Genomic DNA, 41,239 nt, shown 5'->3' with positions numbered 1-41,239 from the left:
ACGGGCGCTGAAAAAGTTCAGACTATTGGTAAAGTGCTAGTGCTATACCGCCAGTCTGAAGAGCGTAAAATCGAAATCCCTCGTAAGTAACTCTACTTACGTTGCTGAAGAAAAAAGGTCGCCTGAGGCGACCTTTTTGCGTTTTATCAGGGCAGTAATGCTACTCCAAACGACCTAGATATATTCTACTCGGTCAATTTCGAAGTCTTTCGCGCCACCCGGAGTTTGAATAGCAACTTCATCGCCTTCCATCTTGCCAATCAGGCCACGAGCAATAGGTGAGCTCACTGAAATGCGACCTGCTTTGATATCGGCTTCGTCATCACCAACGATTTGGTACGTTTTTTCTTCTTCGGTGTCGATATCAATCAAGGTTACGGTTGAACCAAAAATAACTTTACCCGTGTTCTCCATCTTCGTTACATCAATAACTTGAGCAACTGACAGTTTGTATTCAATGTCACGGATTTGTGCTTCACAAATGCCCTGCTCTTCACGAGCGGCGTGATATTCAGCATTCTCTTTTAAATCACCTAGCTCACGAGCTTCAGCAATTGCCTCTGAGATCTGAGGACGTAGTTTAAGTAGACGATCGAGTTCTGCACGTAGCTTTTGCTCGCCACGTAGTGTCATTGGAACTTTTTCCATTTTATAACCTCAAGCCCAAATGGGTCTTTGGACAAAAAAAGCCCACCCTGTCATAGGACTGGGTAGTGCGCTTAAAGATGTATTTCGTTTAGTGTAAACAAACTCCCGGACGAAATCATCTTAATTCGAAAGACAGCAAGACTATGCCTTTTCGGCATAATGATATAACTCACTTTTAGAGCGGTTCTAGGGCGAATCACCTTCTCAATTTATTGAAAAACAACACTGTTCATTACACCAAAAACCTCAAAAAAGATAAAAACTAATCAATGTCAGGCCAATGTCATTGCCAATAATTTCAATCAAAAACAGTAATTTAAATAAAAACAACGCACAATTGAACAGTGTTCATCAGTGGGATTTATATCATTTTACTAACTCATACGGAAACTTTAGCAGTAAAACATGTCCAGCGAGTTGTTAGATCAATGGCTTACAAGTGCGAACTATATCGCTCAATTAGCCAATTTTGGACCAACAACTTGTGAGAGATCACCTCTCCCCCATACAACAATGATTATGGACAGCTAACTAGGACAAATAAGATGAAAAAGACTCTAATTGCTCTTTCTGTATCTGCAGCAGCTATGGCAACTGGCGTAAACGCAGCTGAACTTTACAACCAAGACGGTACTTCTCTAGAAATGGGCGGCCGTGCTGAAGCACGTCTATCTATGAAAGATGGCGACGCTCAAGACAAATCTCGCATCCGTCTAAACTTCCTTGGTAAACAAGAAATCAATGACAACCTATACGGTGTTGGTTTCTGGGAAGGTGAATTTGAGACTGCTCAAAACGGTACTGTAGACGGCGACGACAAGAGCGATCTAGAAACTCGTCTTGCTTACGCTGGTCTTGGCGGTGCTTACGGTGAGTTCGCATACGGTAAAACTGAAGGTGCACTAGGCGTTATCACTGACTTCACAGATATCATGGCTTACCACGGTAACTCTGCAGCAGACAAACTAGCTGTATCAGACCGTACAGACAACATGATGGCTTACAAAGGCCAGTTTGAAAACCTAAGCGTAAAAGCAAGCTACCGCTTCGCTGATCGCATGGAAAACAAAAACACTGGTGAGTACTACGACAACAAACAAGACGGTTACTCTCTATCTGCAATCTACGCTCTAGCTGACACCGGTCTTGAGCTAGGTGCTGGTTACGCAGATCAAGACAAAGCTAACGAGTACATGCTAGCTGCATCTTACACAATGTCTGATCTTTACTTCGCTGGTGTATTCACTGACGGCGAGAAAATGGAAGATTCAAACAACAGTAACACAGTTGATTACACTGGTTACGAGCTAGCGGGTGCTTACACTCTAGGCCAAACAGTATTTACAACATCATACAACAATGCAGAAACTAACAACGAAACTTCTGCAAACAACTTCGCTGTTGATGCTTCTTACTACTTCAAGCCTAACTTCCGTGGTTACATTTCTTACAACTTCAACCTGATTGATGCAGGTGACAAGTTTGGTTCAACTGACACGAGCAAAACAGTTGCAACTAAGATCGATGCTGAAGACGAGCTAGCTCTAGGTCTACGTTACGACTTCTAATTCCGGTCTTTGACTAGAATATCGAATGCCCGCTTTAAGCGGGCATTTTTTATACTTCATTTTAAGCAGCGCGCCTTTCTCTCGTGTCTCACTCATGAAGACATTTGAAGCATTTCTTTAGTTACCTAGCATATTGAAAGGACTTGCGTATACTCAATCACATAACTCACCTTAGAAAGTATCATTATGCGTTTACGTTGGCCCTTGCTCATATTCTCTTCATTACTTTCTGCTTTTTCACAAGCGTACCCTCATCAAGAGGTGTTGCCTGAAGGCGCCCGCATCAGTTTAGTTGCGGAAAAACTCAGTGAAAATGCTGAGCTTGACGGTGTTCATCCTACCGAACAACTGTTCCCACCAGCGAGTACATTAAAAATCGTCACCGCATTAGCCGCAAAGCTAGAACTGGGTGATAATTTCCGGTTTCGAACCAAGCTGGAAACGTCGAACTCAGATACAGTGATTTACTTTGTCGGCGACCCAACACTCCAAACCAACGACTTAAAATCACTTCTCACTCTAGCTAAGAAAAATGGCTTAAAACGGATTAACGGTGACCTATGGCTCGATAACAGCGCATTCACTGGTTATAACCGTGCGGTGGGCTGGCCGTGGGATATCTTGGGAGTTTGCTACAGCGCTCCGGCATCGACCATCACACTCAATAACAACTGTGTACAAGCCTCTATCTATACACAAAAAGATGGTGGAACGCGGGTCTACGTACCAGAGCATCAACCTATTCGTGTCACAAGTACCGTAGAAACAGTTTCTAAAACCATTAAGAAAAGTCGTCATTGTGACTTAGGTTTAGTTGCAAATCCCGATAACAACTACAAGCTAACAGGGTGCTTGGTTGAAAGAGACAAACCATTGCCACTGAAATTTGCGGTTCAAGACCCTGAGCGTTACACCAGTCAAAGGTTGGCGGCTTTGCTCAAGGAGCTCAACATTGGGGTATCGGGAAAGATTAGGGTCGGTACGGCGCCAGAAAAGCAGCGAAAGCTCATCGCAATGCATCAATCAAAAGCCTTACCAGACATTCTCGAAGATATGCTCAAAAACTCTGACAACTTAATTGCCGACACATTAACCAAAACACTTGGCGCTAAATTTTTCGTTCAGCCAGGCAGTTTTACTAACGGGACAGAAGCGATCAAGCAGATCATTTTCGCCAACACTGGTATTGATATTCGTAATGCGCGCCTAGAAGACGGCTCAGGACTTTCGCGAAATAACCGGATCTCCGCGACCAAGATGGCTGAAATGCTGCGCTATATTTGGAAGCATGAAAACGAACTCGAATTGATTGCCATCATGCCGAAATCAGGTGAATCCGGCACATTAAAGTACCGACAAAGTATGCGAAAACTTCCAATTAAAGGACAGCTGATCGCGAAAAGTGGCTCTATCTACGGGACTTACAATATGGCTGGATATGGCTTGGATAAAAATGGTCAACCTAACACCATTTTTGTTCAGTTTGTTTCAGACTACTTCCCAGAAAAACGGGACGACAACACACCTGTCATCGCCCCGATTACACATTTTGAGCAGCTTTTTTACAATGACATTGTGAACTTTAGTCAGGCAATACCTAAGAAATAGTTCACCACGTTAAAGTAAATCCACATTCCTGAAATATCGACGATAGACGCAAGAACTGGACTCACCAATACGGCTGGGTCCAACTTGCAAGCTCGTGCAATAATTGGCAACAGCCCGCCCAATGTTGTAGAAATGGTGACTTGAATGAACAGCGCAACTGCTATTGCCAGTGCGATATCGGTCAGTTCAAAGCCTCCTGTTGATTGTCCTGCACTAAATAACATAATGCGTCCAATCATCACGATAGCGATCGCTAGCGCAATAAATAGAGCGACTCGGCTCTCTTTCCACAAAACTTCTAACCATTGGCGTTTTTTTAACTCTCCAGTAGCAAGAGCACGAATCACCAAAGTTGCTGCTTGTGTTCCTGTGTTACCACCAGCAGCTGCAATCACTGGCATGTACACTGCAAGTAAAACAAGCTGACTAAGGGTGTCCTCATACTGAGCGATGATCAAGCCTGACACTATCCCTAAAAGAGCCAGCGCAATGATCCATCCAATACGCTGTTTTACATGCCCTAAAACACTAGTTGATAAATAACCATCGGGTGTATCAACTTCAGACATATGCAGACCCAGTTGGTGAGCATAATGACGTGCGCGTTTGTCATGACCTGCTTGCTCAAGTTGAGCAATAAGACTATTCACATAGCCGACAGAGCAATGCTGTAAAATACCTACAGCCTCATCAATCGGCATAACCGTAAGCAAATGGACTTGTTGCTCTTGCTCGTACTGCAAGAATGCATTGCGAGCTGCACCAATTTCTACTTCAGAAAAGTTTGGTGTTGTTTCAATAAAAGTGTTGTTCATTACCGTCATGGCGAATCTCCCGATTGGCATTGGTAACGACCATCGACAAAGCATGAAAAGCCACTCTTGCACGCTAAAAGTCAGACAACAATTAAGATGCACAGAGAAAACCAATGCGAATGCACTGTCTATTCAGAATGTATGAAGGAAATAACGAGAAGAAAATTAGAAAAGATGCCTCACCACTTAGGTAAGGCGGAGATCGCCAATACCGAAGCGGGTTATTTCGCTCCCTTAATCTTACTCACCCAACGACTGGGAGGATGGTCGGTATTGTTCATGTAAATCTCCGATAGCGCTGCCATTATTGGCAGCGCAAGTATAGTAGCAAAGTTCATCAGGTATGGAAGTTTTACTTTGCCGTTTTTGCTAAATTTTCATACAAAAAAAGCGCCCTTCGGACGCTTTCATTTGCAGTCATTATGAATTACTGAATAGTAATACGAGCAAATTTACGTTTGCCGACTTGGAACACGTAAGTACCCGCTTCTGGAGCAAATTTGCTGTCCGTAATTTTTTCACCATCGATCTTCACAGCGCCCTGCTTAACCATGCGCATCGCATCTGACGATGATGGGCATAAGCCTGCTTCTTTCAACAGATTACTCACTGGGCGACCTGCGTCAAAATCAAACTCTGGCATTTCATCAGGAATTTGGTTCTTCGCAAAACGGTTTACGAATTCTTGCTCTGCTGCATCGGCATCTGCTTCACTGTGGAAACGAGCAATAATTTCTTTTGCTAGCAATACTTTGATGTCACGAGGGTTTGTGCCCGCTGCTACATCAGCTTTGAATTGAGCAATCTCTTCCAGAGGACGGAAAGAGAGCAGCTCGTAGTAGCTCCACATTAGGTCATCAGAAATAGACATGATTTTACCAAACATTTCACTTGGCGCTTCGCTGATACCGATGTAGTTGTTTGCTGACTTAGACATCTTCTTCTCGCCATCAAGGCCCACTAGAAGCGGCATCATCAGTACAACCTGAGGTTTTTGACCGTGAGACTTTTGCAGTTCACGACCCATTAGAAGGTTGAACTTCTGGTCTGTACCACCTAATTCAACATCCGTTTCCATTGCTACTGAGTCCCAACCTTGTAGAAGTGGGTACATGAACTCATGAATAGCAATTGGCTGACCACCCGCGTAACGCTTTTTAAAGTCGTCACGCTCTAGCATACGAGCAACGGTTTGGTTTGCCGCAAGGCGAATCATACCTTCTGCGCCCAGTTCAGACAGCCACTCAGAGTTAAACTGAATTTTAGTCTTTGCAGGATCGAGAATTTTGAACACTTGCTCTTTGTACGTTTCAGCGTTACGCAATACGTCTTCGCGACTTAGCGGTGGACGAGTTGTGTTTTTACCTGTTGGGTCACCAACCATTGCAGTGAAGTCACCGATTAGGAACGTCACTTCATGACCTAGTTCTTGGAACAAGCGAAGCTTATTGAAAATAACCGTATGGCCTAGGTGAATGTCAGGTGCTGTTGGATCAGCGCCCAATTTAATACGTAGAGGACGGTCTTCTTTTAGTTTTGCGATTAGCTCTTCTTCTGGAATCAGCTCTTCAACACCGCGCTTAATCTCGGCTAGTGCAGCTTCAATGCTCGCCATTCTTGTTCACTCCCACAGATTTGGCAAAAATATAATAGCTGAACATATTACTTGAATAGCGATGCATTTTGAAACACGTTAGACTAGGTAGTTGTCACTTTTTCCGTTTAATTTAGCAATCAAGTACCTCATGCATTCGATTTTTGTCCGACTTCCACTCTTGCACAAAGTATTGATCGGTTTTTTTAGTGCGCTGATTATCTTCGCGCTCTTCTTTTTACCTGATCCGCAAGACCTAGACCCGCAGCAGAGCCGATTAAAAGTTGGTCAACATTATCCTGTGCCAGTTTCCCTCGAACTCAGTGCACTAAATAGTTCATCGCCTGCGGTTCCCGCCGTGCTGCGCTGGGAGACATACAAGGTAAAAAATGGCGAGAGTGCTGCCATCTTATTTAATCGCGTAGGGCTTTCTGCTCGTCTATTACATGAACTGGTGTCATCAGACAAAGAAGTGGAAAAACAGTTAACTCGGCTTCGACCTGGTGACCGATTGCAATTTGGTTTTGACGAAAATAACGACTTGGTGCAGCTAAGAAGAACACTAAGCGCGTTCGAGACTTTTCGTATCACATTAAAAGACGGCAAGTACGTTTCTGAAGTTGATAAAAAAGAAGTCGACTTCCAGTACAACTACGCTGAAGCCACCATCAAATCAAACTTTTGGAATGCAGGAATATCTTCTGGATTAAATGGTAACCAAATCATGGAACTGGCTGGCATATTTGGTTGGGACATCGACTTTGCTTTAGATATTCGTAAAAACGACAGCTTCCGAGTACTTTACCAAGAGGAAGTGGTAGAAGGTGAAGTAATCGGCCGTGGAAAAATCATTGCTGCGATCTTTAAAAACCAAGGCGATACCTTTACCGCAATATTGGATCAGAAAAGTGGCAAGTATTACGACGAAAATGGGCGTGCAATGAAAAAAGCATTCTTACGCGCGCCGTTGGACTTCCGTCGAGTTTCATCTAATTTCAACCCACGCCGCTTACATCCAGTGACGGGACGCGTTCGTCCTCATAGAGGCACGGACTATGCGGCACCAGTGGGCACCCCGATTTGGGCGGCTGGTGATGGCGTTGTTCAAAAATCGTCTTACAACAAATTTAATGGTAACTACGTTTTCATTAAACATAGCAATACTTACATTACCAAGTACCTGCACTTAACCAAACGTACTGTACGAGCTGGTCAACGCGTTAAGCAAGGCCAAACCATTGGTACGCTTGGCGGGACTGGCCGTGTAACTGGCCCTCACCTGCACTATGAGTTCCTTGTGAATGGTGTCCATAAAAACCCGCGCACGGTGAATTTGCCACAATCTAAATCCCTGACAGGCAAAGCGAGACAAACTTTCATGGCAAACGCGAAAATTAGCATGGACAAGCTTGAACGCTACAGCAAACTGCTAGCAATGAAGTAAGCCAGGTATTGAAAAGGGCTGCGAAGCTGCCCTTTTTGTTTTGTCGATATCATCACGATAAAGCTTACTGTTCGGAGTGATGCTCTCTCCCGAGCATAAGCAAACACGGTGTCAGAACTAACGTTAGCAAAGTCGCAAACGCCAAACCACCCGCGACAGCGGTCGCAAGCTGAGACCACCATTGAGTGCTTGGTGCGCCAAACTCCACTTTCTGATTAACTAAGTCGATGTTCATTTCTAACACCATTGGCAATAAGCCTAATATGGTGGTCACCGTCGTAAGTAAAACGGGTCTTAAACGCTGCACACCCGTACGCAAAATAGCCTCAGATTTTTCTAAGCCACGTTTACGCATCTGATTATAAGTATCGATTAAAACAATATTGTTGTTTACCACGATACCAGCCAACGCAATCACTCCAATTCCCGACATAATGATGCCAAATGGCTTTTGGAAAATAAGTAACCCGGCGAAGACACCAACGGTAGAAAACAGCACTGCACTAAGGATTAAGAAAGCTTGATAAAAGCTATTAAACTGCGTAATTAAAATCAAAGCCATCACACCAAGCGCGACAATAAAAGCATTTTGCAAGAATGCTGATGAGTTTTCCTGCTCTTCATTTTGACCCCGAATCTTATATTCAATGCCTTCCGGTAAGTCGAGCTGTTCCATTCCAGCGGCAATCTTAGGTAACTCAAGCGCCAAATTGTAACCTTCCACCATATCCGCTTTAATATTGATAACTCGATGACCGTCGACCCGACGAATAGTGTCTTGCTTATGATCTGGTTTGATTTGAGCAAAATTCGTAATCGGTACCAGACCAGCTGCCGTTTTCACTCTCAGTTGATCAAATCGACCTATGTCGCGCTTATCTTGCGGATAGCGCACCAAAATATCGACTTCTTCATCCGCATCATCGGGCAAATAATCGCCTATTTTCAAGCCGTTCGTAACAAACTGGACGGTATTCCCGACTAAAGTAGCATCCGCTGCAAAGCGAGAGGCGTCATCTCGCTGGATATCAATTTGCCAATCAATCCCTTCCTTATTAGTGGTATCACTCAAGTTGGTCAGTGCAGGATTACCATCAGCCCAATGTCGTACTTTTTTGGCTGCTTCATCTAACGCACTAACACTCAAATTTCGTGATGACACTTCAATCACGAGATCATGCTCGACAGGCGGTCCTGCGTCCGGGAATTTATACTCAAGTTCAACACCATAAAAGCGGTCTGTCGTCTCTTTTAGTTCCTCAATAATGGTTTTCACTTTGCGTCGATACTGCCAATCCACAGGCGTTATTTGAATCTGGCCAATCTCGTCCCCATTATCGCTCGATCCTGTGCGCGTGTAGACACTTTCAAACTCGTCATGACCGAGCATCACCTTCTCGATTTCGCGCATAACAACATCTTTTTCGTGAATAGACAAGTCACCATAAGAACGAACTTTAACGGTAAAAAAGGCAGGGTCCACTTCAGGGAAAAACTCTGCACCCAAGCCAGCTTTGTTGTAAGTGAAGCCGACCCCTGCCGCTAGCAGTATCGCGCTGAGTAAGACTTTCCATGGATGACGAATCGCTACCGACAGAGTCTGGTAATAAAGCTTGGTAATGCCTGTCGCTTTTTCAAAGTTGCCGTTATGCAGCTCAACCATTTCTCGCTGAGCTTTCTGATTGACGACTTGAGGCTTGCCAATGATTCCACCGATGACAGGAACGAACAATAAAGCCATCATCAGCGAAGCGGCCAAAGTAGCAATTAAAGTAAGTGGTAAGTACTTCATGAACTCACCAGTGATGTCTGGCCAGAAAAGTAACGGAGCAAACGCAGCCAACGTGGTTGCTGTGGATGCAGTAATAGGCCAGGCCATTCGCTTTGCTGCATCTCGATAGGCTTCTTTACGTGGCGTTCCTTCTTGCATGCGCCGATCTGCAAACTCTGTCACCACAATGGCACCATCCACCAACATGCCTACTGCCATAATTAAAGCAAACAGTACGACGATATTGACCGTCAGCCCAAATACCGATAACACCAACAACCCAGTCAAGAACGATCCTGGAATAGAAATCCCCACGAGAAGCGCGGTCCTAACCCCCAATATGGCAATAATGACGATAACTACGAGGATAATTGCGGATAAGATATTGTTTTGTAGATCACTGAGCATCAATTTGACATCGTCGGATTGGTCCCAAGTGTATTTAACTTGCAAATTGTCGGGCCACTCGGAGCGCTTCTGTCCCTGAGCCAGTACTTCTTTTACCAGCTCAACCGTTTCAATGATGTTTTCCCCTGCCCGTTTTTTTACGTCCAAAACGATGGCAGATTCGCCATCTAAACGAGCAAAACTTTCAGGATCGCGAAATGCACGCCGTACTGTCGCCACATCGCCAAAAGTGATCACCTCTTTGCCATTCACCTTGATCGGTAGTTCAAGCACATCTTTCAGTGAATCAAAAACCGATGGGACTTTTACCGAAAAGCGTCCATACCCAGTATCGACAAACCCCGCAGCCACAACTCGGTTATTCAAGGCAATTAAATTATAGATATCCGCTTGATCGAGACCGTAGCTTTCCATCAATAGCGGATCGACAACTATTTCCACGATGTCTTCGCGATCCCCTGCGATTTCAACTTCAAGAACCTGACGGAAACTCTCCAAACGATCACGTAGCGTTCTGGCAATCTGTACAATGGTCCGCTCTGGTACGGTGCCATATAGAACAACAGTCAAAACAGGCTCTTCAGATGCAAACGTGACTTCATTTACCGTTGGCTCATCACTGTCCTCTGGTAATTTTGGCTTTGCAAGATCAACCGCATCACGCACATCTGCCATCGCTTTATCAAGATCCACTCCAACACTAAATTCCAGCGTCACCGAAGCATGACCTTCTGATGCCACAGAGGTCATCTCTTTTACGCCTTCAATAGAGCGCAACTCTTGCTCTATTGGCCGAACTAATAAACGTTCGGCATCGACGGGAGAAATGCCTTGATGCCCAACAGAAACGTAGATAATAGGAATGGTAATATCTGGGCTCGATTCCTTGGGGATAGTGACGTAAGTAATGACACCGGCAATTAAGATCATCACCAGTAATGTCAGCATGGTGCGAGCGCGGGATAACGCAGCATCAATCAGAGTGTACATAAGTGCTCCTTACTGCTCACTAGCCGCTTCAACAACTACGTCATCAACTTTATTGGCCAGTACTTGATCACCATCTCGCACAAAACCTTGTCCCAGCACGATAATGTCTGCACGCTCTCCTAACCCAGAGAGCCACACACCATCATCCTCGGCCTTAACGAGTTGAATTGGAACAAACTCAACATACTCATTACGCAGTGTCTTGACACCTAAGTTACCTTCTTCATCTAGTGCTAACATGGCAGCCGTAATCTTTACTGCCAACACTTCACTCAAAGGCAGCTGTACTTCTGCGCTCATACCGGCAGGAATTCTTGCGTCTTGATTATCAATTTCGATTTCAATTGGAAATGTATTAGTAGAAGCAGAAGAAACACGTCCAATGTAGCGCACACGACCTTGATGATGCTGTTGGTTAATAGTTCTTACGTCGGCTTCTAGGCCTTCCTTAAGGTATTGTATATGCCGTTCACTGACATCGGCTTCAATCACTAAAGTATCCAAATCAATGACCGTCGCAATAGGATCGCCAATCCCGACAAAATCACCTAACTCAACAAAGTGGTGATCTACGATGCCATCAAATGGCGCTTTAACCTCAGTATTTCTTAAAGCCGTTTGCACGTTACTCAAATTCGCACGTGCATCTACCAACGCTGCTTGCGCTGTCGCAAATGCAACCTCACCTTGCAGTCCACGACTTTTTAGCGATTTAGCTGCATTAAACTCTTTCTCTTTAACCAACAGCATCGCCTGGGCCCGTTTAAGTTGAATGCCAAGGTCGCGCTTATCGATGTTTGCGATCACTTGTCCCTGTTTGACCGCTTGGCCTTTCTTTATGTTAAGACTGACTATTTTACCGGCAACTTCGGCGCCAAGACGCGCTTGACGATTGGGCGCTGTTCGTCCATACAATTCAATGGTTTTACTGGTAGGCTCGGCAAGAAAAGTATCAAACATCACCTTTGCAAGTGGTGTCGTGTTCGTGGATGTTGAAGAGTTAGGATGATCATCTTGTGCTTTGAGTTGGCCGATGGTTAGCCATGCAACAAGAAGTAAGACGAGGATAAGAGATACTAGCCAAGGGCGCTCGACAATTCGGCGTCCAAAAGAAAGTCCAGACATATAAAGTCCTTTTTATTATTTCTCTGCATATCTGCGAGCGTGCGCTTTACGTGACATCCTTCTACATAAAGCACAGGCAGCCATTAGCTGCCTGTTAGGTGTTAATTACACACTGAACGATGCACCACAACCACATGTTGTCGTTGCATTGGGGTTATTTACGAAGAAGCGCGCTCCTTCCAACCCTTCTGTGTAGTCAACAATACCGCCAACGAGATATTGCAGACTCATAGGGTCTACAACCAGTGTTACACCACTGTTTACGATTGTCGTATCGCCTTCGTTTACATTTTCATCAAAAGTAAAGCCGTATTGGAAGCCGCTGCAGCCGCCGCCAGTAATGTATACGCGCAGTTTCAATGCTGGGTTTTCTTCTTCAGCAATCAATGCTTTAACGCGAGATGCTGCTGCGTCAGAAAAAGATAATGGTACGTTTACTTCGCTCACGAAGACCTCTCTCACTCGTGTAATGCGTCAAGCCTGAAGCAAGACGTCAAATTTGTGCTAATTGAGACGATTATCCAATACCTGACAAACTCGTTCAAGTATTCGCCGCCGATTCTTTATAACAGATGCGGATATATAAGATTACACTGCGAAACAACACATAAATTAAGCAAAACGTTTCTAACTTGATTATAGCTAGGTACAATGCGCTCCACTTGGTCCGAGCAATCAAAAGAGGATAACCCCATGACCAAATCATCAGAGCTGTATCAAAAAGCTCAGCAAACCATCCCTGGCGGTGTCAATTCACCAGTTCGTGCATTCAACGGCGTTGGCGGTTCTCCGCTATTTATCGAACGAGCAGACGGTCCACTGATTTTTGATGCCGATGGTAAAGCGTATATTGATTACGTTGGCTCTTGGGGTCCAATGATTCTTGGCCACAACCACGCGGTTATCCGCGAAGCAGTAATTGATGCAGCGCAACGCGGTCTCAGCTTCGGTGCGCCAACAGAACTTGAAATCGCGATGGCAGAATTAGTTTCTGAGCTTGTTCCATCAATGGAGCAAATCCGCATGGTAAGTTCTGGTACTGAAGCTACTATGAGCGCGATTCGCCTTGCACGTGGCTTCACCGGTCGCGACAAGATCATGAAATTTGAAGGTTGTTACCACGGCCACGCTGACAGCTTGCTAGTAAAAGCAGGTTCTGGTGCACTAACACTAGGTCAACCAAGCTCTCCTGGCGTTCCTGCAGATTTTGCTAAGCACACGCTAACAGCAACATTCAACGACCTAGATTCTGTACGCGAGCTATTTGCGGCTAACAAAGGCGAAATTGCTTGTATCATCGTTGAGCCAGTAGCTGGCAACATGAACTGTATTCCACCAGTGGAAGGCTTCCACGAAGGGCTACGTGAAATCTGTGATCAAGAAGGCGCGCTACTAATTTTTGATGAAGTAATGACAGGCTTCCGTGTTGCTCTAGGCGGCGCGCAAGCACACTACAACATCAAACCCGACCTAACGACACTGGGTAAAGTAATTGGTGGCGGTATGCCAGTAGGTGCTTTCGGTGGCCGTAAAGAAGTGATGCAATACGTTGCACCTACAGGCCCAGTTTACCAAGCTGGTACCCTTTCCGGTAACCCTGTCGCAATGGCAGCAGGCTACGCATGTTTGAACCTTCTAAAAGAAGAAGGCAACGAAAAGCGCCTAACTTCTAAAACGAAACAACTTGCTGAAGGTTTTAAGTCTCTAGCAGAGAAACACGGTATTCCTCTGGTTGTGAACCAAGTGGGCGGCATGTTCGGCTTCTTCTTCACTGACCAAGAAAAAGTGACTTGCTACGAAGACGTAACGAAGTGCGATGTGGAACGCTTCAAGCGCTTCTTCCACTTAATGCTCAAACACGGTGTCTACCTAGCGCCTTCAGCGTTCGAAGCGAGCTTTACTTCCCTTGCTCACGGTTCAAAAGAAATCGATGCCACGCTAGAAGCGGCTGACCGCTGTTTTGCAACTCTTGCAGAAGAAGCAAAATAATCGCTTAAAAGCTGCGATAACTAATTTAAAAAAGGACCATCACGGTCCTTTTTTATTGCCAATTCAATATAACCAATACTGCTAAAACACCAATAACAATGCCAAACCACGGTATTCGTTTGGCTTTTTTCTCGGTTTGACACTTTTTATCACCGTTGCAACAACCCATAGTTCATCTCTTGATTGATAACCGACTGATTTGTGGTCATTATAACAAGGTATATTGCTCTGCTCTAATTCGGCATTGTCATAATGCTTGAAAGAGTTAAGAGTGCAAAGTAATAAAGGTTCAACGCCATCTTTGAAGGCGCAAACCGTAAACGTCACCTGTAAGTTGGACTAATCTCATGCCAAATAATGTAAAAATAACGTCGAGTCACCGAGTGCTAATGGTCGCTTTACTCGCCGCTGCTTTTGCTTGCTACTTATTGGTTGAGCCATACATCAATTCCATTGTGATGGCTTTTATCATTTCTTTGCTCATGTTTCCGGTACACGAATGGTTTGAGCGAAAAATTCCCAAGCACCCCAATATGGCCGCACTGCTGTCATGTGTCGTCTTGACGTTTATTATCGTTATACCACTGCTATTTGTGTTTGCAGCCATTGTTCAACAAGGCTCTGTTTTTTCACAAAATACGTACAACTGGGTCACTAATGGCGGCATCCAAGATATATTTCAACACCCTTTTGTTATCAAAGGTTTAGCTATAGTTAATGAGTACTTACCTTTCGATAAAATCGAGCCCAAAGCCATTGCTGAGAAAATTGGTCAATTTGCTACATCGTTTGGCTCTAACTTAGTTGCTATCAGCGCAAAGATTTTAGGAGACGCCACCAACTTCCTAATGAACTTCTTCCTCATGCTGTTTGTGCTGTTTTTTCTACTTCGTGATCACGACAAAATTATCTCTGCGATTCGTCATATTTTGCCACTCTCACGTAGCCAGGAAGACCGTATATTGACAGAGATAGAGCAGGTTTCTAAATCAGCCGTGATGGGCTCATTCATGACAGCGATTGCACAGGGTCTGGCTGGCGGTATCGGTATGTGGCTCGCTGGTTTCCCGGGGTTATTCTGGGGAACGATGATGGGCTTTGCATCATTCATCCCTGTGGTCGGAACCGCACTAATCTGGATTCCTGCAGCGGCGTACTTGTTCTTAACAGGCGATATGACTTGGGCTATCTTCTTGACGGTGTGGAGTGTGGTCGTCGTTGGTTCTATTGATAACCTATTGCGTCCGCTGCTAATGCAAGGCAGCGCAGGCATGAATACCCTAATGATTTTCTTCTCGTTACTAGGTGGTCTGCATCTGTTTGGTTTGATTGGTCTTATCTACGGCCCACTTATTTTTGCCGTGACCATGGTACTGTTTAATATCTACGAGGAAGAATTCAAAGACTTCCTTAACCAACAAGACAACAGCTAGTCACCGCTTAATCACTTCAAGCTTGGGGCAGATTGTGCGAAAATCTGCCCCAAATTATTTCTGATGAACCAAATTTATGTCTGCTTATATCGCTCCTAGCCAAATAGCTCAGCGCCAACTTGAATACTTCAACGGAAAACACGTTTTAGTCGCTGGTGAAGTTGAAGACCTATTTCCTCTTGAGTTAGTAGCTCATTGTGAGTCTGTTGAAGTGTTTACTTCCAACTATAGCTACTACCGCCAAATTCAAACCTCTGACAAAGTGAAAAGTCATTTTGGCTCTGTGTTTGATGTTGAAACAAAAGCAGACATGGTCCTTTTATACTGGCCAAAAGCAAAAGCCGAAGCAGAATACTTGCTGGCGATGTTGATGGCGAAACTGGGCATTAACACCGAAATCGTCATCGTTGGTGAAAACCGCTCCGGCATCAAGAGCATCGAGAAGATGTTCCAAGAATACGGCCCTGTGAACAAGTACGACTCTGCTCGTCGCTGCTCATTTTACTGGGGTAATTGCCTCAATGAACCAAAACCTTTCAACCAAGCAGATTGGTTTAAGTCTTACACTGTTACACTCGGTGAGCAGTCGCTAGCGGTTAAGAGCCTACCTGGCGTATTCAGCCATGGCGAGTTCGACTTAGGTAGCCGATTGCTGCTTGAAACCTTACCTAAGCTGTCGGGCAAAGTGCTCGACTTTGGTTGTGGTGCAGGTGTGCTCGGTGCGTTTATGGCGAAAGCGAATCCAGAGATCGCGATTGAGATGTGTGACATTAATGCTTATGCGATCACTTCTAGCCAAGCCACATTAGAAGCGAATGGTTTATCCGGACGCGTATTTGCATCAGATATATACTCGGATACCACAAAAGACTACCGCTTTATCGTCAGCAACCCGCCATTCCACAGTGGTTTAGACACAAATTACAACGCAGCGGAAACCTTGTTGGGCCAGGCACCACAATATCTAACCAAAGACGGTGAAATGGTGATTGTCGCGAATAGCTTCTTAAAATACCCACCAATTATCGAGCGGGCGTTTAATAATTGCGAGACGCTAAATAAGACCAATAAATTTTCTATCTACTACGCGAAAAAATCATAACTTCCCCCGCGCAGGCACAAACCTGCGCGATTTTTTCTCATAAATTCAACACTCATAAGAAAAACTGCGTCACCCTGCACGCTTTACAACTAACTTTCTTGTCAAAGAAAAAAAACTCGTTAATTTTGTTAATTCTATCTAGTTGAACATCTTATCCGTTTTTAACGAGAACCTCGGCAGCGAAGTATGTTTTAGAACTGCCCATTATGAGTTGTAATCTTATCCATGTTTAAATTCTACAAAAAACAGAAATTTAAGCGCCTTCAGAGTACACTGATGACCGCATTTCTGGTGCTCAGTATCACACCTCTTACCATTACTGCGATCTTTTTCTTGCAGTCCCACAGTAAAGATCTGCAAGAACAAAGCACCTCGCACTTACTGTCTGTTCGAGATACAAAACAGCAGCAAATCATCGACTACTTTGAGGCACGAGAAACCGAAGTCATGGGCTTTGTGCGCTCAGAGTTGGCTTACGCCAGTGGTGGCCGATTCTACGGTCTCGTCAATGCTTTTAGTCGTTTAGGCAATGATATTGAAGAGTCTCGTAAAAACGCCCAACAGCGCTACATCGAGGGCAGCGGAGACCAAATCAAAACCTCAACGTTACCCGAGTCATCCAACTATGTAGGAAGTGAACGTTACCGGCTTTTGCATAAACGCTATCATTGGGCCTACTTGGAGCTCCTCAAGCGCTCTGATTTTAATGACATTTTGCTGGTCGACATCAATGGTAACGTCACCTACTCGATCAACAAAGACGATAACTACGGAACGAACTTGTTATCAGGCCCCTACAAAGACTCGGCACTTGGCAAAACTTTCAAGCGTCTCGCCGATGATGTGACTGAACGTCGAAAAGTAAACGAAGACTACACTCCTGTGATTGTGTCTGACTTCGAGCTGGAAGGGGGTAAATCAGTAGCTTGGCTAGGTGCACCAATTGTTCAGCAAGGTTATCTACACAGCTATGCCATGTTCCGCTTGCCAAATAATGGCATCACTAAGTTAGCCGCAGACGCTAATCGAGAGTCATCCATTAACACCCTGCTGGTTGGAAATGATCACCAACCTCGCACAATTAACACGAAACAAGACGACATTAAGAACAGTTTAGAAGTGATCGATAAAGCACTCTCTGGTGCATTTGGTGTCGGCACTTACACAAACGGTTTAGGTGAAGAGATCATCGCGGCTTATGCACCGATTGAAACTCGTGGTGTGATTTGGGCGCTCGTCGTACAGTTACCAGAAAACGAAGCTTTCGCTCGTATCCATCAACTCGAAAAACTATTCGTTATCGCTATGTTGATCGCCATTATCCTTGTGGTGATCGCTTCTCACTATTTATCAAACTTTATCACTTCTCCGTTGCTGAAATTGACTTGGGTTGCCGAAAAGGTCTCTGCAGGGGATCTTGATGACACGTCTTTTAATACGGTTCGTAAAGATGAAATTGGTCGGCTTGCGTTAAGCTTTGAACGAATGCAACGCTCTATTCGAGAGAAGATTCAAACCATTAAGAAGCAAAATGAAGAACTAGAAAGCAGCATACAGATCATTCAAAAACAGAATGAAGAACTGCAATTGGCCGATAAATTAAAAGATGAATTCTTAGCCACGACTTCTCATGAACTTCGTACACCGTTACACGGCATGGTCGGGATTGCTGAAACCTTAGCGTCCGGCGCCAATGGTGCGATCCCCGCTAGCCAGAAATATCAGCTTGATATCATCATTAAAAGTGGTCAGCGTCTCGCTAATCTAGTCGATGACTTGTTGGATTATCATAAAATGCGTTATGGAAGCATGGATATCCAGAAATCAGCAGTGAGTTTGGGCAGTGCAACACGATTGGTTTTAGAGCTTTCTAGCCATTTACTCGGAAGTAAAACCATCCGCATCATCAACCAAGTCCCATCGGATTTAAAAGCAGTGTCAGCTGACCCGCAACGCCTTGAACAAGTGCTATATAACCTGATTGGCAATGCGATTAAATACACCTCAGAAGGTAAAATTGTTATCTCCGCTAATGTGGTAGATGATCATGTACGCGTACAAGTCGTGGATACTGGACAAGGAATTCCCGCAGAACAACTTGAACATATTTTTGAACCACTTATCCAAGCAGGGCAAGACGCGAGCCGTTATCGTCAAGGTGCAGGGCTTGGGCTCTCCATTAGCCGTCAATTGATCGAATTAATGGGAGGCTCGTTATACGTCAGTAGCCAACCAATGGTCGGAACTACCTTCAGTTTCACTTTACCGCTCGCCAGTGAAGAAGAAATCCAAGCAACCCAGACTCTAGCTGCGCACGGACACTTCCAAATCCCTGAAGTTAATGTAGAGAACAGTGAAGACTTATCACTTCCAGAGAACCCAGACGGCCCGTTACTGTATGTTGCTGACGATGAACCAGTAAACTTACGCGTGCTTGAAAGCTTTTTACGTTTAGAGGGCTATCGTGTGCGTACCGTCTCCGATGGGCCAGAAACGTTAGCGCTCGTCGAGCAAGAGAAGCCGGAACTTCTGTTATTGGATATCATGATGCCAGGCATGAGCGGCTACCAAGTTTGTAGTGAACTACGTGAAACCTATGATCATGCCGAGTTGCCAATCATTATGCTCACCGCACTCAGTCAAACAGAAGATCGTGTAAGAGGTTTTGAGGCAGGAGCCAACGACTATTTATCGAAACCATTTAATAAACAAGAGTTGGCGGCACGTATCCAAGCGCATTTAACGGCAAGTAAAGCAGAAATGCGCCATATGGAAAACAAAGTGCTAGAGTCTGAACTTAGACAGCGTGCAGTCGTTGAAGCAAGCTTACTTGAGACTCAAGGTCGTTTGTTGGAACAGCTAGAATCGGCTCCTGAAGCTATCATCTGTCTACGTGAAGACAAGCGTATTCGCTTTGCTAACGAAGCTGCTTGTAAGCTATTCAAGCGCAGCTTAGAACAGCTAAAGCGCTCATCTGCTGATGAGCTGATTGCCCCTAAATATCTGACCGTCAAACAACCTCATTACTGTGGCAAGATTGATATCTATATTGAAGATATTCGTCAGAACATCGAAGCAGACATTCTTAAGCTCCCTGAAGGTTCAGGGTTAGATATCATGTACATCTTTAATGTCGGCGGTGGAGCCAGTGCCGCTCGCATACATAATCTAGAAACCGCCGTAGAAGTGCTTTCAAGTTATGCATTTGATGGTGACAAAGACCAATTGCAAAAGCTAAAAGAGCTTGGCGGAGAATTTACGCGCCTTGCAGACAAAGCGCTCGGTAATAAAAAAGACAAGCAAGAACTTATGCGAGAAGTTCTAGTAGACGCAATGACACATGCTTTAGAGTATTGGGAATCTGTAACGGGTGAAAGTAAGTTCGCATTTGCAGAGCAAAGTGGCTTGTGGCGCGTTTATCTAGACCGTAGTACTTTGCAAACACGCACTTTAGATAAATACATGCGCATAGAAACATTACCCAAAACACCACGTTGGAGAACGGTGCTAAGCTCGATAGAGTTCATTCTCGAACACTGCAAAGAACAGAGCCCCGAGAGAGCATACATAGAGGCACAACGAGATAAACTACAGCGACTATTGACCAGCTAATATTTATCAAAAAAACTAGCCCAGCGTGCATGCTGGGCTTTTTTGTTATTCGAGTATTCCCTTCCTAGAGATAAAAGAGACCGCCTCTTCCTACCCCATTAACATATTTCCAATAACGAACATTCGGTTAGACATCGCTATCTATTGTTGGTCTTCAAAACGTACGATCTTATCCATTTAACTGGCCTTAATTAGGTAAGTTCGAGCAACCAAAAAACTTCATTCATACAATAAAAAAAGGACGACAAACGGAAGAAAACTGTCGATAAAAAAGGCCATTTTTCAGATAACAAGCGGATTTTGACGAACTATTGATAGAGATTGCGAACTTAATCACAACAGAACGGCAGATTAATTTTTAGCTGATTAATTAACACCATTTCTGCATGTGAGCGAGATCTCCGAACCTAGAAAACAAGCAGGAAACGTATATTTAAAAAGGACCAGCAGGTTAGTAATCACCAACACTTATTATTAACAAGGATATAAACTGCGACGCATATCAACGTTTATTTTTTGGCCCAATGCTGGTTAAAATTAGCCAAAATAACGTTTATAACGGAGAGCTCAGAGATTTTAACGTTTTTAACGGGAATCAAGTTTGATTATTTTATGGATAAGGTGTTTTCTTACTCCTGCCTAAGGCCTACAGGCCACTCTTGGCGAAACTCAATGTTGTAATGAGTAAGGCATGTACAAGAGGTAGGTCTTAGAGAGTGTTTATCAATTGATGACATTCAATTCCATTTAGTGAAATGAAAGCAAATAGTAAGGAACAGCTATGCTTGCCAATATTAAAAAAACAGCACTAGCAACAGCAATTATTGCAACGGCTACTACAGGTTTTGCATCGGTAGCTACTGCGGCTGAACGCAGTGAACTGACTATCCACCCTAAAGAGTTTACAACTTTCGTTCGTAACTTTAACCCTTTCTTGGGTGCAACTAACCTGCACACAACAACCGACTTTATTTACGAGCCGCTCGTTGTTTTTAACGAAATGCACGGTAACACGCCTGTATTTCGTCTAGCAGAAAACTTTACCATGGCTGATGACCTGATGAGCGTAACCTTCGATATCCGTAAGGGCGTAAAATGGTCTGATGGCAAAGCGTTTACCGCTGATGATGTTGTTTATTCTTTCAACCTAGTTAAAGAGAAGCCAGAGCTAGACCAATCTGGTATCAACTCTTGGGTGACTGGCGTAGAAAAAGTTAACGACTACCAAGTTAAATTCCGTCTAAGCGAAGCAAACTCAAACGTTCCTTACGAAATTGCGAAAGTACCAGTCGTACCTAAGCACGTATGGAGCAAAGTAAAAGATCCAGCAACATTCACAAACGAAAATCCAGTAGGCAGTGGTCCATTTACTGAAATCGACACTTTCACACCGCAGCTATATATCCAGTGTGAGAACCCGAATTATTGGGATGCTGACAACCTAGATGTAGATTGTCTGCGTGTGCCACAAATCGCGAACAACGACCAATTCTTGGGCAAAATCGTTAACGGCGAAATGGACTGGACGTCTTCATTCGTACCAGACATCGACCGTACGTACGCTGCAGCAAGTCCGAATCACCACTACTGGTACCCACCAGCGGGTACTCAAGCATTTGTAGTGAACTTCAAAAACCCAGACGCTGCGAAAAACGAAGCACTAACTAACGTTGACTTCCGTCGTGCGTTCTCTATGGCGCTAGACCGTCAAACTATCATTGATATCGCTTTCTACGGCGGCGGTACAGTGAACGACTTCGCATCTGGCCTTGGCTACGCATTCGAAGCTTGGTCTGATGAAGAGACGCACAACAAGTACAAAGGCTACAACACATACAACGCGGAAGGTGCGAAAAAGCTTCTAGCTAAAGCTGGCTTCAAAGATGTAAACAAAGATGGCTTTGTGGATACACCATCTGGCAAGTCTTTCGAGCTTCTAATTCAATCACCAAACGGTTGGACTGACTTCAACAACACGGTACAACTAGCCGTTGAGCAACTAGCAGAAGTGGGCATTAAAGCTCGTGCTCGTACACCGGACTTCTCGGTATACAACCAAGCTATGCTAGAAGGTACTTACGACGTTGCTTACACCAACTACTTCCACGGTGCAGATCCACACTTGTACTGGGATAGTGGCTACAACTCGAAGCTACAAGCTGGTGACGGCATGCCTCGCTTTGCAATGCACTTCTACAAGAACGATAAGCTAGACGGTCTTCTTAACAGCTTCTACAAGACAGCAGATAAGCAAGAACAGCTAGAGATCGCTCATGGCATTCAGAAGATCATTGCTCAGGACCAAGTAACTATTCCTGTGCTATCTGGCGCGTACATGTACCAATACAACACAACTCGCTTCACTGGTTGGTGGAACGAAGAAAACCCTAAGGGCCGTCCAAACATTTGGGCAGGTATCCCAGAGCGTCTACTTCACGTACTGGACCTAAAACCAGTTAAATAAGTAGAAGTTCATTTCAAGCGGCATGCATCCCGTGTGCCGCCTATAAAAATCCCTTGTTAACGAAACCAATATGTGGCGCTCGTCGTCAGGGGATTTTTCGCTCTAAATTTCGCTAGGAGCGACCTGAAACCAGAAACAGGGAAAAAATCTGGGTGAGTAAGGTGTGAGTTATGGGTTATTTTTTAAGACGTTTGTCGTTCTATCTTGTCGCGCTCTTAGTTGCAGCGACGTTAAACTTTATTATTCCGCGAGCAATGCCTGGTGACCCAGTTACCATGATGTTTGCTAATGCTTCAGTACAGGTGACTCCAGAACGAATCGCAGCAATGAAAGAACTGCTCGGTTTCGTTGATGGGCCAATTTACATTCAGTACTTCTCGTACATTAAAAACATTCTAAGTTGGGAGCTAGGTACATCAATCCAGTTCTACCCTCTTTCAGTTAATTCTTTACTAGGTAGTGCATTTGGCTGGTCACTATTTCTAGCTGGTACTGCGGTTGTACTTTCTTTCTCCATCGCTTCTGTCCTTGGTATTTTTGCCGCCTGGAAGCGCGGTAGTAAGTACGATGCATTCGTAACGCCTGGCACATTGATCATTCAAGCGATTCCACAAATGGTTATCGCAATGTTAGCACTGTTTACCTTTGCGATTGGCCTGAAATGGTTCCCATCTGGCTATGCTTACACGCCAGGTACTATTCCTGATTGGACAAGCTGGGAGTTCATCAAGAACGTGGGTTACCACGCTGTACTACCTCTATTCTGTGCAACCATCGTTCAAATTGGTGGCTTCCTAGTTAACATGCGTAACAACATGATCAACCTTCTCGCCGAAGACTATATCACGATGGCTAAAGGTAAAGGGCTGAGTGAAAACCGCGTCGTCTTTAATTACGCCGCACGTAACGCACTACTTCCAAGTGTTACCGCACTGTCTATGTCTTTAGGTATGGCCATCGGTGGTCAATTAATCATCGAGATGATTTTCAACTACCCAGGCCTAGGTACTGTTCTATTGAACGCAATTCACGCTCGTGACTACCAAGTACTTCAAGGTCAGTTAATTATCATGACGATGTTCATGCTGTGCTTCAACTTAATGGCTGACATGCTGTACATGATTCTAGACCCTCGCCTACGTACGGGAGGCAAATAATCATGAAAGAACTATTCAAACTTATTTTAGGTAACGCATTTGCTCGCATTGGTCTTGGCATTGTTACGCTGTTCGTGTTCGTTGCGATTGCCGCTCCTTTACTTACAAAGCATGCGCCAGACAAGCGAACCGGTAACCCACACGAATACCCAAGCTTTGTTGTAAAACAGGCACAAAACAACCCTGATGGTTGGGTCGCTAAAAACCTAGCAGACGATCGTCGTACACTGCTTATGTCTAAAAAGGCCGACCACGTATTAGGTACTAGCCGAATGGGTCGCGATATCTGGTCGCAGGTGGCTTACGGTGCACGAGTATCACTGGGTGTAGGCTTTGGTGCTGGCATCATCGTGTGTTTCTTAGCAACAGTCATTGGTATATCGGCAGGTTACTTCGGCGGTAAAGTGGATGACGTATTGAGTGCCGCGATGAACATCATGTTAGTAATTCCGCAGTATCCATTGCTATTCGTGTTGGCGGCCTTTATCGGTGAAGCAGGCCCACTCACCATTGCCTTGATTATCGCTGGTACTTCTTGGGCATGGGGTGCACGTGTTGTCCGCTCTCAAACTATGGCACTACGCGAGAAAGAGTTCGTTAAAGCTGCCGAAGTATTGGGAGAGTCTTCATTCCGCATCATCTTTGTTGAGATTTTACCAAACCTTATCCCAATTGTCGGTGCGAGCTTCATTGGCTCAGTAATGCTGGCGATCAACACTGAAGCGGTCATTTCGTTCCTAGGTTTGGGTGATGCCAACACGATCAGTTGGGGCATCATGCTTTACAACGTGCAAACCTCATCAGCCATGCTGATTGGCGCATGGTGGGAAGTACTAGCACCTTGTATTGCCCTAACACTACTGGTTACTGGTCTTGCTCTGTTGAACTTTGCCGTTGACGAAATTGCGAACCCTCAACTTCGTTCTCACAAAGGCATGAAACGCTGGAAAAAACTAGCAGCAAAAGACAAGAAAGAACGTGAGCCTGAACTGGCACCACAAAATGCACTATGGAGCGGAGATAAATAATCATGACTGCACCACTAATTTCCATCCGTAACCTATGCGTAGACTACATCACAGACGCGGGCGATGTCCGCGCCTGTAACAACGTGAGCTTCGACATTGCACCAGGTGAAGTATTCGGTCTGGCTGGTGAATCTGGCTGTGGCAAATCCACTGTTGCCTTCTCACTAATGCGCCTTCATAAGCCGCCAGCGTTTATCACAGGTGGTGAGGTGATCTTCAACGGTGAAGATATCCTTCAGTACAGCGATGATCGCATGCAAGCGTTCCGCTGGAGTGAAATGTCGATGGTATTCCAGAGTGCGATGAACGCTTTGAACCCTGTTCTAACCATGGAAGAGCAGTTCTGTGATGTCATCATGCGTCATACCAATATGACTCGCGCTCAAGCAAAAACACGCGCTGAAGGTCTGCTGGAAATCGTTGATATCCACCCTAGCCGATTGAGTGATTACCCGCACCAGTTCTCTGGTGGTATGCGTCAACGTCTAGTAATCGCAATCGCTTTGGCTCTGAACCCAAAAATGATCATCATGGACGAACCGACTACCGCATTGGATGTAGTGGTTCAACGTGAAATTCTACAAAAAATTTACGCGCTTAAAGAAGAGTTTGGTTTCTCAATTCTATTCATCACACATGACTTGTCATTGATGGTCGAGTTCTCGGATCGTATCGGCATCATGTACTCAGGTGAGTTGATTGAAGTCGCGCCTTCTAAGCAAATTCTGGAAAGTCCTTACCACCCTTACACCAAAGGTTTGGGTAGCTCTTTCCCTCCACTAACTGGACCAAAGACCAAATTGACTGGCATTCCAGGTAACCCGTTGAACTTGCTAGAAGTTCCACAAGGCTGCCGCTTCCAAGCTCGTTGCGACCGCGTACATGAAGCATGTACACGTGTACCAACCCAATTACGTCAAATTGAACCAGGTCGCCTCTCAAATTGCCATTTGTACGGCGACACCATTGCTCAAGCTAAGGTTTAACAACAAAAAAACGCTAGCTCAGAACAAAAATTACACTGGAGAGAATTATGAGCAAACAATTCGGCGAACTGCTGATTGAGGGTAAAAATGTCGTTAAGGACTTCCCTTTAAACAGTAACTCAATCAAACAATCTAAGATGCGCGCAATCAACGACGTCTCTTTCAAAATGTACAAGAGCCGCGGCTTGTCAGTGGTAGGTGAATCTGGTTCAGGTAAGTCTACTACTGCAAAAATGATTGCAAAAATGTACGCACCAACCGATGGCATCATTGAATACAAAGGTCGTGATATCCAAGACATCACCTCTCGTCACGATTTAATGACCTACCGTGAAGGTGTACAAATGGTGTGGCAAGACCCGTTTGGCTCGCTAAACCCAACGCACAATATCTTCCACCATATTGCGCGCCCGCTGCTGATTCATAAGAAAGTAGCACCGGGCAACAAGAAAGAACTGGAAGAGCGTGTGTACGACCTACTTGAACAAGTTGGTCTTATTCCACCAAAAGAAACGGCGCAAAAGTTCCCGCACCAGCTATCTGGCGGTCAGCGTCAGCGTGTCAACCTGGCTCGTAACATCGCGGTTGGAGCTGAAGTAGTCTTGGCGGATGAGCCAACATCCATGCTCGATGTATCGATCCGCGCTGGCGTTTTGAACTTGATGGAAGAGATGAAGTTTGAAAAACAAATGTCTCTGCTCTACATCACTCATGACATCGCAACAGCGCGTTACATTGCTGAAGATCTTGCGGTCATGTACGTAGGTCACATGGTTGAATGGGGCGATACTGAAGAAATCATTCACGACCCTCAACACCCATATACGCAACTGTTGGTATCTGCGGTTCCAGATCCATCGAAGTCTATTCACGAGAAACTGAAAGGCAACAAAGGGGAAATCCCACTTTGGACACCAGAATCTGTCGGCTGTCCATTTGCTGGACGTTGTGTACACGCTACCGACAAATGTCGCGAACGACTACCAGGCGTCACTCAACTGTCCGACAACCACTTTGTCCGCTGTTACTTATTTGAAGATTAATCATAACGAGGGTCAGGTTCAGCCTGACCCACTCCTGTTTTTATCGTTTCCCGGAGACATTGAATGCTGCTACTGACTAACCACATTGGTTATGAACGTCTGGGCCCAAAGAAAGCCATTATCCAGACCGAACAACCACACTTGTCTTCTTACACTGCTCAATTGATTTGTGCCACTAGCGAGCAAACCGTGGCAACTTTTGCGGTTGAAGAACAAGGTAAAGTGGCGAACTGGCATCAGGGCTATTTCTACCTCATCGACTTTTCCTCTTTCACAACGTCAGGTGACTATTTCTTGCAAGTAGAAGATACGCGCTCTTCCTCTTTCATCGTTGGCGAACACATTCTGTTGGATCAAACTTTGTCAGATGTGATCCACTATTTCAAATCGCAACGTTGCGGCGGAATCTTCGATCAACAAGATCGACAACTTCCAGTACTAAACTCCAATAAAAAGGTTGATGTACACGGCGGCTGGTACGACGCATCAGGAGACGTTAGCAAGTATTTAAGTCACCTTTCATACGCGAATTATTTGAATCCTCAACAAACCCCAATGGTGGTTTGGAACATCCTAAAAGGGGTTTCGTTGCTTGAAGGAAGCGAAGACATTACAGCTTTCACACGTACACGTCTGATTGAAGAAGCCCTGTTCGGTGCAGACTTTCTTGTGCGTATGCAAAACGAAAAAGGCTTTTTCTACATGACGGTCTTTGACAAGTGGAGCAAAGATACTGCGCAACGCGAGATTTGCGCGTACGAAACTCAACTTGGTCACAAATTTGACGACTATCAAGCAGGCTTTCGACAAGGTGGCGGTGTCGCCATTGCAGCGCTAGCGGCAGCGTCGCGTTTAAGTGTTCACGGTGAATACGATCAACAAAAATACCGCAACGCTGCCGAAAATGGTTACTGGCACTTAAAAGAGCACAATACGCAGTACCTCAATGATGGGGAAGAAAACATTATCGACGAATACTGTGCGCTACTGGCTTGTGTAGAACTGTTTAAAGCAACCAAAGAAACTCGCTACTTGGAAGAGAGCCGTTTGTGGGCGCAACGTTTAGTTGCACGCCAAATGAGCGACGAGCAGATTCAACACTTTTGGTCAGCAAACCAAGACGGCAGCCGTCCATACTTTCACGCAGCCGAAGCTGGTCTACCAGTTATTGCCCTATGCGAATATCTATCAATTGAAGACGACTCAGCACGAGCGGAATCGGTAAAACGTATCGTCAACCTAGCGTGTGAGTTTGAGATCACAATATCGAATAAAGTGATCAACCCATTCGGTTACCCTCGCCAATATGTTAAAGGCGTAAATGAGTCAAAACGCGAGGCATTTTTTGTCGCACACAACAATGAATCCGGCTATTGGTGGCAAGGCGAGAATGCTCGACTGGGCTCACTCGCGACCATGGCGTACCTTGCTCAACCGCATACAGCGTCGCAAGAAGTACAGCAACAACTTTCTGTGTTTGCTCAAGATGCATTGAACTGGATTGTAGGCTTAAACCCATACGACATGTGCATGCTAGATGGCCATGGTCGTAACAACCCTGATTACCTCCCTCAATATGGTTTCTTCAACGCAAAAGGTGGCGTGTGTAACGGAATCACTGGCGGCTTTGAAGACGAGGAAGACATTGCATTTAACCCACCAGCACAAAAAGAAGACGTGTTACAAAACTGGCGCTGGGGCGAACAATGGATCCCGCATGGCGCTTGGTACTTACTCGCGATAATGAGTCAAGCTCAGCATGTTTCTCAGTTGGCGACCTCTAAAAATATGAAGGAAGAATAATCATGGGAATGTATTTTGTCGGTATCGATGGTGGCGGCACGTCATGTCGAGCCAGGATTAAAGATTCACAAGGTAATTTTCTTGGCGAGGCCAAAAGCGGCAGTGCCAACATCATGCTAGGTGCTGAAATAGCAATGGCTTCGATTCTTGAATCCATCACTTCGGCTACCGAGCAAGGCGGTCTAACACAACAAGATTTCGCGTCGATGCACGTCGGCTTAGCCCTTGCTGGCGCAGAGCACAAAGCATCTTGGCAAGCCTTCATGTCTCTTCCTCATCCATTTGCCAGTATAACTCTGAATACCGATGCTTACGGTGCGTGCGTTGGTGCGCACAATGGCGAAGATGGCGCAATCATGATTGCGGGAACCGGTTCTTGTGGCATCTACCTTAACGGATTGGAGCAACATGTTGTCGGTGGTCGTGAGTTCCCTATTTCGGATCAAGGTGGCGGCGCAGTGATGGGGCTACGCCTAGTTCAGCAAGTTTTGTTAGCTGAAGATGGCATCAGAGAAAAAACGCCCCTAGCACAACACGTTATGACGCATTTCGAAAATGAGGTCGACAACGTGGTGGCGTGGTCAAAACAGGCGCTTCCTCGTGATTATGGGCAGTTTTCTCCGGCTATTTTCCAACATGCGGAACAAGGCGATGCACTGGCCATTGAAATGCTGAAGCAAACCGCAGCGGATATAGAAATGTTTCTCGTGGCATTAAACAAGCGCGGCGCAACACGTATTTGTTTAATGGGCAGCATAGCTGAACGCATTGTACGTTGGCTTTCACCACCAGTTCAGCAATGGATTGTTGAGCCACAGTTTGACGCGATTGAAGGCGCAATTATGTTTGCTGGCAAACCAGAACATAACCTTTACTCGCTCAGTGCGGCGTAGGAGTAGATATGGAATATCGTGTTGATCTCGTAGTCCTTTCTGAGCAGAAACAAAACTGCCGCTTTGGCCTCACCTTTCATAACTTGAGCGACCAAGACCTAAACAGCTGGAGCTTAACTTTCGCTTTCGATCGTTACATTCTTCCAGACAGCGTTTCAAATGGTCAACTGACTCAAATTGGTAGTTTTTGCACACTTAAGCCAGAAGGGGTGGTACTGGCTGCCAACCATCACTATTACTGTGAATTCAGTATTGGTTCGAACCCATTCCGTTATTACTCGGATGGCTTTAACGAAGCGATGATCAACTTTGTCGTTGATGGAAACCCACAGCGCGCACAAGTGGATGTCACGCCTATCGTATTAGCTTCACCATACCGTGAACGCAGTGAGATTCCTGCAAGTTTAACCCATGCACAGCCCTTGCTGCCAAAACCAAACCATATTGAGGTCAGCGATCACTATTTTAGCTTTGATCATCATGCTGGCGTCGCGGTTTATTCAAGCCTGGCCAATTCAGCTAAAGAATGGCTACTTGATGAGCTTAAGCGCATTCACCAATTTGAGTTCGCATCAGACAATGGCAGTCAGATCATCTTCAAAGGCAACCCAACCTTGGATGAAGGCGCTTACAAACTGAAAGTAGCCGAAGAGTCAATCAAAATTGAAGCAGGATCTTCGTCTGGTTTTACCCATGCTTGTGCAACGTTATTACAACTAATCAAAGTTGGCGATCAACCTAACTCAATGGAAGTAGTTTGCTGTTCAATCAAGGACAGGCCACGTTTTCGTTACCGCGGTATGATGCTGGATTGTGCTCGTCATTTTCACTCCGTTAAGCAAGTCAAACGCTTGATCAACCAACTGGCTCATTACAAGTTCAATACGTTCCATTGGCATCTTACCGACGATGAGGGGTGGCGAATTGAAATCAAATCACTGCCTCAACTGACCGATATTGGTGCTTGGCGCGGATTGGATGAGATCAATGAACCACAGTACACGCACTTTGATGAACGTTACGGCGGCTTCTACACACAAGAAGACATCAAAGACGTTATCGAATTTGCATCGCAACGCGGCATCACCATCATTCCTGAAATTGATGTACCTGGTCATTGCCGAGCCGCCATCAAGTCGTTACCACACCTATTGGTAGAAGCGGAAGATACCACCGAATACCGCAGTATTCAGCATTACAACGACAACGTCATTAACCCAGCTCTGCCGGGGAGCTATGAATTTATCGACAAAGTGCTAGAAGAAGTCTCTGCGCTTTTTCCTGCGCCTTACGTTCATATTGGTGCCGACGAAGTACCTAACGGCGTATGGTCAAAAAGCCCAGCATGCCAAGCACTAATGGAACAACTGGGTTACAGCGACTACAAAGATTTGCAAGGACATTTCTTGCGTTATGCCGAAGACAAACTTCGTAAATTGGGCAAACGCATGCTGGGCTGGGAAGAAGCTCAACACGGCGACAAAGTCAGTAAAGATACGGTGATCTACTCATGGCTAAGCGAAGAAGCGGCCTTGAACTGTGCTCGCCAAGGCTTTGATGTGGTGCTGCAACCAGCACAAACCACTTACCTAGATATGACCCAAGACTACGCACCTGAAGAACCGGGCGTGGACTGGGCAAACCCACTGCCACTAGAAAAAGCTTACAACTACGAGCCGCTCGCTGAAGTGCCTGCTGACGACCCAATACGTAAGCGCATTTGGGGCATTCAAACAGCATTATGGTGCGAAATTATCAATAACCAACCTCGCATGGACTACATGATCTTCCCTCGTTTAACTGCAATGGCAGAAGCATGTTGGACAGACAAACAACACCGAGATTGGACCGACTATTTATCACGCTTGAAAGGCCATCTACCTCTGCTTGATTTGCAGGGAGTGAATTACCGTAAACCGTGGAAGTAATACAAAACTGATGTCGAAACATCACGCTTGAAGAGTTTTTAAATTTTGGCTGCTGATGCAGCTTCGTAAAAAGGAAAGACACAAATGAAATACGGCTATTTCGATAACGAGAATCGCGAATACGTCATCACTCGCCCTGACGTACCAGCACCATGGACCAACTACCTAGGTACTGAGAAGTTCTGTACGGTTATCTCGCACAACGCGGGTGGCTACTCGTTCTACAACTCTCCAGAATACAACCGTGTTACTAAATTCCGTCCAAATGCGACATTCGATCGCCCAGGACACTACGTTTACTTGCGTGATGATGAGACAGGTGATTACTGGTCAATCTCTTGGCAACCAGTTGCGAAGAGCCTAGACGAAGCAAACTACGAAGTTCGTCACGGCTTGTCTTACTCTAAGTTCAAATGTGAATACAGCGGTATTACCGCAACAAAAACTCTGTTCGTGCCAAAAGGCGAAGACGCTGAAATCTGGGATGTAGTGATTAAAAACACCTCTGACAAACCACGTACGATCAGTGCATTCTCATTTGTTGAGTTCTCATTCAGCCACATTCAATCTGATAACCAAAACCATCAGATGTCTCTGTACTCGGCAGGTACGGCTTACAACGAAGGCGTGATAGAGTACGACCTGTACTACAACACCAACGATTTCGAAGGCTTCTACTACCTAGCTTCAACATTTGCCCCAGATTCATACGACGGCCAACGTGACAGCTTCCTAGGCCTATACCGTGACGAAGCAAACCCGTTAGCGGTAGAACAAGGTAAGTGTTTCAATACAGCGCAAACTTGTTACAACCACTGTGGCTCTTTGCATAAGCAATTTACTATTCAGCCGGGTGAAGAAGTTCGCTTTGCTTACATTCTCGGTATCGGTAAAGGCAACGGAGAGCGTCTGCGTGCTAAGTACCAAGACCTTGCAGAAGTCGACAACGCATTTGCGGGTATCAAAGCACACTGGGATGAGCGTTGTGGCAAGTTCCAAGTGAAATCACCAAACGAAGGTCTAGATACCATGATCAACGCTTGGACGTTATACCAAGCGGAAACGTGTGTGGTGTGGTCTCGCTTTGCTTCATTCATCGAGGTGGGAGGCCGTACTGGTCTTGGTTACCGCGATACAGCGCAAGATGCAATCTCAGTTCCTCACGCTAACCCAGCAATGACGCGCAAACGTATCGTTGACCTACTGCGCGGCCAAGTAAAAGCGGGCTACGGTCTACACCTATTCGATCCAGATTGGTTTGATCCAGAAAAAGCGGATGTTAAACCATCTAAATCTCCAACCGTAGTTCCAACACCTTCTGATGAAGACAAAATTCACGGCATCGAAGACACCTGTTCTGATGATCACCTATGGCTAGTTCCAACCATCTGTAAGTACGTGATGGAAACCGGTGAGCACAGCTTCTTCGACGAAGTGATCCCTTACGCCGACGGTGGCGATGCAACGGTTTATGACCACATGAAAGCCGCGCTAGACTTCTCGGCTGAATACGTAGGTCAAACCGGTATCTGTAAAGGTCTGCGTGCAGACTGGAACGACTGTCTGAACCTAGGTGGCGGCGAATCTTCAATGGTGTCGTTCCTACATTTCTGGGCACTGCAGGAGTTCATCGACCTAGCGAAATACCTAGGTAAGGAAGCCGACGTTGAAAAATACACCGAGATGGCAGCAAACGTGCGTGAAGCGTGTGAAACACACCTTTGGGACGAAGAAGGCGGCTGGTATATCCGTGGTCTAACGAAAAACGGCGAAAAGATCGGTACAGCGCAACAAAAAGAAGGTCGTGTACACCTAGAGTCAAACACACTTGCGGTACTTTCTGGTGCGGTATCTCAAGAGCGCGGCGAAAAAGCGATGGACGCTGTCGATGAGAACCTATTCTCTGAATACGGCCTCCACCTAAACTCACCATCTTTTGCAACACCGAATGATGATATCGGCTTCGTAACTCGTGTTTACCAAGGCGTAAAAGAGAACGGTGCGATATTCTCGCATCCAAACCCATGGGCTTGGGTAGCTGAAGCGAAACTGGGTCGTGGTGATCGTGCAATGAAGTTCTACGATGCGCTAAACCCATACAACCAGAACGACATCATCGAAAAACGTATTGCAGAACCATACTCATACGTTCAGTTCATCATGGGTCGTGACCACCAAGACCACGGTCGTGCAAACCACCCATGGTTAACAGGTACGTCAGGCTGGGCTTACTTCGCTGTTACCAACTTTATTCTTGGTGTGCGTACAGGCTTCGATGGCCTAACTATCGATCCATGTATCCCAACGAACTGGCCTGGTTTCGAAGTGACTCGCCAATGGCTAGGAGCAACGTACAACATCAAAGTCGTTAACCCAGACTCAGTAAGCAAAGGCGTTAAGTCGATTACCGTGAACGGTGAAGCTGTAAATGGTGCATCTGTACCAGTTCAAGCGGAAGGTTCAGTAAACGAAGTTATCGTTACTCTAGGTTAATCATCTTTTGGGGGAGTCCTTCTCCCCTTTTGATTTATCCGGTGCATTTATGTTTTACAAGTGCATCGGTTCGCTAGCAAAGATTTAAGACGCGGTGGGATGCCGCTCTTATCGAGGATCGAATCATGATCAAATTTGGTACAGGCGGTTGGCGTGCATTTATTGGTGAGGAGTTCACCAAAGATAACGTACGCTTGGTTGCCCAAGCAGTTGCAAACATCACGAATAACGAATCGGTTGCTGATCGCGGTTTTGTGATTGGCTATGACCGTCGTTTTCTTTCCGATAAAGCAGGTCGTTGGTTCGCTGAAGTTCTAGCAGCAAACGGCATTATGGTTAGCTTTATCGACAAATTTGTCCCAACACCTATCGTAATGTTTAAAGCGAAAGAAATGGGCTGCGCATACTCGGCATGTATTACCGCATCACACAACCCTGCCGATTACAACGGCATTAAAGTCTTCATTGAAGGTGGTCGTGACGCAGATGAAATCATCACCCAAAAAATCGAATCACAAATAGACGCGCTCACTGCGCAAGATGTAAAAAGCGTCGACTTTGAACAAGCGGTTGAAGATAAGCTGATTGAAATCATCAATCCGATGAACGAATTCGTTGACTCAATCATCGACTTTATCGACATCGGAGCGATCAAGAAGGCGAATTTACGTGTTTTGATCGACCCAATGTTTGGTGTCGCGAAAAACGCACTGCAAACCGTATTAATCAACGGCCGCTGTGACGTTGATGTGATTAACGATGGCAAAAACCCAGACTTCGGTGGGTTAATGCCTTCGCCAAGCGCTGCAACACTCTACCGTTTGATGCACCTAGTGAAAGAGCAAGGTTACGATATTGGCATCGGTACTGATGGCGATGCGGACCGTCTTGGTATTATCGACGAAAAAGGTAACTTCATTCATCCAAATGAAGTTCTACTGCTGCTTTACTACTACCTACTTGAATACAAAGGCTGGAAAGGCTCCGTGGTACGTAACATCGCAACCACCCACCTTCTCGATAAAGTCGCCGAAGATCATGGCGAGAAATGCTTTGAGGTTCCTGTAGGCTTTAAGCACATCAGCTCCCAAATGGAAGCGGATGACTCACTGATTGGCGGGGAAAGCTCTGGTGGCCTAACCATTCGCGGCCACATCAAAGGTAAAGACGGCGTATTCGCATCAAGCCTATTGGTAGAAATGATTTCAGTAACCGGCAAGAAGCTGTCTGAGTTGCTGGATGAAATCTACGGCAAGTACGGCTATGCCTACATGGCAGAAGGCGATTGCAAGTTCAAACCAGCGCAAAAAGACGTACTGTTCAACAAGATTTATGTTGAAAAGCAGTTGCCTGAGTTCGAGTTTGAAATCGAAAAAGTCAGCTATGAAGATGGTGCGAAAGTCTACTTCAAGAACGGCGGTTGGATCATCGCTCGCTTCTCTGGCACTGAGCCACTGCTACGAATTTTTGCAGAGATGCAAGATAAGGACACTGCGGAACGTGTTCTTCAACAGTTTAAAGACTTCTTGTCTTTATAACTGAACCTTGTGCCCGCTTCGAGCACTATGATGAGAGTCAACGCTGTCTGAAAAGGCGCTCATCAACAGGAGAAGAGCACTTGCCCGGCTCCACAGCCGGGCTTTTTATTGTATGTTGGGAAGTCGTAAACGAGATAGAAAAGATACTCAGGAGCGTTAAGCAAATGCCAGGACGCCTTGCGTTTCAATTTTCACCGCGACGGACTCACCTATATTTAATGCTTGCGAAGCTGTAGCTAACAAACGGTCACCATTCGCGTTAATCACATAACGGCAGTGATCACCCATAAAATGCTGTTCCAATACGGTTACCGAACTATCTTCATCGGATTGAATTTGCACATGCTGCGGTCTTAGCAGTAAAGAGCACTCCGCCTGTACTGGAATATCTTGTTGAGCCGTGGCTTCAACCACGCCCAAGTGGGTTTCATATTCTGAATTCGAAACCCGTTTAGCAGCAAGGTAACTGCCACCACCTAAGAAATCAGCGACAAATTTACTTGAAGGCTGGTAGTAAAGCTCAGATGCTGTGCCATATTGCTCGATGACTCCATTGTTCATCACTGCCATTTTATCGGCGAAAGCAAAAGCCTCTTCACGGCTATGCGTAACAAAAATGGCAGTCACACCTTGGGCCTTAAAAATCTTACGGATCTCACTTATCAACTCATGGCGAACTTGCGTATCAATATTAGAAAACGGTTCATCAAGTAACAATAAGTCTGGGCTGTAAGCTAATGAGCGAGCAATCGCAACACGCTGCTGCTGTCCACCAGACAATTGATGAGGATAACGATCGCCATAACCTTGAAGATGCACGAGTTCTAACATCTCTTGAACTTTGGCATTTTTCTCTTTTGTCGAGCACTGCTTTAAGCCAAAGGCAATGTTTTGCTCCACCGTCAAGTGAGGAAAAAGTGCGTAATCTTGGAAAATCATCCCGATATTACGCTGTTCTGGCGGCAACCAGTTTTCCCCATCATCAATTGTGACGCAATTTAGACTCATTTCGCCTGACGTTAACGGCAATAATCCCGCAACGGCCTTTAATAGTGTTGTTTTCCCACAGCCACTGGCTCCTAGCAAACAGACAATCTGCCCTTGTTCTACCTCAAGAGACAATGATTCGAGTACAGTTTGATCGTCATATTGGCACGTTAGGTTTTTAATTGATAATGCACAGCTCATCAGTGATTTTGCTCCAGTGAACGGTTAACAACAACAAGCGGGATCAACCCAACAAGAACCAACAGAACCGCTGGCAAAGCGGCCAATTCTAAATGCTCATCCGAGGCGAAGTTATAAACGTATGTGGCTAGTGTTTCAAAGTTAAACGGACGAAGTAACAAAGCCGCATTAAGCTCTTTCATCGACTCGATAAACACTAATAAAGCCGCAATCAGTGCACCGCGCTTAACCAGCGGAAAGTGCACGCGCCACAGCATGGCATTGGGCTTACAACCCATAGTGCGCGATGCCATATCTAACGACGGAGAAATTTTATTTAAATTACTTTCGATACTACCAATCGCTACCGCGGAAAAGCGCACAACCATGGCAAATACTAGTGCGAACATGGAACCAGAAAAGATAAGTCCCGGCCTTCCCCACTCCATGGCTTTAGCAGCATCGTTGACACGATGATCCATAAACAGCACAGCGACCATCACACCGATGGCTAGTACCGTTCCTGGTACTGCATAGCCCATAGAAGAAAGACGCATAAATGCCAAGCTTTCTCGTTTACCACTGACTCGATGGGTAAAGTTAACGATCAGTGCGACAGCAACACCAATAATCGCAGCAATAACAGACACAACTAAGCTATTCCATGCGTATTCACGAAACTCTGAGGTCCAACTCTGCGCAAAATAAGTGATCGCATAATCAATCAGCTGTAGTAGCGGCAAAATAAAAGCGACTGAAACCAAGCCCCAACACCAAACCAGTGCGGTCCACTTTTTCCAGCCCGTCAACTCGTAACGAAAATCTTCGTGACTGTTAAATTGGCTTTGAAAAAGCTTTTGTTTACGGCGGCTGTATCGTTCGGCACTAAGAAGCAGTACTACAATGACGAGCATCATGGCAGAAATCTTGGCTGCCGCATTAAGATTAGAGTACCCCAACCAAGTATCGTAGACCGCTGTGGTTAACGTATTCACCGCGAAGTAACTTACCGTACCAAAGTCACCGATGGTCTCCATTGCGACCAATGATAAACCTACTGCGATAGAGGGTCTTACTAACGGCATCGAGATGCGCCAAAAGCTTTCCCATGGAGAGCACTTGAGCAAACGCGCGCTTTGCAATAAAGAGACATTTTGCTCCATAAACGCAGCCCGGCACAATAAATACACGTAAGGATACAACACCAAAGCCAACACAAAGGTCGCACCAGGCAACGTACGAATGTCAGGGAACCAATACTCGCCAGGTCCCCATCCGGTTACATCACGCAAAAAGATCTGAATCGGGCCTGCAAAATCAAACCAATCAGTAAAAATATAACCAATGATATAACCTGGCATTGCAAGAGGTAGCACCAATGCCCACTGCAACCATTTTTCGGTCGGCAGTTTACACATGGCCATTATCCAAGCGCTTGGAATACCAAGAATTAAGGACAGCACCATTACGCCAACAGTTAGCGCAACCGTGTTAAAAATATAAGTCGGCATGACCGTTGCCATTAAATGAGCAAACAAATCATCCGTTTCACCAATTGCGGTGTAGAAGATCGCTAAGATCGGCAAAACCAGTAGCAGAGTTATTACCCCACTACTGGTTTTCCATAAAGAGTGTTTATCTTTCATCGCCTAATTACTGCAAGGCTGTATGAAATACAAATGCTGTTGCAAATACATCTCATATCCTTTAATCAAATGGGGGTACTGTTATACCCCCACAAGGAATTAAAGGTCAAATTTCACTTCATCTAATAGCTTAATTGCCGCTTCGTGGTTGGCTGCAATATCGTCTAGAGAAAGCTTGTCTGCTTTAAAGTCACCCCAAGATTCCACAAGCTCAGAACGCTTCACGTCTTCTTTAACTGGGTACTCGTAGTTAACTTCTGCGTACATTTGCTGCGCTTTGTCACCCGTTAGGAATTCCATTAGCTTCACAGCATTGTCTTTGTTTGGAGAGTACTTAGCCATCGCCATACCAGAGATATTCACGTGAGTGCCTGTAGTCTCTTGGTTAGGGAAGTTGATGTAAACTGCATCAGCCCAAGCTTTTTGCTCTTTGTCGTTAACCATTTTACCTAGGTAGTAGCTGTTACCTAGAGAAACATCACATAGGCCTTCTTTGATCGCTTTAACTTGTGCACGATCGTTGCCTTGTGGTTTGCGAGCAAGGTTTGCTTTCACGCCTTCTAACCACTCTTTGGTTTCTGCTTCGCCATTGTGAGCAATCATTGCTGAAACTAGAGAAACGTTGTACGGGTGCTTACCGCTACGAGTACAAATTTTACCTTTGAACTCTGGCTTAGCTAAGTCTGCGTAGTTGAAATCTGCGCCTAGTTTACCTACGCGATCACGTGATGAATAAACGCTACGAGAACGTAGAGTTAGAGCAAACCACTCATTCTCTTTATCTTGGTATTGAGCAGGTACGTTTTCTTCAATGATTTTGCTATCGACTTTCTGAACTAAACCTTTGTTTGTCAGTTCAGCTAGACGGCTGATGTCTGTCGTAAGAATAACGTCAGCAGGGCTGTACTCACCTTCTTGAGCTAGCTTTTCTGCTAAGCCTTTTTTAGCAAATTTTACGTTTACTTTGATACCAGTTTCTTTAGTGAACTCATTGAACATAGGTTCAACTAGGAAAGGTTGACGGTAAGAGTAGACGTTCACTTCTTCAGCAGCCATTGCTGTTGGAGCTAGAGTAGCGCAAGTTAGTGCTGAAAGAGTTAGCAGTTTTTTCATTGTTTAATCCTTTACCATGCTAATGATAACGTTTATCAGTTGCGTTATTATATGTATGTTCAATAAGAAGACAATGACGAATATTAAAAAACCTGCTCATCGGAGCAGGTTTTATTGTGTTAAGTGTGTAACCATTTATTACAAGCTAATGATTATTTCACCGTAACAAACTCTGGGTAAGCACCAACACCACAATCATGCATGTCCATACCTTCCATTTCTTCATCTTCTGTAACGCGAATCCCAACGGTTGCTTTCAAGATTGCCCACACAACTAGGCTGGCACCAAATACCCAAGCAAAGATAACTACGGCACCTAAAAGCTGTGCACCAAACGTTGCATCACCGTTGCTCAGTGGCACTACCATTAGGCCGAAGAAACCACACACACCGTGAACTGAGATAGCACCTACTGGATCGTCAATTTTAAGTTTATCTAGAGCAATGATACTGAATACAACTAGTGCACCCGACACCGCACCAATCGCAACCGCGTACAGTGGTGATGGCGATAGAGGGTCTGCAGTGATGGCAACCAAGCCAGCTAGCGCGCCATTGAGAATCATCGTTAAATCGGCTTTACCCCAAGTAGTTTTACAAACGAATAGCGCCGCAATTGCACCGGCAGCCGCTGCTGCGTTAGTGTTTAGAAAGATCTGACCTACCGCTGTAGCATTCTCAAAATCTGAAACCATCAACTGAGAGCCACCGTTAAATCCAAACCAGCCAAACCAAAGGATAAAAGTACCCAACGTTGCCAAAGGCATGTTAGAACCTGGAATCGGATAGATTTCACCATTTTTACCGTACTTACCCTTACGCGCGCCAAGCAGTAACACACCAGCAAGAGCAGCAGAAGCACCTGCCATATGTACGATACCAGAACCCGCAAAGTCACTAAATCCAGCTTCTGCTAGGAAGCCTCCACCCCATGTCCAGTAACCTTCCATTGGATAGATAAACGCTGTTAAAATCGCAGAGAAAATCAAGAAAGACCAAAGCTTCATGCGCTCAGCTACCGCACCAGAAACGACGGACATGGCAGTTGCAACGAAGACAACTTGGAAGAAGAAGTCAGACTCTAAAGAGTGGTCGGCCCCTTCACCTTGAGTACCAATTAACGTACCAAATGAAGGTAACCAGCCTCCTTCTCCATTATCGACATACATGATGTTATAACCGACAATCAGAAACATCGTACATGCGATGGCGTACAAACAGATGTTCTTCGTAAGAATTTCTGTTGTGTTTTTAGAGCGCACAAGGCCAGCCTCTAGCATCGCAAAGCCTGCTGCCATCCACATTACCAACGCACCGGAAATGAGGAAGAAAAAGGTGTCAAGTGCGTAACGTAACTCGGTTACTGTTGTTGCTAATTCCATAATAAGTATCTCCAATCCTTTGAATTCTTAAAGTGCTTCTGCGTCCATTTCGCCAGTTCGGATACGCACCGCTTGGTTCAGATCGTAAACAAAAATTTTACCGTCGCCGATTTTTCCGGTTTGCGCAGCTTTTGTAATTGCTTCAACAACGCGATCTACATTGTCTGCGTGAGTCGCGATTTCAATTTTCACCTTTGGTAGAAAATCGACTTGATACTCTGCACCGCGGTACAATTCCGTGTGACCTTTTTGACGACCGAACCCTTTAACTTCTGATACTGTCATCCCTTCGATACCGACATCAGCCAATGCTTCTCGTACATCGTCTAATTTAAACGGCTTAATAATGGCATTGATTATTTTCATTGAGTTATCTCCGAAGCTTTCATCCTGAAACACTTCTTATAATCCAATCTACGTGCCAAGTTTTTAAGTTATTGAATAATAAAAGCTAACCTCAATTTACATATCTATAAACAAAAAGAGCGCAC

Annotated in this window: 28 protein-coding genes; 17 read left to right on the top strand and 11 right to left on the bottom strand. The window is 45.2% G+C overall.

The window, feature by feature from the left end; genetic code table 11:
• Positions 1 to 174: 174 nt before the first annotated feature.
• Positions 175 to 648: a transcription elongation factor GreA gene (gene greA / locus R7P72_RS11240; protein WP_005380065.1), complete on the bottom strand. Its 474-nt coding sequence runs from the start codon at positions 646 to 648 to the stop codon at positions 175 to 177.
• A 545-nt stretch (positions 649 to 1,193) separates the two neighbouring features.
• Between greA and R7P72_RS11235 the strand changes: the two genes are divergently transcribed.
• Together R7P72_RS11235 and dacB are read left to right on the top strand one after the other, a co-directional pair.
• Positions 1,194 to 2,216, top strand: a complete 1,023-nt coding sequence (locus R7P72_RS11235; RefSeq protein WP_005380064.1) for a porin — start codon at positions 1,194 to 1,196, stop codon at positions 2,214 to 2,216.
• Between the two features lie 186 nt (positions 2,217 to 2,402).
• A complete protein-coding gene (dacB, locus tag R7P72_RS11230) occupies positions 2,403 to 3,824 on the top strand; it encodes a serine-type D-Ala-D-Ala carboxypeptidase (RefSeq protein ID WP_213907274.1) in 1,422 nt (473 codons plus the stop codon).
• On the opposite strand, the gene R7P72_RS11225 is transcribed toward dacB, so the two are convergent.
• Together R7P72_RS11225 and tyrS are read right to left on the bottom strand one after the other, a co-directional pair.
• Entirely contained in the window at positions 3,803 to 4,648 is an 846-nt protein-coding gene (locus tag R7P72_RS11225) for a magnesium transporter (protein WP_005380062.1), read from the bottom strand. The two genes, dacB and R7P72_RS11225, sit on opposite strands and share 22 nt — an antisense overlap.
• 418 nt (positions 4,649 to 5,066) lie before the next feature.
• Complete coding sequence (gene tyrS / locus R7P72_RS11220) at positions 5,067 to 6,254, bottom strand: tyrosine--tRNA ligase (protein WP_213907275.1); 1,188 nt, start codon at positions 6,252 to 6,254, stop codon at positions 5,067 to 5,069.
• 130 nt (positions 6,255 to 6,384) lie between these two features.
• Between tyrS and R7P72_RS11215 the strand changes: the two genes are divergently transcribed.
• Positions 6,385 to 7,677 carry a peptidoglycan DD-metalloendopeptidase family protein gene (locus R7P72_RS11215; RefSeq protein ID WP_053306755.1) on the top strand — a complete coding sequence of 431 codons (1,293 nt, stop codon included), beginning with the start codon at positions 6,385 to 6,387 and terminating at the stop codon, positions 7,675 to 7,677.
• A 64-nt stretch (positions 7,678 to 7,741) separates the two neighbouring features.
• Here R7P72_RS11215 and vmeK read toward each other — a convergent pair whose 3' ends face one another.
• From vmeK to erpA, 3 genes are all read right to left on the bottom strand, one after another.
• On the bottom strand, positions 7,742 to 10,846 hold the full coding sequence (gene vmeK / locus R7P72_RS11210) for a multidrug efflux RND transporter permease subunit VmeK (protein ID WP_213907276.1): 3,105 nt from the start codon (positions 10,844 to 10,846) through the stop codon (positions 7,742 to 7,744).
• Between the two features lie 9 nt (positions 10,847 to 10,855).
• Positions 10,856 to 11,971, bottom strand: a complete 1,116-nt coding sequence (locus tag R7P72_RS11205; protein WP_005386537.1) for an efflux RND transporter periplasmic adaptor subunit — start codon at positions 11,969 to 11,971, stop codon at positions 10,856 to 10,858.
• Between the two features lie 105 nt (positions 11,972 to 12,076).
• The gene (gene erpA / locus R7P72_RS11200) at positions 12,077 to 12,418 is read right to left on the bottom strand and encodes an iron-sulfur cluster insertion protein ErpA (RefSeq protein WP_005380031.1); all 342 of its coding nucleotides are present in this window, start codon (positions 12,416 to 12,418) and stop codon (positions 12,077 to 12,079) included.
• 246 nt (positions 12,419 to 12,664) lie between these two features.
• Between erpA and hemL the strand changes: the two genes are divergently transcribed.
• From hemL to R7P72_RS11130, 14 genes are all read left to right on the top strand, one after another.
• A complete protein-coding gene (gene hemL / locus R7P72_RS11195; protein WP_206959602.1) occupies positions 12,665 to 13,960 on the top strand; it encodes a glutamate-1-semialdehyde 2,1-aminomutase in 1,296 nt (431 codons plus the stop codon).
• Positions 13,961 to 14,307: 347 nt separating this feature from the next.
• Positions 14,308 to 15,393 (top strand): AI-2E family transporter, encoded by a 1,086-nt coding sequence (locus R7P72_RS11190; protein WP_048625951.1) that lies wholly within the window; start codon positions 14,308 to 14,310, stop codon positions 15,391 to 15,393.
• Between the two features lie 76 nt (positions 15,394 to 15,469).
• Positions 15,470 to 16,495, top strand: coding sequence for a 16S rRNA (guanine(1207)-N(2))-methyltransferase RsmC (rsmC, locus tag R7P72_RS11185; RefSeq protein WP_213907277.1), 1,026 nt, complete (start codon positions 15,470 to 15,472; stop codon positions 16,493 to 16,495).
• Positions 16,496 to 16,720: 225 nt separating this feature from the next.
• On the top strand, positions 16,721 to 20,107 hold the full coding sequence (locus R7P72_RS11180) for a response regulator (protein WP_213907278.1): 3,387 nt from the start codon (positions 16,721 to 16,723) through the stop codon (positions 20,105 to 20,107).
• A 781-nt stretch (positions 20,108 to 20,888) separates the two neighbouring features.
• The gene (locus R7P72_RS11175; protein WP_005380037.1) at positions 20,889 to 22,571 is read left to right on the top strand and encodes an ABC transporter substrate-binding protein; all 1,683 of its coding nucleotides are present in this window, start codon (positions 20,889 to 20,891) and stop codon (positions 22,569 to 22,571) included.
• Between the two features lie 170 nt (positions 22,572 to 22,741).
• Positions 22,742 to 23,728: an ABC transporter permease gene (locus tag R7P72_RS11170; protein WP_005380038.1), complete on the top strand. Its 987-nt coding sequence runs from the start codon at positions 22,742 to 22,744 to the stop codon at positions 23,726 to 23,728.
• 2 nt (positions 23,729 to 23,730) lie between these two features.
• On the top strand, positions 23,731 to 24,756 hold the full coding sequence (locus R7P72_RS11165) for an ABC transporter permease (protein WP_047102642.1): 1,026 nt from the start codon (positions 23,731 to 23,733) through the stop codon (positions 24,754 to 24,756).
• Positions 24,757 to 24,758: 2 nt separating this feature from the next.
• The gene (locus tag R7P72_RS11160) at positions 24,759 to 25,742 is read left to right on the top strand and encodes an ABC transporter ATP-binding protein (protein ID WP_005386550.1); all 984 of its coding nucleotides are present in this window, start codon (positions 24,759 to 24,761) and stop codon (positions 25,740 to 25,742) included.
• Positions 25,743 to 25,789: 47 nt separating this feature from the next.
• Positions 25,790 to 26,785, top strand: coding sequence for an ABC transporter ATP-binding protein (locus tag R7P72_RS11155; protein WP_005380041.1), 996 nt, complete (start codon positions 25,790 to 25,792; stop codon positions 26,783 to 26,785).
• 63 nt (positions 26,786 to 26,848) lie between these two features.
• Complete coding sequence (locus tag R7P72_RS11150) at positions 26,849 to 28,588, top strand: glycoside hydrolase family 9 protein (protein WP_213907279.1); 1,740 nt, start codon at positions 26,849 to 26,851, stop codon at positions 28,586 to 28,588.
• A 2-nt stretch (positions 28,589 to 28,590) separates the two neighbouring features.
• On the top strand, positions 28,591 to 29,481 hold the full coding sequence (locus tag R7P72_RS11145; protein ID WP_104975571.1) for an N-acetylglucosamine kinase: 891 nt from the start codon (positions 28,591 to 28,593) through the stop codon (positions 29,479 to 29,481).
• Positions 29,482 to 29,489: 8 nt separating this feature from the next.
• Entirely contained in the window at positions 29,490 to 31,409 is a 1,920-nt protein-coding gene (locus R7P72_RS11140; protein WP_005380048.1) for a beta-N-acetylhexosaminidase, read from the top strand.
• Between the two features lie 84 nt (positions 31,410 to 31,493).
• A complete protein-coding gene (locus tag R7P72_RS11135) occupies positions 31,494 to 33,902 on the top strand; it encodes a GH36-type glycosyl hydrolase domain-containing protein (RefSeq protein WP_005380050.1) in 2,409 nt (802 codons plus the stop codon).
• A 125-nt stretch (positions 33,903 to 34,027) separates the two neighbouring features.
• Positions 34,028 to 35,440 (top strand): phosphoglucomutase/phosphomannomutase family protein, encoded by a 1,413-nt coding sequence (locus tag R7P72_RS11130; RefSeq protein WP_005380053.1) that lies wholly within the window; start codon positions 34,028 to 34,030, stop codon positions 35,438 to 35,440.
• 156 nt (positions 35,441 to 35,596) lie between these two features.
• Here R7P72_RS11130 and R7P72_RS11125 read toward each other — a convergent pair whose 3' ends face one another.
• From R7P72_RS11125 to R7P72_RS11105, 5 genes are all read right to left on the bottom strand, one after another.
• A complete protein-coding gene (locus tag R7P72_RS11125; protein WP_005380055.1) occupies positions 35,597 to 36,628 on the bottom strand; it encodes an ABC transporter ATP-binding protein in 1,032 nt (343 codons plus the stop codon).
• A complete protein-coding gene (locus R7P72_RS11120) occupies positions 36,628 to 38,253 on the bottom strand; it encodes an ABC transporter permease (RefSeq protein ID WP_053349854.1) in 1,626 nt (541 codons plus the stop codon). The genes R7P72_RS11125 and R7P72_RS11120 overlap by 1 nt, the downstream gene beginning before the upstream one ends.
• Positions 38,254 to 38,352: 99 nt before the next feature.
• The gene (locus R7P72_RS11115) at positions 38,353 to 39,366 is read right to left on the bottom strand and encodes a Fe(3+) ABC transporter substrate-binding protein (protein ID WP_318110500.1); all 1,014 of its coding nucleotides are present in this window, start codon (positions 39,364 to 39,366) and stop codon (positions 38,353 to 38,355) included.
• A 152-nt stretch (positions 39,367 to 39,518) separates the two neighbouring features.
• The gene (locus R7P72_RS11110) at positions 39,519 to 40,748 is read right to left on the bottom strand and encodes an ammonium transporter (RefSeq protein WP_047102648.1); all 1,230 of its coding nucleotides are present in this window, start codon (positions 40,746 to 40,748) and stop codon (positions 39,519 to 39,521) included.
• 27 nt (positions 40,749 to 40,775) lie between these two features.
• On the bottom strand, positions 40,776 to 41,114 hold the full coding sequence (locus R7P72_RS11105) for a P-II family nitrogen regulator (protein ID WP_005386570.1): 339 nt from the start codon (positions 41,112 to 41,114) through the stop codon (positions 40,776 to 40,778).
• Between the last annotated feature and the right edge of the window lie 125 nt (positions 41,115 to 41,239).

The organism is Vibrio sp. Vb0888 (assembly GCF_033338835.1).
Taxonomy (GTDB): domain Bacteria; phylum Pseudomonadota; class Gammaproteobacteria; order Enterobacterales; family Vibrionaceae; genus Vibrio; species Vibrio alginolyticus.
This window is presented reverse-complemented; position numbering and strand designations above follow the sequence as displayed.

Excerpts from the sequence above, each read along its gene's own strand:
- greA (WP_005380065.1), bottom strand. The coding sequence starts at position 648 with ATGGAAAAAGTTCCAATGACACTACGTGGCGAGCAAAAGCTACGTGCA.
- R7P72_RS11235 (WP_005380064.1), top strand. The coding sequence starts at position 1,194 with ATGAAAAAGACTCTAATTGCTCTTTCTGTATCTGCAGCAGCTATGGCA.
- dacB (WP_213907274.1), top strand. The coding sequence starts at position 2,403 with ATGCGTTTACGTTGGCCCTTGCTCATATTCTCTTCATTACTTTCTGCT.
- R7P72_RS11225 (WP_005380062.1), bottom strand. The coding sequence starts at position 4,648 with ATGACGGTAATGAACAACACTTTTATTGAAACAACACCAAACTTTTCT.
- tyrS (WP_213907275.1), bottom strand. The coding sequence starts at position 6,254 with ATGGCGAGCATTGAAGCTGCACTAGCCGAGATTAAGCGCGGTGTTGAA.
- R7P72_RS11215 (WP_053306755.1), top strand. The coding sequence starts at position 6,385 with ATGCATTCGATTTTTGTCCGACTTCCACTCTTGCACAAAGTATTGATC.
- vmeK (WP_213907276.1), bottom strand. The coding sequence starts at position 10,846 with ATGTACACTCTGATTGATGCTGCGTTATCCCGCGCTCGCACCATGCTG.
- R7P72_RS11205 (WP_005386537.1), bottom strand. The coding sequence starts at position 11,971 with ATGTCTGGACTTTCTTTTGGACGCCGAATTGTCGAGCGCCCTTGGCTA.
- hemL (WP_206959602.1), top strand. The coding sequence starts at position 12,665 with ATGACCAAATCATCAGAGCTGTATCAAAAAGCTCAGCAAACCATCCCT.
- R7P72_RS11190 (WP_048625951.1), top strand. The coding sequence starts at position 14,308 with ATGCCAAATAATGTAAAAATAACGTCGAGTCACCGAGTGCTAATGGTC.
- rsmC (WP_213907277.1), top strand. The coding sequence starts at position 15,470 with ATGTCTGCTTATATCGCTCCTAGCCAAATAGCTCAGCGCCAACTTGAA.
- R7P72_RS11180 (WP_213907278.1), top strand. The coding sequence starts at position 16,721 with ATGTTTAAATTCTACAAAAAACAGAAATTTAAGCGCCTTCAGAGTACA.
- R7P72_RS11175 (WP_005380037.1), top strand. The coding sequence starts at position 20,889 with ATGCTTGCCAATATTAAAAAAACAGCACTAGCAACAGCAATTATTGCA.
- R7P72_RS11170 (WP_005380038.1), top strand. The coding sequence starts at position 22,742 with ATGGGTTATTTTTTAAGACGTTTGTCGTTCTATCTTGTCGCGCTCTTA.
- R7P72_RS11165 (WP_047102642.1), top strand. The coding sequence starts at position 23,731 with ATGAAAGAACTATTCAAACTTATTTTAGGTAACGCATTTGCTCGCATT.
- R7P72_RS11160 (WP_005386550.1), top strand. The coding sequence starts at position 24,759 with ATGACTGCACCACTAATTTCCATCCGTAACCTATGCGTAGACTACATC.
- R7P72_RS11155 (WP_005380041.1), top strand. The coding sequence starts at position 25,790 with ATGAGCAAACAATTCGGCGAACTGCTGATTGAGGGTAAAAATGTCGTT.
- R7P72_RS11150 (WP_213907279.1), top strand. The coding sequence starts at position 26,849 with ATGCTGCTACTGACTAACCACATTGGTTATGAACGTCTGGGCCCAAAG.
- R7P72_RS11145 (WP_104975571.1), top strand. The coding sequence starts at position 28,591 with ATGGGAATGTATTTTGTCGGTATCGATGGTGGCGGCACGTCATGTCGA.
- R7P72_RS11140 (WP_005380048.1), top strand. The coding sequence starts at position 29,490 with ATGGAATATCGTGTTGATCTCGTAGTCCTTTCTGAGCAGAAACAAAAC.
- R7P72_RS11135 (WP_005380050.1), top strand. The coding sequence starts at position 31,494 with ATGAAATACGGCTATTTCGATAACGAGAATCGCGAATACGTCATCACT.
- R7P72_RS11130 (WP_005380053.1), top strand. The coding sequence starts at position 34,028 with ATGATCAAATTTGGTACAGGCGGTTGGCGTGCATTTATTGGTGAGGAG.
- R7P72_RS11125 (WP_005380055.1), bottom strand. The coding sequence starts at position 36,628 with ATGAGCTGTGCATTATCAATTAAAAACCTAACGTGCCAATATGACGAT.
- R7P72_RS11120 (WP_053349854.1), bottom strand. The coding sequence starts at position 38,253 with ATGAAAGATAAACACTCTTTATGGAAAACCAGTAGTGGGGTAATAACT.
- R7P72_RS11115 (WP_318110500.1), bottom strand. The coding sequence starts at position 39,366 with ATGAAAAAACTGCTAACTCTTTCAGCACTAACTTGCGCTACTCTAGCT.
- R7P72_RS11110 (WP_047102648.1), bottom strand. The coding sequence starts at position 40,748 with ATGGAATTAGCAACAACAGTAACCGAGTTACGTTACGCACTTGACACC.
- R7P72_RS11105 (WP_005386570.1), bottom strand. The coding sequence starts at position 41,114 with ATGAAAATAATCAATGCCATTATTAAGCCGTTTAAATTAGACGATGTA.